Source organism: Bacteroides sp. 1_1_14 (assembly GCF_000162515.1).
GTDB lineage: Bacteria > Bacteroidota > Bacteroidia > Bacteroidales > Bacteroidaceae > Bacteroides > Bacteroides thetaiotaomicron.
Window position 1 is genome coordinate 654,017 of the sequence record NZ_GG774702.1, and the last position, 57,671, is coordinate 711,687.

Here is a 57,671-nt window from a genome sequence, read left to right on the forward strand (position 1 = left end):
TTTGAAAGGCGGAGGGCTGTTGCTAAGAGTTTTTCATAAATGTTAATTTAAGGTTGTAATCATATTGATTAATTGGGGCTAAGTCGTAATAGGACTTGGTATGTGTGTATATAAGTGTCTTATATATAATTGATTAATTGGTTGATGAATGCTTGGGATGACAATTTATGAACTATATAGTAGAATTGAGATTCTAAAAAATGGTGTTTGTTGATAATTAAAATAAAAAGATATTGTATTTTTCGATTTTATTAATAACTTTACACCGTCTTAGAATAGTACATGCACTTAATAACCTTTGAATAGCCTATGGAAACAGTAGAAAATATACTTTGGGGTATAAAAATACCAAGTCCTATTACGACTTCTTCAAAATTATTCAATTTGGCATAAGGTCTCTATTGCTCTCCAGGATGAAAAGTAATGCAATTAATTTAAATAATTAGGTCGATTTTTCCTTTGAAAATAATTAGAAGACTGTTCTTTTGACTTTTTTCTACCTTATATATATTAGATTGTTCTACCCAAACTGTCAATCTCTTAAAGTAGTTTTTGAGCATCCGGAATCAGAATCTCTTTTCTGTGCAACTCGATTAAACCATTATCCTGTAGTTCATTCAGTGTTTTAGAAATATTTAATCGAGTATCATCCAAACAACGCGCCAAATCGTCCATCTTTACTTTGAAAGTCTTTTCCCCTTGCGGTTTTTCGCAATGTGACAGAAAGAAACGGATAATTTTGCTTTTTAAATCCAGCGTGGGTTCATCCCATAAACGGGAATAGAGATTTTGCGCCCGGTTGCTGACGATATTCATATAGTTGAGGCGGAAAATATCATATCTGAACAGATCACTGAGTACGAATGCTTTGCTGATACAAACAGTATGCACTTCCGTATGTGCCACATAAGAAGAAGCATAGTTGGTATTCATACCGAATAAAGACTGAGGTTCTATCAGATAGGGAGCTTCGATTTGTTCGATGACCGTATAAATGTTTTCTTTTGCATTGGTGACAATAGAAATCTCACCTTTCAACAGAAAACAAAGCTGGGTACAGGGATTACCACTCTTTATGATGGTTTCCCCAGCTTTATGTTTGATAAAGTGCAGCTTGACTTTATCCAGAATACTAGTGAAATCTTCATGACAAAGCCCCTGAAATAAAGGTAATTGGAGCAAAGTATCGAACATTGTTTCCATACGTTGTAATCTCTTATTAATCGTACAAATTTACTCATAATACAACACTGCTATCCACATATCCCCTTTCTTTTTGTTTTTTTTATTGTTTGAATGCATAAAAATAGAGTATATTTGCAAAAAAAAGGAGGAATTATGTTCACGGGTTTTAATTGGCAGCAAATGATCAGTGCGTTTATCGTACTTTTTGCAGTAATAGATATTATCGGTTCTATACCTATTATTATTAACCTGAAGGAAAAGGGGAAAGATGTGAATGCAACAAAGGCTACTGTCATCTCCTTTGCCTTACTGATAGGCTTCTTCTACGCGGGTGATATGATGCTGAAACTTTTTCATGTAGATATCGAATCATTCGCCGTGGCGGGCGCATTCGTTATTTTCCTCATGTCTCTGGAAATGATTCTGGATATAGAAATCTTCAAAAATCAGGGGCCGATAAAGGAAGCGACACTCGTTCCGCTTGTCTTCCCGCTGCTGGCAGGGGCCGGAGCTTTTACTACGCTTCTTTCGCTTCGTGCCGAATATGCCAGTGTTAACATTATTATTGCCTTGATACTGAATATGCTATGGGTCTACTTTGTAGTAAGCATGACCGGACGTGTGGAACGTTTCCTCGGGAAAGGGGGGATCTATATCATCCGTAAGTTTTTCGGTATCATCCTGCTCGCTATCTCAGTAAGGTTGTTTACTGCTAATATCACCTTGCTGATTGAGGCATTGCATAAGTCGTAACCGGGATTTATGAGGTAATATCCGTAGAGTCGGTTGTATTGTTGATATCTTCTTCCGGAGATTCCTCTTCTTCTTCATCCGTTTCGTCCGCAAAAGGTTCTGGTCGTTGAGGCCCGTGATTCAAGAAACCGAATGCACAGAGTGTTCCCATGATTCCTCCGCTGAGATGTCCTTCCCATGACATGTTGGCGGGAGAGAAGTAGGGGAACATATGCCAGATGATTCCTCCATACAAAAAGGTGACAAGCAGTGAGATGGCAATCAGAGGAACATATTTCCGCAGGATACCACTGAAAAAAAGAAAGAAGGCAAGTCCGTAAATCAGTCCGCTGGCACCGATGTGCCATCCCGGTTTGCCGATAATGAAGGTCAGCAGTCCGGCTCCGATCCAGATGATCATAAAAATACGTCCGGCTATCCCCCTGTAGAAATAGAACAAGCACCATGATAAAAAAAATAGCGGCAACGTATTGGCCAGCAAATGGCTGAACCCGCTGTGTATCAGCGGATGAGTCAGAATACCCGTTATTCCTCGCTTTTCCAGAGGGTATATTCCCATGTGAGAGAAGTCCCAGTCCATGCCGACTTCAACGATCTTTAGCAGAAATAGGATAAAAATTAGGAACAACGGCACCGCTGTAGCCAGCATGATACGCTGAATATCTCGCTTCATTACTTTCTATTCTTTAGATATTTTACGCAATACTACGAATATTTGCACAAAAACTGAAAATAAAAAGCCTTTTTATTTTTGTTTTTATCTAGAATTTGTACATTTGGGCATTATACCTATATATACAATGCTCAGGCTGGTATATATACAGAACAGCAATAGATATATATAAGGAATATAGTGACCAATAATTAACCTTTAAATAATGCACAACTATGAGTTATTTACGATTTGACAAGACCCTCATGACGAATCTGGAAGAAAGTCTCCAAAGGGAGATTCTCCGGACGAACAAAGCAGGAGCTTATCATTGTACAACGATTGTTGATTGTAACACACGCAAATATCACGGACTGTTGGTAATTCCTGTTCCCAATATCGACGATGAAAATCATGTGCTGCTATCTTCTCTTGATGAAACGGTAATTCAACATGGTGCTGAGTTTAACTTGGGGTTGCATAAATATCAGGGAAACAACTTTAGTCCGAATGGACATAAGTATATCCGTGAATTCGATTGTGAGCATATCCCGGCGACAACTTACCGTGTTGGAGGAGTAGTGTTACGCAAAGAAAAAATCTTTGTACATCATGAAAACAGAATCCTGATTCGTTATACTTTGTTGGACGCACATTCGGCGACGACTTTGCGCTTCCGACCGTTCCTCGCTTTCCGGAGCGTGCGAGAGTACACTCACGAGAATGCGCAGGCAAGCCGCGATTATCAGCTTGTGGAAAATGGTATCAAGACTTGTATGTATCCCGGTTATCCGGAACTGTTCATGCAGTTGAACAAGGCTTGTGAGTTCCATTTCCAGCCCGACTGGTATCGTGGATTCGAATATCCGAAAGAACAAGAGCGAGGCTACGACTTCAATGAAGACCTCTATGTTCCGGGATATTTTGAAGTGGATATAAAGAAAGGAGAAAGCATCGTTTTCTCTGCGGGTACTTCCGAAGTTACTCCGCGCAGACTGAAGCAGACGTTCGAAGCCGAAGTGGCTGACCGTACGCCTCGCGATAGCTTCTATCACTGTCTGAAAAACTCAGCCCATCAGTTCCACAACCAGCAGGAAGGAGAACATTATATCCTTGCCGGTTACCCGTGGTTCAAGTGCCGTGCCCGCGATATGTTTATATCCTTGCCGGGACTGACACTTGCGCTGGACGAGGTGGATCAGTTTGAAGATGTGATGAAGACAGCGGAAAAAGCGATTCGAAGCTTCATCAATGATGAGCCGGCAGGATACAAGATTTACGAGATGGAGCATCCGGATGTACTGCTTTGGGCCGTATGGGCTTTGCAACAGTATGCCAAGGAGACCTCTCGCGAACAATGCCGTCAGAAATATGGCGAACTGCTGAAAGATATCATCGAATTTATCCGTCAGCGGAAACATGAGAACCTCTTCCTGCATGAAAACGGTCTGCTTTATGCCAATGGCACCGATAAGGCGATTACGTGGATGAACTCCACCGTAAACGGACATCCGGTGATTCCCCGTACGGGATATATCGTAGAATTTAATGCTTTGTGGTATAATGCGCTTCGTTTCGTTGCCGATCTGGTTCGTGAAGATGGAAACGTTCTTTTGGCCGATGCGCTTGACGCACAGGCGGAAGTGACGGGAAAATCATTTATCGAAGTGTTCCGCAACGAATATGGATATTTACTTGACTATGTAGACGGAAATATGATGGACTGGAGCGTACGCCCCAACATGATATTCGCCGTAGCATTCGATTATTCTCCGTTGGACCGGGCACAAAAGAAGCAAGTGCTCGACATCGCAACCAAAGAGTTGCTCACCCCCAAGGGACTCCGTACCTTGAGTCCGAAGAGCGGGGGCTATAACCCTAACTATGTTGGTCCTCAGATACAGCGTGACTACGCTTACCACCAAGGCACAGCCTGGCCTTGGCTGATGGGATTCTATATGGAAGCCTATCTGCGAATTTATAAGATGAGTGGCCTGTCGTTCATTGAACGCCAGCTTATTGGTCTCGAAGATGAACTGACAATTCATTGTATCAGTTCGCTGCCTGAACTTTTCGATGGTAATCCGCCTTTTAAAGGACGCGGAGCTGTATCGTTTGCCATGAATGTCGCCGAAGTACTGCGTATTCTGAAGCTACTGTCTAAGTATTATTAAAAAGAGGAGGAACGAAAATGAAAGTTTTAATGTTTGGATGGGAGTTCCCCCCGCATATCTTAGGAGGGTTAGGGACTGCCAGTTATGGTCTGACAAAAGGAATGTCTCAGCAGGATGATCTGGAGATTACATTCTGTATTCCCAAACCATGGGGAGACGAAGATCAGAGCTTTTTAAGAATTATCGGCATGAACAGCACGCCGGTAGTGTGGAAAAATGTCGGTTGGGACTATGTGAAAGGACGCGTAGGCAGTTATATGGATCCGCAATTGTTCTATGACTTGCGCGATCATATCTATGCCGACTTCAACTATCTCAATACGAATGATCTGGGATGCATCGAGTTCTCCGGACGTTATCCGGACAACCTGCACGAAGAGATCAATAACTATTCGATCGTTGCCGGGGTGGTAGCACGTCAGCAGGAGTTTGATATCATTCATTCTCATGACTGGCTGACTTATCCGGCAGGGATACATGCCAAGCAAGTATCTGGTAAGCCATTGGTGATCCATGTGCATGCTACTGATTTCGACCGTAGTCGCGGCAATGTCAATCCGACAGTGTATGCCATTGAGAAGAATGGTATGGACAATGCCGACCACATCATGTGTGTGAGCGAACTGACCCGTCAGACTGTGATCCATAAGTATTTTCAGGACCCGAAGAAGGTGTCTACTGTGCATAATGCCGTTTCTCCTTTGTCACAAGAGATACAGGATATTGTTCCTCAAAAGAATCCGAGCGAAAAGGTCGTTACTTTCCTGGGACGTATTACCATGCAGAAAGGACCGGAATACTTTGTAGAGGCTGCAGCAATGGTATTGCACCGTACGCGCAATGTCCGTTTCGTAATGGCCGGTAGTGGTGATATGATGGATCAGATGATTCGTCTGGTAGCCGAACGCGGTATTGCGGACCGTTTCCATTTCCCCGGTTTTATGAAGGGAAAGCAGGTGTACGAAGTGCTGAAAGCCAGTGATGTATACATTATGCCTTCTGTATCTGAGCCATTCGGTATCTCTCCGTTGGAGGCTATGCAATGTAGTGTACCTTCCATTATATCCAAGCAATCCGGCTGTGCCGAAATTTTGGATAAATGTATTAAAACGGACTACTGGGATATTCACGCTATGGCGGATGCCATTTATTCTATCTGTACTTACCCGGCTATGTACGAGTACCTGAAAGAAGAGGGTAAGAAAGAAGTGGATGAGATTAAATGGGAGAACGTGGGATATAAAGTTCGCGGTATCTATGATGAGGTTATTAAAAATTATGGTAAACAATAAAATGATATAGACTATGAGAACGATCTGTCTTTATTTCGAAATACATCAGATTATACACTTGAAACGCTACCGTTTTTTCGATATCGGCACCGATCATTATTACTATGATGACTATGCAAATGAAACCGGTATGAATGAGGTTGCCGAACGATCTTATATACCTGCTCTCAGCACGTTGATCGAGATGGTGAAAAACTCGGGAGGAGCTTTCAAAGTGGCGCTTTCTATTTCCGGTGTGGCATTGGAGCAACTTGAAATTCATGCTCCGGCGGTGATTGACTTGCTGCATCAGTTGAATGATACCGGTTGTTGTGAGTTCCTTTGCGAACCTTATTCACACGGCTTGTCATCTTTGGCTAACGAAGACTGCTTCCGTGAAGAAGTGCTTCGCCAGCGTGATAAAATGAAACAGATGTTTGGCAAAGAACCGAAGGTGTTCCGCAATTCCAGCTTGATTTATTCGGATGAAATAGGTGGACTGGTAGCTTCTATGGGCTTTAAGGGAATGCTGACGGAAGGTGCAAAACATGTATTGGGATGGAAGAGCCCGCACTATGTATATCACTGCAATCAGGCTCCAAGTCTCAAATTGCTGTTGAGAGACTTTAAACTTTCTGATGATATAGGATTGCGTTTCTCCAATTCGGAATGGCCGGAATATCCATTATTTGCTGATAAGTATATTAACTGGATTGATGCGTTGCCACAAGAAGAGCAAGTGATTAATATCTTTATGGAATTAAGTGCATTGGGTATGGCTCAGCCGCTTTCTTCCAATATCCTGGAATTCCTGAAAGCATTGCCCGAATGTGCTAAATCAAAGGGTATCACGTTCTCTACTCCGACAGAGATTGTATCTAAATTGAAATCTGTATCTCAACTGGATGTTCCTTATCCAATGTCATGGGTGGACGAAGAAAGAGATACAAGCAGTTGGCTGGGTAATATCCTGCAGCGTGAGGCTTTCAACAAGTTGTATAGCGTAGCAGAACGTGTTCACCTGTGTGACGACCGTCGTATTAAGCAGGACTGGGATTATCTGCAAGCCAGCAACAACTTCCGTTTCATGACTACCAAGAATACAGGTATCTGGCTGAATCGTGGCATCTATGACTCTCCTTACGATGCCTTCACTAACTACATGAATATCTTGGGCGACTTTATCAAACGAGTAGATTCACTGTATCCTGTTGATGTAGATAATGAAGAGCTTAACTCTCTGCTGACTACTATTAAGAATCAGGGTGAGGAGATAGCTGAACTGCAAAAGGAAGTAACCAAATGGCAGGCAAAAGCTGAAAAAGGAGCTGCAAAAGCTACCAAGAAAGTAGCTGCGAAAAAAGAACCGGTAGCTAAAGCTACTCGCAAGAAAGCTACTGCAAAGAAAGAAGAATAAGATAATAATAAATTAACTGGTTGTAACCGTGGGGAGATGGGAATCACCTCACGGTTGTTTTTTATATTGCGATGTTATATAGGAATGGGATTGTCCGAAAAGGGCTTGTTTGCTATTACTTCCAATGGCAGGTACATATAAAAAACAGCGCGAATTACCGAAGTAATCCGCGCTGTTATTTTATATATCTTTTTAGTTTGACTTAGTTGTTAATCCGAAGTCTGTAGAAATAACTTCAAGTTTCAACTTATAATCAGGATTTGTTTTGCCTAGACTTCCACCTTTCAGACGTACATAACCTGGTTTTAAGTCATGTTGTATTCTAATAATATTAGCTTGACCAGTTGTAGTATTTGAAGAGTCATAAGTCACAAGTACAGGTATAAGGACTACTTTGTTCCAATCAGGGTTTTCTTGTAACCATTTAGTTTCATCCCATGAACTACCAGCATTCTTTTTAGCCTCTTCCTTTTCTGCAATACAAGCATTTACCAATTTGGTGATGTTGCTGAATACATATTGGTTCGTGCTACTTGTGTGTGAAGTTAGATAAGAAGATACACCATCGCTCAGCTTATTGTCTTTAAAGAAGCTATCCTGGAATTTCTTACGTACAAGCATTACAGTAGATGGTATAGCCATACCAAACTTCTTATCACCTGTTTGATTGTAATTAGTGAATGTCAGTTTTACTGCATTTAAGGTATCGCCTGTCAATTCGTTTTGTATATCTGAAATGGGTAGTGTAGCTTCGGTGAAAATACCTGCCGGACTCTTTAAATAAGTGTTTTTATCTTCCTTAATTAATGCATCTATCCTTTCGGGATCATTCTTTAATTGATTGGCTTGGATTACTTCACGAGTTGTAGCAAACACACGATAAGAGTAATAAGTAGAGTCCTTACCACTTCCGTCTTTCTTCTGTAATTTTTTTCCGGTAATAGAATCTGTTGCATAGCATTTGTATACTACATTCATTTGTGGCTGATCTATATAGAGTACAGTTCCATCACCATAGTCGCTCTTAACGTAGATTCCTTGAAAAGCTTCTCTGAATAATTGGCTATTGAATTCCTTATCAGCATTTTTAGCTTTTCTTGCCGCAGTTAAAATATTTCCACCTACTCTTGTTGCTATATCCTCTTTGAAAGCAATATGCACACTTGGAACATATGTGCTTAGGTTACGAATAGAATCTTTTACTGAAAGATCTACGGCTGTATATGCTTTGGTTCCTAATATATTCTGACTATCGTAAAAATCCTCAGGGTTAATATCGGTATAGTAAGCATTATCAAGATTTAATGTCTCTTTCCCATTGCCTCCCAGTTCATATACACTTAATCTACAAGCTGTCAATGAGTCTCCAAAGTGGCTGTCATACCACAGGTAGAGTTCGACTGCACGTATGTTTCCTATGATTTGATTTCCGTCTTTTATAAAAGTAACATCTTTATTTTCTGGATCTTTATCATCGACAACCATTCTTCCTGTGGCTGAAATAACATTACCACTTGCATCTGTAACTTCTTTGTATGGTTCAGGAAAAGTTAGTCCATCCGGACAATTTAGCTGAGCCAAGAATCCAGCCTGATAAGTGCCAAATGTTTCATCAGTGAATTTGCCAATATAACCGATGTTAGTTTTCGCATAAATGTCACCTGTCTTAACAGATTCAGTAGTTACATCAAACGTGGATAACTTTCCTTTGATATTTTGGTCATTGCCCGGGAACATTCCTAATCCCAGTCCGCCTGTATTATCATCGCATCCGAAAAATGTGATTGCCAGTAAAGCTATCAAGGCATATTTTGCTTTCATGATTGTCGTATCTAGATTTTTATTCTTCTTCTTTATTTGTAGTGGTTTCCCATACCTGATCGTAGAATTCGTTGCAAGCGTTTGCGTAGTTTTCCGGATCCTGATAATCAAGTACCAGTTTGCCTGATTGGCGGGCGTACTCAATGATTGATTCGTCTACCTTTGCGCTGTTTTGTATGATTCCGTCAGAATAATCAACGGCAAGTTTACAAAGTGCCGCATAGTCTACCGGTTCCTTCAAACCAGCCAAATCCTTCTTGGTGATGCCTTTCAACATCAGTTTGGTTGCAAAGTCCTCACTGAGCGTATTCTTGAAATCATCTTCATATACCGAGAATACAACTTTGGCATCACGGAACGATGGTTCGTCCTTGTAGGCCTTCTTAATATAAAGAGGAGCCAATGCCGTCATCCATCCGTGACAGTGGATAACGTCGGGACACCAGCGAAGCTTCTTCACTGTTTCCAGCACACCGCGTGCATAAAAGATAGCACGACTGTCGTTGTCATCGTATTCCACACCATTTTCGTCCGCTGTCTGCAAGCGATTCTGGAAATAATCATCATTATCGATGAAATATACCTGCATACGTGCGGATTGAATAGAAGCAACTTTTATAATAAGGGGGTGATCAGTATCGTCGATGATCAGGTTCATACCGGAGAGGCGAATTACTTCATGCAGTTGATTTCTGCGTTCGTTAATGTTTCCCCATTTAGGCATAAATGTCCTGATTTCACGGCCTTTTTCTTGTATTGCCTGTGGAAGGTTTCTACCTATATTGGCCATTTCGGATTCTGAAACGTAAGGTGTAATCTCTTGAGTAATAAATAAAACTTTATTCGCCTTTGTCATAATAACAATAGTTCACTATAATATTCTGCAAAGATAGCAAAAAAAAGGAACTTTAAATACCATATTCTTTCTTTATGTGGCAAATATTAGTTTATTTTGCAGAGTTTTTGCAAACGACCAAAACATAAACCAATTAACAAAAATGAAAGTAATACACACTATCAAGGACTTACAGGCCGAATTGACGGCACTGAGAGCCCAGGGTAAGAAGGTAGGACTGGTACCCACAATGGGTGCTTTACATGCAGGACACGCATCACTGGTAAAGCGCAGCGTAAGTGAGAATGGTGTAACAGTAGTGAGTGTTTTTGTAAATCCCACTCAGTTTAACGATAAAAACGATTTAGCAAAGTATCCGCGTACATTGGATGCTGACTGCCGCTTGTTGGAAGATTGCGGGGCAGCATTTGCCTTTGCTCCTTCGGTAGAAGAGATGTATCCGCAGCCGGATACGCGTGAATTCAGCTATGCTCCGTTGGATACGGTGATGGAAGGGGCTTTCCGTCCGGGACATTTCAACGGAGTTTGCCAGATTGTCAGCAAGTTGTTTGACGCGGTGCAACCGGATCGTGCTTATTTCGGAGAGAAAGATTTCCAGCAACTGGCGATTATTCGGGAGATGGTTCGTCAGATGGATTATAAACTGGAAATTGTAGGTTGTCCTATCGTTCGTGAAGAAGACGGATTGGCTCTGAGCAGTCGGAATAAACGTTTATCAGCACAAGAACGTGAAAATGCTTTAAATATTTCTCAGACATTATTTAAAAGTCGTACCTTTGCAGCATCTCATACAGTGAGTGAGACGCAGAAGATGGTAGAAGAAGCGATAGAGGATGCTCCGGGATTGCGTTTGGAGTATTTTGAAATCGTTGACGGAAACACGCTGCAAAAGGTAAGCAGTTGGGAGGATTCTCTGTATGTAGTAGGCTGTATCACAGTGTTCTGCGGAGAGGTCAGACTGATTGATAATATCAAGTATAAAGAAATCTAAATTAAAAAAAGACGAAACCTTATGATGATTGAAGTGTTGAAGTCGAAAATTCATTGTGCACGTGTCACAGAGGCAAATTTGAACTACATGGGTAGTATCACGATTGACGAAGACCTGCTGGATGCTGCCAACATGATTCCGGGAGAAAAAGTGTACATCGCTGATAACAACAATGGCGAACGCTTTGAAACCTACATTATCAAAGGTGAACGCGGTTCCGGTAAGATTTGTCTGAACGGTGCTGCCGCCCGCAAGGTGCAACCGGATGATATTGTGATTATCATGTCGTACGCATTGATGGATTTTGAGGAAGCGAAGTCGTTTAAACCGACCGTGATTTTCCCGGACCCTGCGACGAATAGCGTAGTGAAGTAAGAAGTATCTTGTGATAAGAAAGCCCCGTTTGCATTCAGCAGACGGGGCTTTCTGTTATAATAAGCTTGTCCTTTTACTTGCTTTGCAGTTGTTCATTCATGGCAGCGGCGGCTTTACGGCCATCTCCCATGGCAAGGATTACGGTAGCTCCTCCGCGCACAATGTCTCCGCCGGCATAGATCATCGGAATAGATGATTCCATGTTGTCATCTACGGCAATGGTTCCTTTGCGTCCTAATTCCAGTCCTTTAATGGAACTTGGAACAATCGGGTTCGGAGATACACCGACACTGACGATGGCCAGATCGATATCGATTGTTTCCGTAGCTCCCGGAATGGCTACAGGACTGCGACGTCCGGAAGCATCCGGCTCTCCTAATTCCATCTTCTGGAGAATGACCTGTTTCACGCAACCTTGTTCGTCGGCAATATATTCAATCGGATTGTGCAATGTCAGGAATTCGACTCCTTCTTCTTTGGCATGCTTCACTTCCTCGATACGTGCAGGCATTTCTTCTTCCGAACGGCGGTAGATGATCATAGCACGTTCAGCACCCAGGCGTTTGGCTGTACGGACAGAGTCCATAGCAGTATTACCACCACCGATGACAGCCACATTTTTGCCGAAAGCTACCGGAGTGTCAGAGTCTTCGCTCGCAGCATCCATTAGATTGACACGAGTAAGGTATTCGTTGGAAGACATGATATTGATCGAGTTTTCGCCCGGTATATTCATAAAGTTAGGCAAACCGGCACCGGAAGCGACAAATATTCCTTTAAAAACCTTCTTCCTTCAAATCTTCCACACTGATTGTTTCCTACAATGCAGTCTTTGATGAAAGTAACGCCCATTTTAACGAGGTTGTCTATTTCTACATCTACAATCTTGTTTGGCAGACGGAATTCCGGAATACCATATTTTAATACACCGCCGATTTCGTGGAGTGCCTCGAATACTGTTACATCATAGCCGTATTTTGCCATATCACCTGCGAATGATAATCCGGCAGGACCCGAACCGATCACCGCCACTTTGATGCCGTTCTTTTCGGCAATGACAGGTACTGAAATTTGTCCGCTTTCACGTTCGAAGTCAGCAGCGAAGCGTTCCAGATAACCGATAGCTACCGGTTTTTCATTCATCTTCAAGTGTATACATTTGGATTCGCATTGCTTTTCCTGTGGGCAGACACGACCGCATACTGCCGGAAGCGCACTTGTCTCTTTCAGTGTTTTGGCTGCTTCGAGGAATTCGCCACGCTCAATGTTCTTAATGAAGCGCGGAATGTCGATGCCTACCGGACACCCTTCCATACATCCAGGGTTAGCGCAGTCCAGACAACGCTTGGCTTCTGTAACTGCTTGCTCAGCGGTCAGACCCTGGTTTACTTCTTCCTTGCGGCTATGTGAACGGTATTCGGCATCGAGTTCGTTCATCTCGACACGTGGAATAGCTGTACGTTCTTTCGGTTTCATCGATTTGCGCAGTTCCTGTCTCCAGGCTGCGTTGCGGCTTTTCTCATCTATCTCTTTCGTTGCTTCACATTCGGGCTGGAGTTTGTTCATCTCTTCACGCTCAATTTTTTTGAACGCACCCATACGTTTCAGCATTTCATCAAAGTCCACCTGATGACCGTCGAATTCGGGACCGTCAACACAAACGAACTTCGTTTTTCCTCCTACCGTGATACGGCAAGCACCACACATGCCGGTTCCGTCTACCATGATGGTATTTAATGAAACGTCGGTAGGAATCTCATATTTCTTTGTCAGCAGACAAACGAACTTCATCATGATAGCAGGGCCGATGGCGAAGCATTTATCTACCTTTTCACGTTTGATGACTTCTTCCACGCCTTCGGTTACCAGACCTTTACGCCCGTAAGAGCCATCGTCCGTCATAATAATCACCTCATCGGAGCTTTCGCGCATTTCTTTTTCCAGAATGATAAGGTCTTTGTTACGTCCTGCCAATACAGTGATCACTCTGTTTCCGGCAGCTTTCAAAGCCTGTACGATAGGAAGCATCGGAGCAACACCTACACCACCACCAGCACAAACAACTGTTCCGAAATTCTCAATATGAGTAGCTTGTCCGAGCGGACCTACTACATCAGTGATATAATCACCTTCGTTCAATTCACAAAGACGGGTAGAGGAGAGCCCGACTTCCTGTATCACCAGAGTGATGGTGCCTTTCTTCAAATCAGAACCGGCAATCGTCAGAGGCATACGTTCTCCCTTGTCGCCTACACGTACAATGACGAAGTGGCCGGCTTTGCGGGATTTAGCAATTAAAGGAGCTTCAATTTCAAGTTTAAACACTTTCTCAGAAAAGCGTTCTTTGCTAATGATTTTGTTCATTATCTAATTAATTTGTTGGTATTATTACGTAACTGCTATCAGAATGTTATAAATTTCGGCAAAGATACGGCTTATTTACGAAATATAAAAAGAAAAGTCACTCTTTTGATGAGTGACTTTCCATATCCATGTGAATATCTTTATTTATTTCGTTCTGATTTTGTATCCGGCTACCCCATAATATAGAATAAACAGGAAGCAGGGAAGGCAAATCCAATATGCTTTCTGAATATCGGAAATGTCTTTTAGATAGCCAAATAAGGTCGGAATAACAGCACCGCCTGCCATTGCCATGATCAGAAGAGATGAACCGGATTTGGTAAACTTTCCTAAATCTGCCATAGCCAAAGGCCATAGGGCAGGCCACATTAAAGAACATCCCAATGCCATAAATGAGATGAAATAGATGGATATATCGGCAGGTGTAAGTACTACTAGTACGGAACCGATGATAGCCAGCACTGAACAAATCTTCAGTGCTGTAGCCTGGCTCATATATTTAGGGATGAAGATGATGCCGCAGATGTAACCGATCACAATGCCTATCGGAGCAATCCAGGCATACATTGCTGCATTTTCCAAATGAAGGCTGGTGGCATAATCTACTAATGTACCCAGTGATACGGTTTCTACACCTACATATAAGAAGAGAGCAAGACATCCTAATAATAAATGCGGGAATTGCCAGATGGAGGTTTTCTTTGCGGCGTACGGACAGGCTTCGGCTGCCTCTTCGCTGTCGTCTTCACCGACGGCTTTGACTTCCGGTAGGGGAGCCATGTATGCGATAATACCTAGTGCGATGAATGCGGCGATAATAACGTAGAATGGCAGAAACAGGTCAGCTACTGTAATATCGGTCACTTCTTTTCCGATTAGGAAAGCCAGGAATAAAGGAGGAATCGGCCATGCGAGTTTGTTGCATATACCCATAATGCTGATACGTTTGGCAGCACTGTCTATCGGTCCCAGAATCGTGATATACGGGTTTACAGCAGCTTGCAGATAAGCGTTGGCACTTCCGCTGATAAAGGAAGCCAATAAAAACAGAGGAAAACTTTCATAACTTGCCGATGGTATGAAAAGTCCGAAGGCTATGGCAAACATAAGGAATGAAAGGACCATTGTTCGTTTGTATCCGATTTTTTTGATTGTAAGGCCTGCCGGATAACCAAAAATAAGGAACGGGATGAAAGTGGCGGCAATGATCAGATATGATTCGGCCGAACTGATTTCCAGTGATCCCTTCAATACGGGGACTAATACTGAGTTGATACCAAGGGCGAAGCCCAGTGAAAAGAACATAACGCCAATGAATGCCAATGGCAATACGAAACTTTTTGTGTTTTTTGTCATGGGGGTAAATGTGTTAAAGGTTAATAAAGGAAACTCCTGTAAGGGGCAGAGATATCTCATCCTTACAGGAGTAGAAAGTTTCTTAGTCTATCATGTCGAAACCGCAGTATGGAACCAATGCTTTAGGAATTCTAATTCCTTCGGGGGTTTGATTGTTTTCCAATAAAGCGGCGACGATACGTGGTAGTGCCAGTGCTGATCCATTTAACGTATGGCAGAGTTCTGTTTTCTTTTCTGCACTACGGTAGCGGCATTTCAGCCGGTTGGCCTGGTAAGTGTCGAAGTTAGATACGGAACTTACTTCCAGCCAGCGTTTCTGTGCTTCGGAGTATACTTCGAAGTCGAAACAAAGCGCAGCAGTAAAGCTCATATCACCACCACAAAGGCGGAGTATACGGTATGGAAGTTCCAGTTTCTGCAACAGGCCTTCTACGTGGTCAAGCATTTGCTGGTGGGATTCTTTAGAATGTTCCGGCTTGTCGATACGCACTAATTCTACTTTGGAGAATTCGTGCAGACGGTTCAGCCCGCGTACGTCTTTACCGTAAGAACCGGCTTCGCGACGGAAACATTGTGTGTATGCGCAGTTCATAATCGGCAACTGTTTTTCTTCCAGGATAACATCACGGTAGATGTTAGTGACAGGTACTTCGGCTGTCGGGATCAGATAGAGATCATCTACTTCGCAATGATACATCTGTCCTTCTTTGTCGGGAAGCTGGCCTGTACCATAACCTGAAGCGGCATTGACTACTGTCGGCGGCATGATTTCAGTATATCCGGATTTGCGTGCTTCGTCCAGGAAGAAGTTGATCAGGGCACGTTGCAGTTGGGCACCTTTTCCTTTGTATACGGGGAAGCCTGCACCTGTAATCTTTACACCTAGGTCGAAATCGATTAAATCGTATTTTTTAGCCAGTTCCCAGTGAGGCAGTGCATCTTTGGGAAGTTCTGTTTCCATGCCTCCCATCTTTTCTACGACATTGTCTTCGGCACCTACGCCTTCGGGTACGCTGTCATAAGGAATGTTGGGGATCGTATAAAGTACATTCTGCATGTCTGTAGCAGCCTGTGTCATGGTAGCGTCCAGCGCTTTGTTGCTTTCTTTCAGTTCGGCAACACGTGCACGTGCAGCTTCGGCCTCTTCTTTCTTTCCTTCTTTCATCAGCTGACCGATCGTGCGGGAAAGTGAATTAACCTCTGCCAGGTTCTTATCTAATAGGTTTTGCGTAGTACGTCTCTTGTCGTTGAGAGCGATGACTTCATCAATCGTCTCTTTTGCATTCTTGAAATGCTTCTTTTCCAGTCCGCGGAGTACCGCTTCTGTATTTTCTGTAATTTGTTTAATGGTAAGCATATCTATACTTTTTATGAACTTTCTTTATTAAGGCTACAAAGATAAAGAAAAAACGAATAAGCGAGCAATGAAAATCTGCATAAAAAAAGAAAGGAGAAGCAATCCTTTGGATTACATCTCCTTTTCTTGAATATTTTCAGTTGTACAGGTTATGCTTCTGTTGCTTCAGCAGGGATGATAGAAACATATCTTCTGTCTTCTCTACCTACTTTAAATTTAACTGTACCATCTACTAAAGCGAAAAGAGTGTGGTCTTTACCCATTCCGATGTTTTCACCCGGATGGAATTCAGTACCTCTTTGACGAATGATAATATTACCTGCTTTGCAAGCTTCACCACCAAATATCTTAACGCCTAATCTTTTGCTATGTGATTCGCGGCCGTTCTTAGAACTACCGACACCTTTTTTATGTGCCATTTCTTCTTACTTTTTAAATGATTAAGCTACTACTTCTGTGATTGTTAACTCTGTGAACTGCTGACGGTGACCGTTCAGTTTTCTGTAACCTTTTCTTCTTTTCTTGTGGAATACAAGAACTTTGTCACCTTTAACCAAGTTTGAAATAACCTGGCAAACAACTTTAGCACCTTCTACAGTCGGAGCACCTACAGTTACGTTTCCGTCTTTGTCTACTAAAAGAACTTTTTCAAATTCTACAGTTGAACCGTTTTCTGCACCTTCAATGTGGTGAACGAACAGTTTCTGACCAGCTTCTGCTTTAAATTGCTGACCGTTAATTTCTACAATTGCGTACATCTTATATATAATGTATAAGTTAGCTCCGGCGGGTGGTCTTTAATCACTTAAAGAGCTCTTTATCGAACCCGTTGCGGAATAATCGGGCACAAAAGTACTTCTTTTATTTGTTTCAGACAAATATTTCCTTTATTTTTTTGCTGTTGTAACAGAAGATAATCAGATATATAGCAAACCGGATAAATTCTCCATAATAAACCGGTGCGGATATGCTCTGAGTTCGTCAGCGGTAGTCATTCCATTAAGGACACCTGCAAAATCTACTCCCGCATTTTGTGCTGTTTCGGCATCCACAGTACTGTCTCCGATGTATAAGGTTTCTTGCGGAGTCCTGCCCAAGTGTTCGAGAGCGAATTTTATTCCTTCCGGTGAAGGCTTGGCAGCTTGTACATCTTCTCCGCCTACCACTATGTCGAGAAAGTTTTCCGGCAGATACTCATCCAGAAAACTAAGTATACGGAAACGGTATTTAGTAGAGATAATGCCGATGCGGGCACCTCGCTCTTTTAGTTCTTTCAGAGTAGAGAGTGTATCAGGAAAAAGGCGGGTATTCACGTTCATGTGAACATCCGCTTCCAGTCTGTACTCTTGTCGAAAAGCGGTGAGCTGTTCCCAGTCGGTGACTCCGGTCAGTATGCTGAAAGATTCTTCCAATGTTTTACCAATGGTACGTTTGATCGCTTCGTCAGTGACATTCGTATATTGGTGACGATTAAGTACATTTCTGAAACAAGTAACGATACCCCGTGATGAATCGGCTAGTGTATAGTCGAAATCGAATAAATAAGTTTTATAATTCATTATTTTACTGCTTCTACTGTATATCCCTGTTTTTTCAGTAAGCTTAATAAGCCTTTATTACCCGGCAGGTGCAAAGCGCCGACTGCAACGAAGGTAGGAGCGGCTTTCATGATAGCCGGTAGTTTCTGTGCCCATGTTTTATTGCGGTCGTAAATTAGGGCATCTTCTTCTGTGGGAAGTGCATCACATTGATTTCCTTTACGCTCTTCGTTGATTTTCAACATGGTTTCCAAATCTTGTTTCATGTAGGCATCTGTCAGTCTTTTGAGGCTTTCCACCTCTTTGTCGATGTTATTGAGGGTACACATGAGCAGTTGGGCTTGGCGTTGCAGGGAAATTCCATTGTATAGCAGGTTAAACTGGAAATCCGGAGTTTCCAGTCCATCCACTTTTTTTCCTTTTTGTGTTGCCTGAGTCTGGAAATAAGTATCGAGCTGTTCTTGCGGATTATAGTTTCCGATGTGCTTGATGTACGCCACTACTGCTATGTTGTTCAGTAAGAAAGCCGGTTTGATTTTGGGTGCCATGTTGAGGTCCATCATCAGGTTCTCCTTGCAGAATTTATTAGCGGTTTCGTAATCTTCCGGTGAGAGGAGGGTAGTCAGAGTCGTATCGCTTTCTATCATCATCATTTTCTGCATCTTCTGGATGGTGGCCGGAGACTGGATATCCGACATTTTCAGTTCTCCATATACCTGTTGTGTTTCATCCATCGCTTTCTGTAGTCCGGTAATGCCGTCTTTGACACTCAACGGAGCGAGATGGTGAGTCCCCATAATGTATGAAGGGCTGCTAAGTCCGTTACCAGATACTTTCCATAAAAGCTGTGCGTTTGCGCTTAACGCTACGCAGATAAATATGACTGCTCCAATAAACGATTTCATGATTCTATATGTTTTTAAGTTGATAATCAGCGTATTCTTCCTCCGGATATCCAGTGTCTGGTGTAATAGTCTTCGCTCAGTCGACTGACAATCACTCCTTTGCTGGTACTGGCATGAATGAATTTCCCATTTTTGAGATAGATACCTACGTGAGCTACCTTTTTTCGGGAACGGCTACTGCTGAAGAATACCAGATCGCCTTCTCGCAAATTCCGTTTGGCGACTTTGGTACTTTCTTTTCTCAGGTCTTCGGTATTTCGCGGAACCTGAGTACGGTATACTTTCCGGTATATCTGGTAGGTGAGTCCCGAACAGTCGGTACCGCGTTTTGAATCGCCGCCTCCACGATAAGGAACACCAATCCATTCGGCCGATTCCAGATAGAGTTTGTGGTTATCTTCCATATTGATGTCCACGCCCAGCAGGATGGAGGCGCGTGCCAGTGCCTGGTAATCCAGACGGGGAGCAGACGTGCGGCAGGAACTAAGGATAAAGATCAGTCCTGTCAGTATGAAGATTAGTTTGAAGTTCACTCCCATCGGCTATCTTTCTTTTCGTATATCGTAAAATTATAAGTAACTTTATTCTTCTACATTGAAGTAGTCTTCCAGTTCTTTTTCAGCTGAATTATTCTCATTCATAATATCCCGGATGATGACGCCATTCTCCAGCAGGGCAATACGCGGACATACATCTATCGTATGATTCAGATTGTGGCTGGAAATGATTACAGTTGCATTATGCTCTTCGCTGTACTTTTTGAGCATATGTTTGATAATGGATTGCGAACTGGGATCGAGGAAGTTGAACGGTTCGTCGAGTATCAGCAACTGAGGATAATGAAGCATGGCGGAGATGATGCCGATTTTCTGTTTATTACCGGCTGAGTAGTTACGGATCAGTTTCTTTTGTCCGATCACTTCTCCGCTCATCAGACGTTCGAACGGCAGAAGGCGTTCGTCCACCTCTTCTTTTTTCAGTCCGTACATTTTCCCGATAAAATAGAAATACTCTTCCGGGGTAAGGTAGTCTATCAGAAATCCATCGTCAATGAAAGCACCTGTGAAGTTTTTCCAGTCTTCACTTTGACTGACGTCAATTTCGTTAATGACGACATTCCCATTATCCGCTTTCAGTAAGTCGAGCATCAACCGGAAAAGTGTTGTTTTACCGGCACCGTTGTTTCCTACCAATCCGAGCATATCGCCTTGATTGATTTCATAGTGATCTATGTTCACGGCTAACTTTTCGCCGAATTTCTTTTGAAGATTATTGATGCTTATCATTGTCTTGGTATTTTTATCGTAAATGATTAATCGGTTCAATCGTAAATCTCTTATTGGCGACTGTCTCTGAAGCCTTCCATATTCTCGTATCTCCGTTTCATGAAACGCTTATAGACGTTTCTGATCCAAAGCGGAGAAGTCAGTGTGAATCCAAGCCCGATGGCGAACAGGATAGAGTAGGCGGCCGTTTCACCCAGAAACGCATTCAACACAGAATACAGGATCAACGGGATACCGAAAGCTCCGAAGTTGACAACCATTTGTATGGCGCTGTTGGTCTGGCGGCTTGTCACTTTCTCGTTCAGTGCTACGGTCTGCTTATTGTAAACAGCCAGTTGGAAGAAACAAAAATAGATAAAACCGGTGGTATAGAAGAACCAGGCAAAGATACCCAGTAAGGGAACTTTATCCATTACAATGGCGGGAATCATCAGGACAAATGGGACGATCTCGCCGATAGTATAGATATAATATTTTGCTTTCAGCAGACTCATGATGGATTCTTTGCGGGACATTAGTCCATCGATGTAATTGCCTTCGAAGGACATGAGTTGCGAAAGGATGATCATGCCGAATACGGCAAAGTTGTAAACACAGATAAAGGTAGTCATGGTGCTCGTGTCATAAAGGCTTGAAAAGCTCAACAGGCAGGAGAAGGCGATGACTACAAGGAGAACATTGCGCAATGCACCTTTGCAACGCCGGTTGCGCAAAAGCATTTTTAATTCCAACCGCATATATTCACCAACTTCTCCGTATCGCTCGAAGAATTTGTATTCTGAAACATGCTTGATGCGGGTATCATCTACTTTTGCCAATTCGGCGTAGATGAGGCCGGACATGATTTTGCGGTTAATCAGCCATAAGATGGCTATGACAAGAATGGTACCGAGGAAACAGAGAATATTCCCGTTGATATATCCGTCGCCCAGGTCCATAAAGAAGTAGAACAGGGGACTGTCTTCGGGAATAAAGGCAAGGCAGCCCAGTCCACCGTAGAAAGCGATGGGGAGCAGCACCCACCAAATACGTTCATTGATTAGTGTGCGACATAACAAGTACCAGTAATTGTTGGCAACGATCAAAAGCCAGATGCCTATGAGATAGGTGAGTACACCTGAGATACCGAAATATTTGGTAATGGTAATGAAGGAAAAGGGGACGAACATAAACAACCAGAACAGGTTGAACAGACTAAGTCCCGAACGGATAAGCAGGAAATCGATGATCCGATTTCGTTTAACCGGCAACAGGAGGTAAGGTTTTACCTCCTGCGTCGGTGTTTTTTGGAACGGAATACGCAAGAGGAAGTCAAGTGCCAGAATAAATATCAGGGCAACGGCATTCATTACATGATATGGTTCCCGGTTGGGAACCATATCTGCAAAACCGAATGCAAACGTCGTACCGAAGAATATCAGGTATCCTGCCCAAAAAGCAACCCCGATATATCCGAATATTTTGGCAACTTTGTTCTTTTCATACATCGGATGCCGTTTGGAGGCGAGCCGTCCATGTTTGCGTAATTCGTTAAATATCATCATACTGTTGGTATGCTATAAAAGTTTATTTAGCTTCTTCTTCAGGTACGGTCATGATGACTTGGATTTCGTTGTTCTGTTTCATCAGCTTGGCAAGGAATTCCTGTACATCTTTTGCTGTGATGCTGTTGACCAACGTTTCATAGTCTTTTGTATAATCGATACCTGTGTAGAAATACTCATCCAGATTGCCCAGCCAGTAGCCGTTTTCCTTTTGGGCGTCTTTGTATTTTTTCAGCATATACTCTTTGATCTTCTGCATGTGTTCGGCAGACGGACCTTCTTTGGCCATTTTTTCCAACTGTTCGATGACGATGCCCGATAGTTTGTCTTTCTTGGCCGGATCGGTCTGGAATACAATCTGAAGCACGAGTTGTTCTTTCGGATATTTGGTGAGGCTTCCGCTGCAGCTTACGCCATAAGTACCGCCTTCTTTCTCACGGATTTCTGCGGTGTAAACCATATCCAATGCCTGATCGAGGATGCTGAGAGTAAGGTTGTTGCGTAAATCATATTTGCAAGTACCGTTGAACAGGAACATGATGGTTGCCATCGGTGTTTCTTGTTTCTTGGCAAACTCGTTCTTGTATTGACCTTTGCGGATTTCCATCTTCGTATCTTTGAAAGTCTCTTTGCGATTGATAGATGGCAGACCACCCAGATATTTGGCGATCATCGGTTTCATTTTCTCAACATCAATGTTTCCTACAAAGTAGAATGTAAAGTCGCTCGCATCTTTGAAACGGTCTTTGTACATTTCCATTACACGGTCATAGTCGATCTTGTCCACCATGTTTTCTTTCATGCTGAAAGAACGTGGGTGATTGCCGTACAATGCATAAGAGACTGTATCACTGAATGCGGTCATCGGATTAGCGTCAGCATTCTGCAATTCGGCTTTCATGCGGTTCTTGTATGATTCGAATGCTTCGTTGTCCTTGCGGGGAGCAGTGAAAGTCAGATAAGTCAGCTGCATCATTGTTTCAAAGTCCTTCGGAGAACAACTGCCGGAAACCGTTTCTGTTGTTGCGCTCACACCGGCTCCTACAGAAGCACGTTTGCCTGCAAGTGCTTTACTCAAATCTACTTTGCTGAAGTTACCGATACCACCAACCATTGCTACGCTGTTGATTTGAGAGATATTCAGAATCTCTTTGTCGGGGAACTGGCTGCTACCACCAAGACTGGTACCTTTCATCAGAATCTGGTCAGCTTTGTAGTCGGTTGTTTTGATATATACTTTCACACCGTTGGACAGAACAAGTTTTGTTGTTCCGTAAATATCTCCGGCTTTTTCAGAAACGATCTTTCCGCCTTTCGGCTCTTCTTTCAGCAATGGTTCGTTAGAAACTTTGTCTTCGTAAGGCTTCAGATCGAAAGATTTCATTTGTTTCAGCAAAGCAGCGATTTCTTCTTTCGTCGGGTATTTTACACCTTCCTTCTCCGGACCTGCCAACAGTACTACCTGATTGTTGTCAGTGATCAGCTGTTGCATCACTTGATTGATAGCCGCTACCGGAATGTTTGGAGCCAGCTGATTCATCATTGCATATTCGTATTCAATGCCCGGCATCGGTTCATTGTCAAGGAAGTTACTGATGTATTCGTTGACATAAGTGTCGTTTTTCATCTTTTCGCGTTCATTGTAAGCAGATTCTACGCGTTGCAGATAGTTGGCACGGGCACGGTCATATTCAGTTTCGGTGAATCCGAAGCGGCGTGCGCGTTCAGTTTCTTCGAGAATCGTTTTCATGGCCAGTTCGATACCATCGATTTTGCTGCTGGCGTCTACTCCGAAAGCATTTTTGGTCTTGGCTACGAAGAAGTCGCCATAACCTGCACTTGCACCTGTAAAAGGAGGATTCGCTTGCTGACGGATTTCTGCCAAACGGCTGTTCAGCATTGTAACTCCCATGCTAATCATGTATTGAATGCCGTAATAGTTGATTGTATTCTTCAGTGAATCCGGGAAGGCTTCGCTCTTGAAGAAGAAGCTGATGGAAGGAGTTTCGATTTCCTTGTCCGTACCGATAAAGATTTGCGGTTCCTGATTGTCTGCTACCGGATAGTAGATACGTTCAGCCGGATTCACCGGAGCTTTCACGTCTGCAAATACCTTTTTCAACTTTGCTTCCATTTCATCTACATTGATGTCGCCGACAATCATGATACCTTGCAGGTCCGGACGGTACCATTTCGCATAGTAGTCACGGATGTCCTGATAAGGGAAATTGTTGATTACATCGAGGCTTCCGATTGGCATACAGTCTGCATATTTGGAATCCGGATACATGACAGGCAGGGCATTGGTCATGATGCGCTGCATACCACTGTTACGGCTTCTCCATTCTTCACGGATCACACCACGTTCTTTGTCGATTTCCTTGTCGGCAAGGTTGATGGCGCTTGACCAGTCGTGCAGGATCAGCAGACAAGAGTCTACTACACTGACGTTGTCGGTAGGTACATTGCTGATTCGGTATACTGTTTTGTCGATACTGGTGTATGCATTCAGGTTTGTTCCGAACTTGATACCTTTAGTCTCACACCAAGGCACGATGCCCAGTCCGGTTTCATCACCCGGGAAGTTTTTTGTTCCGTTGAAAGCCATGTGTTCAAGGAAGTGAGCCAGACCGCGCTGTTGCGGCTCTTCAAGGATGGAACCCACTTTCTGTGCAATGTGAAATTCGACGCGTTTTTCTGGGAGTGCGTTGTGTCGGATGTAATAAGTAAGCCCGTTGTCAAGTTTACCTATGCGGACATTTTTGTCCACGGGTAGTGTTTGCATAGGTTGTGCAAGCACGAGTTGGAAGTTGCAGCATATAAAGAGAACTGCAATAAAAAATCCACGTAATAAATGTTTCATGTTCTATTTAGTTTATAAAAAAGTTGTTTGAAATATCTGTCGTTGGTACCTTTGTTAAATCACAAGTTATACCTTTATTATAATTAATAAACATATTTATTCGGTTTTATCTTCTTTCTGACTGACCATTGAAACCTCCACTCTGTTTTTTTGCTCTATCAGTGTTTTAATGAAGTTGGATACATCTTTTGTTGTGAAGCTGTTTATGACAGCTTCGTAGTTGTCGAGCGGATTGAGACCGGTACGTAGATATTCATCCATCCATATTATCCAATATTCATTATCTTTTAAATCTTTAGCTCGTTTATTCAACATGTATTTTTTCACTTTGTCCAAGCTTTCCTTCGTTGGACCCACTTCAGCGATATGTTTTATTTCATCATCTATAATTTTTATCATTTCTTCCCGTTTAGCCGGGGCGGTATCGAATACTATTTGCAAACTGATTTCTTCCGGGTATTTGTCGCTGTCTGCCCCGACATAGATTGAATATGTTGCTCCTGCTTGTTCACGCACTTTGTCTGTATAGATTTCATTTAGGACTTGACAGGATATATCGAACAAGGTAATGTTTCTTAAGTTGTATGGACATGATCCGGTGAAGGATATGAAATTAGATGCTTTGTCGACTTTCAGCTTTTGGTAGAATATATTTTTGTAGATTCCTCTGCGCCTTTTTATCTGGTTATCTTTGAACGTTTCTTTTTGTTGAGTCGATGGAAGAGTTCCTAGATAGTTAACTATCAGTGGTTCCAGCTGTTCCATATCAATATTGCCAACAAAGACGAATGTGAAATTTCCGGCGTTTTTAAAACAATCATGATATATTTCTAATAATCTATCATAGTCCACGTGATCTAGCATTTGAGATGTAAGACGTTTCCTACGAGCATGTCCCATGTATACGGCATTGTTTATACTGTCTTTGAATACGATTTCAGGATCTTTTGCTTGATTGCACAATTCTTGATAGCACAAATCCTTTGTGACGTTAAAGCTTAATTTATCTCGTCGAGGTGATGTGAAAAGTAGGTGTGTGAGTTGTAGCATTGTTTCGAAGTCTTTCGGTGTACAATTACCGTCAACTGTATTTGCCAGTTCTGTGAGACTATAACCAACAGATACTTGTTTATCTTCTAACATTCTCTTTAGTTCACTAAAGGTAAAATTCCCTAATCCAGTTGTTATCACCTTTCCCAGAAAATTGATATTGGGAATATCTGAATCTGGGAATAAAGATCCCCCTCCTAAGCTGACTCCTTTCATCAATATCTAATTATTTCTGAAATCAGTTTTTTTAACCATCACTTTTACCCCATTGGAAAGAGTTAGTAATGTGGTTCCGAATAAAGAATCTGTGACCTCTGAAATGATTTTACCACCTTGAGGAATGTCTTCGATTAATGACTGGTTGGTGTAGTCATCTACATAGCGTGTGAGTTCTTTTCCTTTTACTTCTTTCAGTATGTTTCTGATCGCTTCTTCTGTTGGTAATTTTAAGTCTTTCTTTTCCGGTGCGAAAAGTGCGATGAACTTATTATTATCTGTAATAAGCTGATGTATAACATCGTTTAGCATATTTGCAGTGGTTGTTGCTGCGATTTCATAGAGTATTTTATACTTGTATTCTATGCTTGGTATGGGTTCGTTATCAAGGAAATGAAGAATGTATTGATTAGTGAGTTCCTCATTTTTCAGATTATTGCGTTCGTTGTATCTGCTCTCCAAGTATTGAAGATAGCTACGTCTTGTACGGTTGTATTCAGTTTCGGTGAAACCAAAACGGCAGACACGTTCTATTTCTTCGAATAAGGTGGTAATTCCTTTTTCTATAGAGTTTTCAATACAAGTTATGTTGCTTGTGAAAGCTTTTTTGGTTTTGGCGATGAAGAAGTTACCATCATATACAGAACAACTACTGTATGGGGGATGCGCAGTTTGCGAACGTTCGTACAACCGTTGTTCGAGCATGCGACTGATTACCTGCGTTGCGTAGTCCTTTCTCAGATAGTCGGAATAGTTTTTAAGACTGTCAGGAGTGGCGTCATGTTTATTAAATACAACGAATTCAATGTCTGTCTTTTCTTTATCTTGCGCGATGAATATGATAGGGTCCTTATGATCGTAAACAGGGAAATATTCTCGTTTGGCGGCATTGGGCTGGGCGGGAATATCGGCAAACATTTTTTTTATTTGTGCCTCTATACTATCTACGTCGATATCTCCTACAACAATAATAGCTTGCAGGTCTGGACGATACCACTTTTCATAATAATCTCTTAGTGTTTGCGGTTCGAAATTCATTATTATATCCATCTTTCCAATCGGAAAGCTGACTCCGTATTTGCTTCCGGCATACATGATGGGTAACATCTGCTCTTGAAAACGTAGCATGGCAGTCATTCGTGTGCGCCATTCTTCATGGACAACTCCGCGTTCCTTGTCTATTTCTACCGGATCTAAAGTCAGGTCATTACTCCAGTCATGCAGAATCAGCAGGCAGGTATCGATAGCACCGGGAATATCGACCGGCACATCACACATATGATAAACCGTTTCATCCATTGCGGTGGAAGCATTTGGGGAAACACCTATCCGTTTGAGATATTGTTCAAGGGAATTACCTGGGAAATGTGCAGTACCATTGAAACACATGTGTTCCAGAAAATGAGCTAGGCCAAGCTGGTTGCTTTCTTCTTGTATAGACCCCACTTTTTGTGCGAAATAAAAGTCTGCTCGGTTTTCCGGCAGAGCATTTTTACGGATGTAATAGGTAAGACCATTGTCTAGTTTACCTATGCGTACTTTAGGATCGATCGGAAGTATAGACTCTTGTGCCATAGTCTTTTGAAGACTGTAGCTTATCATTGCTAGTAGAACTAATAGTAAATGTTTCATGGTCGTGTTGTTATTAATTGATGCGTGTACTTCCTGTTTTAGTAGGCTATTTGATAGCTTCCCGTATTCTGACTAATTTCGTTAATAGTCCTTCCAGAAGGTCCAGCTTCAACATGTTTGCTCCGTCGCTCTTGGCTACGGCGGGGTTTTCGTGTGTTTCGATAAAGATACCGTCGGCTCCTACGGCGATGCCGGCTTTGGCTACGGTTTCGATCAGTTGGGGCATACCACCGGTCACTCCGCTGGTCTGGTTGGGTTGCTGCAATGAATGGGTGACATCCAGTATGACCGGATAACCGAACGTTTGCATTTCCGGAATCCCCCGGTAGTCTACTACAAGGTCCTGATAACCGAAGGTTGTTCCGCGTTCGGTCAGCATCACGTTCTTGTTGCCTGCTTCCACCACTTTGTCAGCGGCAAACTGCATGGCGAGCGGAGAGAGGAACTGTCCTTTCTTGATGTTAATCGTCTTACCTGTTTTAGCAGCAGCAACCAGTAAATCCGTCTGACGGCAAAGGAAAGCCGGAATCTGGAGAATGTCTACGTATTCGGCAGCCATCTCAGCCTCGTCGGCCGAATGGATATCCGTCACTGTGGGCACTCCGAAAGTATCATGTACCTTTTTCAGCACTTTGAGTGCCTTCTCGTCACCGATACCTGTGAATGAATCAAGACGCGAACGGTTTGCCTTGCGGTAAGAACCTTTGAATACATAAGGAATCTGTAATTTTTCAGTGACTCCGACCACACGCTCAGCGATGCGCATTGCCATCTCTTCACCTTCTATTACACATGGACCGGCCAGCAGAAAGAAGTTACCGGCAGGATTGTTCTTAAGTTCGATCATTTTATTAATTACAAGTTACTAATTACTTATTTATAGTTTCATGAGTGAAGGGCTGTTTTTCGCCAGAAGCCCGGTTCTGTTGGCTAATTCGGAATAATCAGGGTCGTCTTTTCTGATAATACGCCTATTTCCAGTGGGAAATGTCTTGCCAGCAGGCGACCGTCTAGATCGACGGAAGCATTTTGTGCGCGGAGCACTTTTACTTTTCTTGTCCGATAGCTTTTCACCATCTTATGGTTCAGGATTCTTCCCTGAATCAGCATCCACAATCCCGAAATGATTTGCAGGAATTCCGGACGGTAGATGACGGATACATCCAGCCAGCCGTTGTAGGGTACGGCACTCGGAGTCTGTCCCCAGCCCCAGGCGCTTCCTACACATACGGTCATGATGCGCCCGCGGATGTGCTCGTCATTGATACGAAGGTGCATCCGGTATAGTTTGCGTTCGAATATCAGCGAGAAGAGGGCGGCAACGTACGACAGGAATTTCACCCCCCAGAAACGTTTGGTCTGGTCGGTGATTTTCACAATCCTTGCGCCTAGCCCGATGTTGACTGCATTGAGGAAATAACGGCGTTGGTGTTCCTTGCCGTCGTAGAAGTTGCAGAAGCCTACGTCTATTTTCTTGAGACGGTGGTTGATGATACAGTCTACGGCAGGTTTGTATTCGGTACTGAGTCCCCAGTATTTGGCAAAGTCATTTCCTATACCGTTCGGGATCATGCCAAGGGCGATGTTCTCCTTGTCTTCGGCATCAGAGAGCATGATACCGTTGATGGCATCGTTCAGCGCACCGTCGCCACCTACGATGACAATGGTACGATAGCCGTTGTTCGCCAGAATTTTGGCAAGACGTTCTACAGAACCGAAACCTTCGGATTGTACATAGTCATAGTTGACACCTTTGCTGTCCATGTACTCCTTGATTTCTTTCCATCGTTTCTGTACCTTTCGGGTACCTGCTTTGGGGTTGTAGATCACTCCCCATTTTCCAGGTTCTACACTCATAACCGTATTTCTATCCTAACTGTATTAACAATCGCATTTTTTATCTTTCACAGACCATTCGTAAATGACTGGCAAAGATACTAATTCCCTCGCAGTTTTTCTATCACAAAGGCTATCTTTTCTTCCATAGGCAGCTCTGCACTGACCCAGTGGATGGTAAATCCCCGACGTTCCATGCCGCGGAACCAAGTCATCTGACGTTTGGCGAACTGATGGATGGCCGTCTCCAGCTCAGTGAACATCTCTTCGTAAGTCAGTTTGCCTATGACGTATAACGTCAGGAATTTGTATTCCAGTCCGTAATAAATCAAGTCGTCCGGTGAAATGCCTTGTTCTGTCAATCGCCTTACTTCATCCACCATTCCTTCGTCCAGCCGTTGTTTCAACCGTCGGGTGATCTTCTCGCGACGCAGTTCCCGATCGATATCTACCCCGATGATGAGGCTGTTCAACTTCGGAAACTCCCGTTCGGGAACCGGATGCACGGCATAATACTCCTCAATTTCTATCGCGCGGATTGCACGTTTCACAGTATCCACATCCGTAGAGTTGTGCAATGTTTTATATTGCTTCAGGATTTCGGTCAGTTCTTCGAGAGAGTGATTAGCCAGACGGGCACGTAACTCCGGATTTTCCGGTACCGGCATCAGCTTATAGCCTTTCAGTACCGATTCCAGATACATACCTGTCCCTCCACATAAAACGGGCAGACAGCCTTTTTGTTTGATGGATTCGTAAGAAATCAGGAAATCCCGCTGATATTCGAAAACATTGTATTTATATCCGGGATCGGCGATATCAATCAAGTGATAAGGAATTGGATGTCCGTCGACTGTATAATCTGCCAAGTCCTTGCCCGTACCGAGGTCCATTCCCCGATAGATCTGACGAGAGTCGGCACTGATAATTTCTGTATTCAGTTCATGGGCTAATGCTGCAGCAAAAGGAGTTTTCCCTGAGGCTGTTGGCCCTAATATGGTGATTAAATCATAGTCCGGCATAGCTTTATTCTTTAATGACGGCAAAAATACAAAATATCTCTGGAAAAGACGAATAAAAAGGGACAAATGTCTTCGTAATGCCTGTCAATAAGGCGTTTGCGAAGACAAATGAGGACAGGCGAAAAATCGAGGTAACGTAAAGGAAAGCGGATTTATGAAGAAGAACGGTCTCCAAATCATTACCCGCCGAATGGTGATTTTTAACACACCGTGTTGTATTTGGCAGCTTGTGGCACAGGTTGGCATATCAAGGTCTAACTCGTTGAGTAATAACTTTGCAAACAAAAAACGAGTATGGCAAGAAGCACATTCAAGGTTCTGTTCTACGTGAACGGCAGCAAGGAGAAAAACGGTATTGTCCCCATCATGGGACGAGTGACAATCAACGGGACTGTGGCGCAGTTCAGTTGTAAGCAGAACATCCCGAAAACGCTTTGGGACGTGAAAGGAAACAAGGCGAAAGGCAAGAGCCGCGAGGCACGAGACATCAACCTTGCCCTTGACAACATCAAGGCGCAAATCATCAAACATTACCAGCGCATTTCAGACCGCGAGGCATTTGTTACGGCTGAGATGGTGCGCAACGCCTATCAGGGAATCGGCAGCGAGTATGAGACGCTGCTAAAAGCATTCGACCGTGAGAACGAAGTGTTCAAGAAACGGGTAGGCAAAGACAGGGTAATGGCTACCTATCGGGCACGTGTACGGGCAAGAAACCATGTAGCCGCCTTTATCAAGTCGTTTTACAGACGCAGCGATATGTCCATGTTGGAACTTACTCCCGATTTCATCAAGGAGTTCGCCGCATACCTCTCGACTGAAGCCGGATTGCGGAACGGTTCGATATGGGCAAACTGTATGTGGCTGAAAGGCGTGGTCATGAAAGCGCATTATAACGGGTTGATACCGCGCAATCCTTTCATCCAGTTTCATATCAGCCCCAATGTGAAAGAACGGGAATATCTGACGGAGGATGAACTGAAAGCGGTCATGACACATGAGTTTGCAGACAGCAAGCTCGCATACATCCGTGACATTTTCATCTTTGCCAGTTTCACCGCCTTGTCATTCGTGGACATTCAGGAACTGACGAATGACAACATCGTGGAGGTGAACGGCGAGAAGTGGATATTGTCCAAACGCCACAAGACAAAAGTCGCCTTCCAAGTGAAGCTGCTGGATATACCCTTGCAGATAGTCGAACGCTACCGACCGATGCAGAAAGACAATCGTATATTCCCCGGCTTGAACTATTGGTCTATCTGCAAACCGTTGAAACGGATGATAAGGGAATGTGGCATAACCAAGTCAATATCATTTCATTGCAGTCGTCATGGCTTCGCAACATTAGCTTTGAGCAAGGGGATGCCCATTGAAAGCGTAAGCCGTGTGTTGGGACATACGAATATAGTCACGACCCAACTCTACGCAAAGATAACCACGCAGAAGCTCGACAACGACCTGACCATGTTCGGCGACAAACTGAGTAAGACGTTTAACGGAATAACGATGTCATGAGTATGAGAAGAAACAGCATAACAGTGAATGAATCCGGCAATATCATCATGCCGGAGAATGTCTCAAACATTTGGATGAGCGAGCCGGAATTGGTGGAACTGTTCGGAGTAATTGCTCCGACACTTCGTTCTGCCATCAGAAACATCTATAACAGTGGAGCATTAAAAGAATACGAGGTACAGAAGTATGTTCGGCAGGAGAACGGGTATCATGCCGATGTGTTCAGCTTTCCGATGATAGTCGCACTTGCTTTCCGCATTGACAGCTTCGGTGCGGAACAGGTGCGCAATGCCATATTTAAAAGGCTGTACTTGCGAAAAGAGAAAACAAATATCTTCTTTTCGCTGGGTATAAATGGTTGGGATATGTCTAATTATCAGGCATAAGTTCTAATGATATGACGACATGAAGTAGTGAGACCTATGCGTATTCCCATTGCCAACAATGTATTTATACGAGTATGTGAATAGGTGTATTGCCATTCATACGTACGATTACGACAAACCCGAAGAAAAATCCATTAGAATGGCATTTCTTCGGGCTTTTGTTGTATGTCATAAAGCCAAATCCAAGAAAATCTTACGTGAGGTATGCGTGAGTTGTTAATCCGTTCTGCGCTAATTGCCGAGTTTTGCACTGATTAAACAAAAAAATGAAGTGCTAATGAAACAAGGTAACTTTGAAAATGAGGAGTTTATCCGTGTGGGTACTACCCTCTACAAGTTAGTGAACCAGCCCCGTCTGAACGGAGGCTATGTGAAGAAGCGCATCGTGTGGAACAACGAAACACTGCGGCAGGACTACGGCAAGGACTATCTCGCCACCGTGCCGAAGTACGACGGCTTCTGCACCGTCCCCGACCATGTGGACTACCGTCCCGTGGTGGACAAGTTCCTGAACCTCTACGAGCCGATAGGACACCGTCCGCAACAAGGCGAGTTTCCCTGTATCCGGTCATTGGTGCGCCATATCTTCGGTGAACAGTATGAATTGGGCATGGACTATCTTCAATTGCTCTACCTGCAACCCGTGCAGAAACTGCCTATCCTGCTGTTGGTATCAGAAGAACGCAACACGGGCAAGAGTACATTCCTGAACTTCCTGAAAGCTGTGTTTCAAAACAATGTCACTTTCAATACCAACGAGGACTTCCGCAGCCAGTTCAATTCCGACTGGGCAGGAAAACTGCTCATCGTGGTGGACGAGGTATTGCTCAACCGCAGGGAGGACAGCGAGCGGTTGAAGAACCTCAGCACCACACTTTCCTACAAGGTGGAAGCCAAAGGCAAAGACCGTGACGAGATAGCGTTCTTTGCCAAGTTCGTGCTATGCTCCAACAACGAGTATCTGCCTGTTATCATTGATGCAGGTGAAACACGCTATTGGGTGCGCAAGATAGACCGTCTGCAATCCGATGACACAGACTTCCTGCAAAAGCTGAAAGCTGAGATACCTGCCTTTCTGTATTACCTGCAATACAGACAACTTTCCACCGAAAAGGAAAGCCGTATGTGGTTTGCGCCCTCTTTGCTGCATACCGAAGCCTTGCAGAAGATTATCCGCAGCAACCGCAACCGATTGGAGATAGAGATGTGCGAACTTATCCTTGACATTATGGAAAGTGTCGGCACGGACACATTCTCGTTCTGCCACAACGACATTCTTCTTTTGCTGGTACATTCGCAGGTAAAGGTGGAGAAGCACCAAGTCAGAAAGGTATTGCAGGAATGTTGGAAACTTACTCCTGCCTCTAACGGGCTTACATATACCACTTACCAATTCAATTACAATCGGGAGTGCCGATATGAGCCGATAAAAAGAGTCGGTCGTTTCTACACCGTCACAAGGGAACAACTTGAATCCCTGTAATACTATTCTTTTTTTGTTGAATTGATGAATAATGATATAACCATACTGATAATAAACAGCATACACTCTCAACAAATTCTCAACAATCGAAAAGAAAAGTTGAGAGGGAAACAGCATCAGTTTGTTGGATTCTCTATTTGTGAGTGGTTTGTTGAGAAGATGTTGAGAATATAAAGCATTAACGTATAGGACAATACATATCTCATTCATCAAATCAACGTTTTTACAGTCATCATCAAATCCATAGAAATTATATCATGAACATCCAAGAAGCAAAACAAATCAAAATTGCGGACTATCTGCAAAGTTTGGGTTATTCGCCCGTAAAGCAACAGGGAAACTGCCTGTGGTATAAATCCCCGTTCCGTCAGGAAACGGAAGCCTCGTTCAAGGTGAACACCGACCGCAACCTGTGGTTCGATTATGGACTGGGAAGAGGTGGTAACATCATCGCACTTGCAGGGGTACTGTACGCATCCGACCATGTGCCTTATCTGCTTGGCAAGATAGCGGAACAGGCACCACACATCCGTCCCATATCTTTCTCTTTTCGCCAGCAGGCATCCGAACCGAGTTTCCAACATTTGGAGGTGGGCGAACTCACCCATCCGGCATTGCTCCGATACTTGCAGGAACGGGGCATAAACATCGCTTTGGCAAAGGCGCAATGTAAAGAGCTCCACTTCACCCATAACGGCAAGCCCTATTTCGCCATCGGTTTTCCGAATGTGGCGGGAGGATTTGAAGTGCGTAACCGTTTTTTCAAAGGCTGTGTCGCACCCAAAGACATCAGCCATATTCGGCAACAGGGAGAAGCGAGAGAGAAATGCCTTGTATTCGAGGGCATGATGGACTATCTTTCATTCCTCACGTTGCGGAAGAGGAACTGCTCGAACTTGCCCGACCTTGACAGGCAGGATTACGTCATCCTCAATTCGACCGCCAATGTTTCCAAAGCTATAGATGTGCTGCACGGGTATGGACGTATCCACTGCATGCTCGACAATGACGAGGCGGGAAGAAAGGCGTATCGGGAATTGGAAAGGAAGTTCGCCGGACGCATCCGCGACTTCTCCGACAACTACAAAGGGCATAAAGACCTGAACGATTACCTGCGTGGAATCCGGCAGAAATTAGCCGTTAGTCCACCGCCAAGAACTATCGTAAAACCCAAGAAGAAAGGGTTGGGATTATGACATCCCGAATGAGAAAAACGGGAGATGCCCGAAACTCATTCCTTAAGGATTGGGAGGTAGCAAGTTTGTGTTTCGGGTGTACCGAAACCGCTTGCCACCCACCATCCAAATTGCAGGAGGTGGCATCCCGTCGGTCTATACAGTTGAATCAGTAACCGAATTAAAAGGAATAAAATATGGAACAGACAAAGGAACACAAGGAACGCAACAAGGGAGGTCGCCCCAAGAAGGAAGCAACCGAGAAACAGAAATACCGTATCGCAGTGAAAATGACGGCAGCCGACTACTTCCGCCTGCTGACACGATCGCATGAGGCGGGCGTATCACCAAGCGAGTACATGAGGGAATGTTTCCGTAACGGTCATGTGAAAGAACGGCTGTCGGAGGAACATGCCGGATACATCCGCCAACTCTGCGGCATGGCTAACAATCTCAACCAGCTTGCGCGTAAGGCAAACGCCGGAGGCTTCCACGATGAACGGTGGGACTGCAAGGTGGCAGTGGCAAGGATTCATGAACTTATAACCAAGATAGGGATATGATGGCGAAAATCGTAAAAGGAAGCGACTTCAAGGGTGTGGTGGATTACATCATCGACAAGAAGAAGGATACGCAGATAGTAGCAAGCGAAGGCTTGTTTATGGAAAATCTGGAAACTATCGCCATGAGTTTCAATGCCCAGTCACGGATGAACGATAAGGTGACAAAACCTGTCGGACATATCGCGTTGAGTTTTTCCAAAGAGGATGAGTTACGGCTGACGAACCGTATCATGGCAGGCATCGCGCTTGAATATATGGAACGGATGGGAATCAAGAATACGCAGTTCTTCATCGCCCAGCATTTCGACAAGGAGCATCCGCACGTGCATATTGCTTTCAACCGCATAGACAACAACGGCAATACCATATCGGACAGGCACGAGCGTCTGCGCAGTACCCGCATCTGCAAGGAATTGACCTTGAAATACGGCTTGCATATGGCTGGCGGAAAGGACAATGTCAAACGCAACCGCCTGAAAGAGCCAGACAGGACGAAATATGCGCTTTACGACATCATCAAAATGGAAGTCGGCAGATGCGGCAACTGGAACGTGCTTATCGCCAACCTGAAACGGCAGGGAGTGGAAGTATATTTCAAGCATAAGGGGCAGACCAGCGAGGTGCAGGGTGTTGTATTCTCCATGAATGGCTACCATTTCAACGGCTCCAAAGTGGACAGGCGTTTCAGTTATTCCAAGATTGACGCGGCTTTGCAGCACAACAGATGCAGGGAACGTATGGGAATAACAGCCGGAATATATGAAACGGCTACACCAAGCGCACCGTCCGGCACGGCACAAAGCGAGTTGTTCAACGGCTCTTGGGGATTGCTAAAAAGCAGTGGCTCATCTTATAACGCTGCTGATGCGGAAGCCAATCAGGAAATGGTGGATATACTTCGCAGAAGGAAGAAAGTTAAGCGCAAGAGAGGTGTTGGGTTCTAATATTCTGTACTAATCCAATTCTCACGACACTTGCGCTCTATATTCATTCGGAGTGTAACCTACCTCTTTCTTGAACAGTCGGGTAAAATGTTGCGGGTACTGAAAACCGAGATTATAGGCGATTTCATTAACGGTGTCGTCTGTAGATGCAAGTTCCGTCTTGGCTATTTCAATAGACTTGTCATGAATGAAATGCAGGGCGGTTGAACCTGTTTCTTTTTTCAATAAATCACTGAAATAGTTGGGCGAGAGGCAGAGCTTGTCTGCACAATACTGTACAGTGGGCAAGCCTATCCGTTTAGCAGCCCCATCATGGAAGTATTCGTCAAGCAACCGCTCAAATCTTGCGAGGATGTCTCGGTTTTGGTTGTCGCGTGTGATGAACTGGCGGTCATAGAAACGTGTGCAGTAATCAAGGAACGTCTTGATGCTGTCTGTGATGAGGTTCTTGCTGTGACGGTGTATCGGATGGTTCAATTCATATTGAATCTTGTGGAAGCAATCCATGATGATTTGCCGTTCTTCCACACTAAGGTGCAATGCCTCGTTTGTCTCGTAGGAAAAGAACGAATATTCACGCATTATCCGCCCGAGAGGTGTATTCCGCAGCAGGTCGGGATGGAACATAAGCAGGTAGCCATCTGGTTGGAACTGCATGCCGTCATCTTCCGCACCGAACACCTGTCCGGGCGCGATAAATATCAGTGTGCATAATTATTCCTAAGTCTGTGAAACCGGAACGCATGAAGCAGAATCTCGACATATTAGACTTCACCCTGTCGGCCGACGACATGGCACGGATAAAGACGCTGGATACCGACAAGCCTTTCTTACTCGGCTCGCACGAAGATCCAGAAATCGTAAAATGGTTCATGCAGTACAAAAACGCCTGAACATCAACAACCATATTTCGATAGCCGCTATCGACTATATTAAGAAGTTATTCGTATATGCCTTTATTGTAATCCGTCATGTACTGAGTAAATGTTTTGCCTGTTTGCTGTTTGAAGAAGCGCATGAGATGGCTCGGATCAGAGAAATTGAAATCATCCGCCATTTCACTGACAGTGCGGTTGGAGAATAGCAATTCGTTCTTCAGTTCCTCAAGCAGACGTTGTTTTATCAAATGGGTAGCTGATACTCCGAATTGGGCTTTTACTGAGTTATTGAGTGTGATGCGACTGACATGAAGCATGTCTGCATATTCCTGCACCCGCTGGTGGGTGCGGATATTCTGTTCCAACAAGTCCTTGAACCGAAAAGCGAAATTGTTTTTAGCAATTTCAGCGGGCAAGCAATAGGCGGCAGCGTATGTACGATTGATAATCAGCAAAAGATAATATAGTAAGGAAACAATGATATTGTACGTATCGGACACTGGATTCATCAGCTCATACTTAATCTTTCCGAGCAGCCGCATATATTCCTTCATTTCGTCATGTGTGGCATTGATGTAAGGCGGCGTATCTGTCTGGTAACAATACAAAAGGCGAAAAACGAAGAACTTGTCGGCGATAAAAGTACGCATGAAATCTTCGCGGAATATAAGGAACGTGTAATCCAACGCCGTCTCATCTACATGCCACTCTTGTTGCTGATGGGGTGAAAGCAGGAGAACCATGCCGTCGCGCAGTTCAATCTTGCGGAAGTTCAGTAGCAAATATCCGTTTGCCTTACGGAAAAAGTAGAAGCTGAAGAAGTCTGTCTTAAACCGCTTGTTTTCTGTCAGCACAAGTCCGATGTCCTTGTTTATGGCAGTATTGATGTAAAAATCCACGCCGCAGCGTGTCTTGTTGAACGGTACGCTGACCAGTCGATCAGGGTTGATTATCTCGTCCATATCCTTGTCGTTTTTGCAAAGATAATAATTTCATTTATCAAAATGGCATAATTACCGTTTTTTCAGGCATAGATGTTTCGCCGGATTCTTCCGAACTTTGCACCCGTAATCAATAACAAGACATATAGTCATGAAAAAGACATCCACAGTACAATTGGTGCGCAATGCCACCTTGAAAATCAGGTATGCGGGACACACCATGCTAATTGACCCCGTTTTAGCCGACAAAGGCACTTTGATATCGGCCCTCGGTGTGAATAAAACACCGAGGGTACACCTCACCATTCCTATTCAGGATATTATCGGAGGCGTGGACATGGTGCTCCTGACCCACAATCACATCGACCATTACGAGCCGAGTGTCCCCACACATTTGCCCAAAGAAATTCCTTTCTACGTTCAGCCCCAGGACGCGGACGCCATCAGAAACGACGGATTTACAAATGTGATACCCATCGAAGAAATAAAAACAATAGACGGCATATCCATTTACCGCACGACCGGACATCATGGTTTCGGGCAGATCGGGCAGATGATGGGACCTGTATCAGGTTATGTGCTAAAAGCCGAGGGCTTCCCGACCGTTTATATAATGGGTGACTGCCGATGGGAAGCATGTATCCGAGACACCGTGGAACGGTTCAATCCTGACTATATCGTGGTAAACTCCGGAGGTGCAATCTTTCCCGAATTTTCCAAAACGGACGGTCCTATCATCCCCGACGAGAACGAAGTGATGCAGATACTTGACGAATTGCCTTCGCATATCAAGCTGATAGCCGTACACATGGATGCCATCGACCATTGCCAGACCACCCGTGCAATTCTGCGCAATGAGGCAACGCATCACGAAGCCGACATGAGCCGGCTGATTATCCCGGAGGACGGAGAAACAGTTGTGTTATGAGTGTCTGCATTAAATCCCTGATAAAAAACATGAACATAGTGGTAGGGTGCACTATAGGATGCCCTTACTGCTATGCCCGTAACAACTGCCGCCGTTTCCACATTACCGACGACTTTTCCGTGCCTGAATACATGGAACGAAAACTGCGCATCATCGATACGTCCCGTCCTCATGTGTGGCTCATGACAGGAATGAGCGATTTCTCCGATTGGAAGCCTGAATGGAACGCAGAAATTTTCGAGCGGATCAGCAGCAATCCCCAGCACGCCTATATCTTTCTGACGAAGCGCCCTGACAAAATCAGTTTCTCCTCTGACGACGAGAACGTATGGATGGGCGTGACCGTCACGCGCAGTTCCGAGAAAAGGAGGATTGATGATTTGAAAAAGAATATCAAAGCACGACACTACCATGTCACGTTTGAACCTCTCTTCGATGATATCGGCGAGATTGATTTCGAGGGAATTGACTGGATTGTCATAGGCACAGAGACCGGAAACCGAAAAGGAAAGTCATATTCGCGCCCCGAATGGGTGCTTAGCATTGCAGAACAGGCAAAGGCTCATGGCATACCGGTGTTCATGAAAGAGGATTTGCTGCCGATTATGGGCGACGAAAGAATGATTCAGGAATTGCCGGAACAATTTACCAGACGAATACAATGAATATGGATACAATAAAGGAAATAGATGTAAAGAGTGTAATGACCAAATCCTCTCTGCCGGTGGGAGGATATTCGGTCAACCCTTATGTAGGGTGTCCCCACGCCTGCAGGTATTGCTACGCATCGTTCATGAAACGGTTCACCGGGCACACCGAGCCGTGGGGTACGTTTTTAGATGTAAAAAACTGGAAGCCGATAACGAATCCTCATAAATACGACGGTGAACGTGTTGTAATAGGGTCTGTGACGGACGGTTACAATCCGTATGAAGAAGAATTCCACCGTACCCGAAGGCTGCTCGAAGAGCTGCGAGGAAGCGATGCCGAGATTATGATATGCACAAAGTCCGATCTTGTCCTTCGCGATCTCGACCTATTGAAGAGTTTTCCCAAAGTGACTGTGTCATGGTCTGTCAATACGCTCGACGAGCAGTTCTGCGCAGATATGGACAACGCCGTAAGCATTGAACGCCGTCTGAAAGCGATGCGTCAGACATACGAGGCAGGTATCCGCACCGTATGCTTCGTCTCGCCCATATTCCCCAGAATAACAGACGTGAAGGCAATAATAGAGGAGGTAAAAGATTATGCTGATTTAATCTGGCTTGAAAACCTGAATTTACGCGGGCAGTTCAAAGGCGGGATAATGACGTATATCCGTGAGAAGTATCCTGACCTCATACCGCTTTACGAGGAAATTTACAATAAAAAAAGGCTTGAATACTGGCAGGCATTGGAGCAGGACATTTCAAATTACGCCAAGGAGCAGGGCTTCCCGTATCGTATAAACGATCTGCCATACGGACGCTCGGAAAAAGGCAAACCTGTCATCGTAAACTACTTCTACCACGAAAAAATACGATTGACAAAATGAGGCTATGCCGGACTGATGCAGAAAAGTTGTAGCGCGGATAAAAGCACCATGTATGTGGATAATATCCGGCAATCTTCCGAGCGTATGCGGGAGATGCTCAACACGCTGCTGGATTTCTTCCGTCTGGACAACGGCAAGGAGCAACCCAACCTTTCCCCTTGCAGGATTTCCGCAATCACGCATATTCTTGAAACGGAGTTCATGCCCATTGCCATGAACAAGGGGCTGACTTTGATAGTGGAGAGCCACACCGATGCGGTGGTTTTGACCGACAAGGAACGTATCCTGCAAATCGGCAACAACTTGTTGTCAAACGCCATCAAGTTCACGGATAACGGTAGTGTATCATTGGCAGCGGATTATGATAACGGTTTGCTGAAACTTATCGTTGAAGATACCGGTACGGGCATGACCGAAGATGAGCAACAACGAGTATTCGGTGCATTTGAACGTCTTTCAAATGCCGCCGCAAAAGACGGCTTCGGATTAGGATTGTCCATCGTGCAGCGTATTGTGGCGATGCTCGGTGGAACTATACGCTTGGAAAGCGAGAAAGGCAAAGGGAGCCGCTTCACGGTGGAAATTCCCATGCAGACAGCCGAGGAACTGCCGGAACAGACAATTCAAGCGCAAATGCGCCATAATCATATCTGCCATGATGTGATTGCCATCGACAATGACGAGGTACTTCTCCTTATGTTGAAAGAAATGTATGCCCAGGAAGGGATGCACTGCGATACCTGTACCAATGTTTCGGTACTGATGGAGCTGATACGAAAAAAGGAATACAGCCTGCTTCTGACGGATCTGAATATGCCTGAGATAAGCGGTTTTGAACTGCTGGAACTGTTGCGCTCATCCAATGTAGGCAACTCGAAGAGTATTCCCATAGTCGTGACAACCGCTTCGGGCAGTTGCAGCAAGGAGGAACTTATAGGGCGTGGATTTGCCGGATGCCTGTTCAAGCCGTTCTCCATATCCGAACTGATGGAGATTACGGATAAATGCGCATTAAGCAGCATATTGGATGAAAAGCCGGATTTTTCCACTCTGCTATCTTATGGCAATGAATCCGTCATGCAGGACAAACTGATAGCGGAAACCGAAAAGGAAATGCAGGCGGTCAAGGATGCAGAACAGCGTAAAGACCTCCAAGAACTGGACACACTTACACACCATCTGCGAAGTTCATGGCAGATTCTCCGTGCCGACCAGCCATTGAGGGAACTTTACGCCCAACTTCATGGAAGTGCCACTCCAGATGACGAAGCGATATGCAAAGCGGTGACCGGCTGTGCTGGATAAAGGTGCTGAAATTATCCGGCAGGCAAAAGAAGAAAGGAAAAATACGAAAATGGATAAAACAAGAATCATCGTGGTGGAGGACAATATCGTGTATTGCGAGTTTGTCTGCAACCTGCTGGCACGGGAAGGATTCCGTACCGTGCAGGCTTACCACCTCTCGACCGCGAAGAAACTTCTGCAACAAGCCTCAGACGGGGACATCGTGGTTTCTGACCTACGACTACCCGACGGTGACGGCATCGACCTGCTGCGCTGGATGCGCAAGGAAGGCATGACACAACCGTTAATCATCATGACCAACTATGCCGAAGTGCATACGGCAGTCGAAAGTATGAAACTCGGCTCGCTGGACTATATCCCCAAGCAGCTTGTGGAGGATAAACTTATGCCTCTGCTTCATACCATCCTGAAAGAACGGAGTATCGGACGAAATCGTATGCCCGTTTTTGCCCGTGACAGTTCCGCCTTTCAGAAAATCATGCAACAGATAAGATTAGTTGCCCCTACTGATATGAGCGTGCTGATATTCGGAGAGAACGGCACGGGCAAGGAGCATATCGCCCACCATCTGCATGATAAGAGCAAAAGGGCAGGGAAACCGTTTGTGCCTGTGGACTGCGGTTCACTCTCCAAAGACCTTGCGCCCTCGGCATTCTTCGGACATGTCAAAGGCGCGTTTACGGGTGCGGACAGCACAAAGAAAGGATACTTCAATGAGGCAGAGGGTGGCACATTGTTCTTGGATGAGGTAGGCAATCTCGCATTGGAAACCCAGCAGATGTTACTCCGTGCCATACAGGAACGGAGATACCGCCCTATAGGTGACAAGACGGACAAGAGCTTCAATGTCCGCATCATCGCCGCCACCAACGAGGATCTGGAGAAAGCGGTCATTGAAAAACGTTTCCGACAGGATTTGCTGTACCGTTTGCACGACTTCGAGATAACTGTTCCGCCCTTGCGTGACTGTCAGGAGGACATCATGCCGTTGGCGGAGTTCTTCCGTGAGATTGCCAACAATGAATTGGAATGTAGCGTGACTGGGTTCGATGCGGAAGCCCGTAAGACATTGCTGACCCATCCGTGGCCGGGTAATGTCCGTGAGCTTCGGCAGAAGATAATGGGCGCGGTGTTGCAGGCACAGACGGGAGTTGTCATGAAAGAGCATCTGGAACTTGCCGTAACGAAACCGACCTCACCTGTCAGCTTCGCCTTGCGAAACGATGCGGAGGACAAGGAACGCATCTTACGCGCGTTGAAGCAGGCAAACGGAAACCGCAAGGTTGCCGCCGAATTGCTCGGAATCGGACGTACAACGCTGTATAGCAAGTTGGAAGAGTATGGATTAAAGTATAAATTTCAGCAATCATAGCCCGCAACTTGCCGAAAATAGAAGTAACGGTTAAACCGGATTATTCAGCGAAGATAAAAAACGTCCTGTGATAAAAATCATGGGACATTTTGATGTGTATCCGATTTTTATTGCTACTTTTGTACCAAGACGAGAGACATTGACAGCAACTCACAGCAGAACGTAGAAATAGACAGGGTTGCCAAATCATTACCTCATTTTTACCTTATCCTCAGAACTGCTTGCTAATAAAGTGGTTATAAAAATCTTCCAGAATTACATAATAATTTTGACCCAGTGGGTCATTTGGATGCTTTTATCTGATTATTTAATAGGAAGCAGAACTCAAATTTGAACTACATAAAAGTTTGAAGAAGCGTTGAGAAAAGCTACTTATTAATGGTCTGTAGGATACGACATACCTTTCCATTCTTGTCCACGCCCTCAATAATGATATCTTCGGGAGCTGTGCTGTCCGGTGTATAGTATTCTATGGTCGCTTTGCCTTCGGCGTCTAACCGTAATTCCGGATTCCAGTAAACGGTACTCCGGAAGTCCGAACGCTGGGCGTTCTTTTTCTCGGGAGTATCATAGGTGGGGTGATAGAATTCTACGGACTCACTGTATCCCAGCGGCGTATAAGTGATAATTCCCTGCGCTGGTCTGGCCGGAAGATTTCTAGGGTCTTTCAGAGTGATGACAACGGCACCTCCGGAAGCACGGGGACCCAGTATGACGGCATCTGCTCCTCGAAGCAGACTGATACTGGACATGTCACTGACTTGGATATCCTTCAAAATATCGGAAGCATCTTCATACACAATATCATCGATAACAATGATTGCCGGTTCGGAATTGTTACGGATATGTATCTCACTTCCGTTCGTGATTGTAACGCTGGGTAGTCTGCTGGCTGCATCAAAAGCTGTCTGACCGTATCCTTGCAGTCTGTCTTCTTCTACAGTATAGGTGTTGATCCCCCCCGTATAGATACTTTTTGAGCTCGGACGTTCCCGCTTCGCTGTAACTGTTACTTCTTTCAGATTGTACACACGCATTCCCCCTTCCATGTAATACTGGTCACGGGTATTCATCAGATAATCTTCCATAAAGGTAGTTGCTCCGTTAAAATAAGGGGCTTTATGCGTAGCGACCGGGTACTGGGGAGGATCCATTAGAATATCTACACCGGCAAATCCTTTCTTGGTGCGTGCCTGAACAAGGAATGTCGTGCTGTCTCTGAATGAGGTATTGACGATGAACTGGCCTTTCTCGTCTGTCTCGGTGGTGGCTATGATATTGTATTTGGGAGCCAGTACACAGATGGGACCTTTCTTTACGTTTGCTCCGAAGAATCCCATGATTCGTCCGCTGATGGTTTGTCCTTTTTCTATATAATTTGTGAAATTCAGCGAAGGAGTGCGGAGAACATTTTCCATTTTATGCCTGCGCCAGCCATGTGTCATCATCAGATAGTCGATGGAACGGAGCGTCCGGGCGTCCTGATTCAGAAAATAGAATGCGGGGTCTTCCACATATCCTTTCAGATCCGAAGTCAGCAGGAGATTGGACAGGATATTATCGGTGAGAGAGTCGGGCTGAATACTTTTTCGGTCGGTGATGCTGACAGAGAAAGTACCTTCTACCGGGTTGCCCTCGCTGTCTTTGGCAGCGATCTGTAAAGATACCTTCTCTCTTTTTCCATACGTCGGTTGGTCTGTAGTGATTTGCCATTGATTCGGCTTATGGTCCGGAACGAAAATCAACCGTTCACTAAGTGCATTTCCTTGTTCATCAATCAGCATGAAGTGAGTGATCCCTTCCGTAAACAGGCTGTCATTCATCTTTCCGAAAGTTCTTTTCGGATTGATGGGTTGTAAAATGGCCAGTTTGCCACGGGTATGTGCAAGCAGAAATAGTTTCTGAGGCCATTCAGTCGCTTCTGTCTTTTGGATTTCGTAGCGAATCTCCTGTTTATAGTGCGACATGGCGATGGAGATTCCTTTCGGTTCTATGGCAGGAAGGTCAAACCGCTTGGTAATACTGTCATTAGTTCTTACCGTAACATAATAAGTCTCATTGTTGACGGGATTCATTGTGAAGATGCCCATGCCGTTGTGTTCCGAACGGAAATTGGTAAGTGTGTCTCCTTTAGAGTTGAACAAGAAACCTTCGATCTCTTTAGAGAAGCCATCTGCTCCCTGTGCTTTGAAAGCGACATTCTGATGAGGAATGTTGATCAAGGCACCGCCTTCGGGGAAAAACTTCACATCGAAATCATTGGTAAACACAGGAAGATGGAAAGTCCGTTTGTAGATATATTGCGGATCGTCAAATTCTACTTCTATTCTGCGCGCTACCGGAGATTTTAAATCGGGTAGGGAAATGGAAATCCAGCCGTTTTCGTCCGTCTTTTTTTTGCCTTTGTTTTTTATCTTACCATTCTCAAGGTATAGGTATTTGATTGTTGTATTTTCAAAAACAGCCTGTACGTTGCTTGTAAATTTGATCTTGGCAGTGTAATGTGTATCATCTTCTTGCTGATACTCGATGCTCGAAACGATGGTATTGTCAATAGAGTTTCCTATCTTGATGTTGCGCGAAAAGAAAAAGTCGGGGTCTTCATTCAGCATCCAGTTGCTGTATCCCCGCAGGTAATAATCGCCTGCCGGAAGGGTGGCAGGGAGGGTGAAGGCGTTGTGGAATCCGAGAGAATCTCTGCGGATTTTCTTTCGTTCCACAATGGAGTCGGAACGGTTGATCAGTTCCGTAATGATAAAATTACTTTGTGCGTTGTCCTGATGGGTGATGGCGTTCACCAGATAACCTTTGAACCATATCTTTTCTCCGGCTCCGTAAAAAGGCTTGTCCAGATGGAGGTACAACTTTTCTTTAGGAATTCTTTCCATCAGACTGAAGTTGGCGATAATCGTATCTTGCATGGTCTGTGCAGATAGCGATGAGAAATATAGAAGGACTCCCAAGAGTACTGTGATACTTCTTTTACTTTGAAGAGTAGTGGTGTTTTTCATATATTGTGTTTTTAACTTTTATGCATCCAGATTGAAAGAACTTTTCGCTTCACAGCCAGTATATTAGTGACTGATACGATGAGGAATAAAAGAATACCCATACTGGCAGCTACCCATAACGAACCGGTTTCCAGTTGCGGGAAGAGGAGTCTGATACTCTCTATGTAATAGCTGCGCAGCCAGCATACCAATCCGACAGATAAAATCAGTACGATGATGTTCAGTCCTACGGTCAGTATCTGATAAGGCAGCGCTACCCTGTTGGGGCTGTAGCCTATCAGAAGCAGACTTTCGAGTTTGGTTGTATTCTTTTGGAGCAGTAAGAATATGCTGAGCATCAGGATATAGAATGACAGGATACTGATGAATAAACCTACTCCCAGCACAACACCTACGATAAGGCGAAGGAAATAAGTGGTCTTTCCGGCATCCAGTTTTCCGTCTTCCGTCTCGTAGCCTTTTTTCTGAAAGTAGCTGGCAATAGAAGAGTCGGCGGGATTGCTGACCTCGATGATCAGTCGGGCAGGTTGTGCCTCCGCGTCGGGGGCGAAGTTCTTGTTTGCCCAGTTCATGAAAGACTGCGGAACGAGAATCGTATTCAGACGGTTGGAAAAACCGACGATGTTTCCCTTGTATTGTTCTACCCGTCCGTTGCCCCGCATCATGATGTCCATCTGAATAAGTCCCATTAATCCTTCTGACAACTTAGGCAGACTGCGGCTTTGAGCGAAACCGAAGTTATACAGATTCAGATAATTGCGTGGGATAATGATGGGAATGGTATGTGTTTCTTCGTCAAAGTGCCATTTGTCGAGTTTGATATCTACAAATTCATCGGGAACTGACTCGAAGAACATATCCGTAGAGAGATGAATACCCGCTTTCTGCATCCCCAATCCCGCCGAAACTTTGAATTGAGAAGGAGTGAAAGCTCCTATCGTTTTGGTAAACGACTGTTTTTTCAGATCGGCGATATCTTCGGGAGAGAACGTATTGCTTTTTCCGGCAAAAGACCCGAGCGTACTGATTTTCTTGGTTGCTATGATGAAGTCTTTTTTCATAAAGCTGTCTCCTTCGGTGAATACGGGAATGACATCTTTGTAAAACTGTACGCTGAGCAATACAATCATCATGCCGAACAAGTTGGCTAAAAAGAAACCGGCTAACTGACCGATACTGATATGTTGGCGGAGAAGTTTCCAGACAAGGGTATTCATTATTTTGTATTTTTATATTTTTAGGCGCGGATGACGCTGATTCTGTTATAGTTGGAGCACCTTCTTGTATGGCAGTTCGATATGTTTGCCAATGGACGTAGCAATGACTCCGGCACCTTGTTTCCCGGCTTCGTCGATGATGATTTCTCCCATGATGCGGCTGTTTTCATCATCCAGATGGCTGATAGGCTCATCCAGAAACAGGAAGTCGAACGGCTGGCAGAATGCACGGATAAAAGCGACCCGTTGTTGTTGGCCGAAAGAAAGTTTTCCGGCTTTCACGTTCAGTTTATCTGAGATACCCAGCTTCTCGAATAATGAAAGAATCTCTTTTTTCTTCTTGTGTCCGGTAAGGTTATTCTTCAGTTGTACGTTTTCTAGCGCTGTAAGTTCGGTGAAGATACGCAAGTCTTGAAAAAGCATACTCAGTGAATGCTTTCTCAGGTCTACCCATTGCTTCACGGAATATGCTTTGATATTGGTTTCATCGAAATTGATAATTCCTTGATAATCGTTGCGATAGCCGTAAAGATAGCTGCATAACGATGATTTTCCGGTGCCTGAGGCGGCTTCTATCAGATACATTTCTCCTTTCCGGAAGATAAGGTCCTGATGCCATACATCAGAGGTCACCGAATTACGGTCAGCAAACACTTGGGGAAGTGTTTGCTGTAAGTGAATACTATTCATGCCGTTCATTGACGAATTACATGCCGGCGAATTGCTTGGCAAAATCTACGATTTGTTTGAGGGCATTGACATCTTTGTCTTTCAGGCAAAGGTCTGTTTCGCTTGTTTCTCCTTCCGAACTTACGGATAAATAAGAAACTTTGGAAGCGAGATCAGAATAAGTCTTGAACTCCTTGCCTCCGAAACCTACCAGCATCTTTACGACCGGTAAATCCAGTATGGCTTCTGCATTGATGGCCATAAATACGGTCTTGCCTTTCATGTCTGCTGCGTAAGGAGCGTCTTTGATCGATTTGTCAACCGTTTTGCCAATGCTCTTGTAGAGCAGTTCGTCATTGGTAGCGTACATCTGTTTGTCCTTGATGCCGAAAAATATATTCATGCCTCTTGTTTTGTAGACATACTCGTCTTTGCCCAGTTCCATGATGTCTTCTCCTTTTCTCATGCCCAGTGACTGCTTGTTCTTGTAAAGAGCTTCAAGAGCATTTCCATTCTTTACATCAGCATAAGCAAGAAAAGTAGGGGCACTGTTCATGGTTACATTGATCAGCCCGGCAGAGATATCGCCGTTGAATGAACTGAACAGTTCTTTTACTTCATCCGCTTTGGCGATAGACACAGTGCTGCGGAATTCTTTATTCTCACTCAACAGATTGTAAAGTCCGTCTCCTTTTACGCCCATATTGATGAACATCAGCGTAGATGCCGGAAAGTATTTCACGAATGTGCCGTTTGTCTTTCCAAATGATTCCATTTGTTTTTTCAGAAGCGCTTTGACGGCGTCGTTCTCCGTGTAGTTTTCTGTTTTAAGGGCGATCTTGCCTTTTTCGAAGTTCAGTCCGCCTAGGATGGTAATGTCTTCCGGTTTGATCTCAGAAGGAAGTCCCATGCTGATCTGGCTTCTGTAAGTAGAAGGGATTGCTGACATGGAGGCGAAGAAGTTGATATCACTCTTTTGCTTGGCTATTTTCTGGAAGGCTCCGGATTTCGCAATGCTGTTGTCGGCAGTCTGTTTCATTAGTTTGGTGATGGCTTCTTTGGCTGCTTCTGTCTGAGAAGTTCTGCTGGCAGAGATAATGATTGCAGTGGTTTCATTGAAAGCAAGCAAGTTTCCGTTCAGGGTAGTGAAGCTATATCCGTCCGCTTCGCTGACCGGCTGGCAGATTTGTTCTTTTGCCATCACATCGAGGGAAGCGTGCAAATCGTCTTCATTGCTGACTTTGGCAACGAATGCACCACCGGAAATTTGGGGAGAGCTAAAGATATAGATCGGTGCTTCCGGATCCAGACCGGATGCTCCCGGATTGTTGATCACCTTCTCCAACTGTTGGAAAGTGGCAGCATTCATCCCGCTTTTCATTGCTTCCAGCAGTTTCTGTTTAGCAGCTTCATTTTCTTTGTCGTTCATTCCGGCTTTGTTGGCCAGTGATTTCAAATCAATAGAGGCAACAGCCGTAGCGTCTGCCGGTATTACGTTCGTATATTCCGTTTGTTTGGAACATGCTGCCAGAAACACAATCAGTACTGCCAGTACCGAGAGCCGTGAGATCATTTTCTTTGCCATACTCATACTATTTAAAAGTTATTATTGGTTCAATAAGTTCATTGTGTGGCAAGCCACGAGTGCCGCTGTCTCTGTCCGAAGCCGTGATTTACCCAAGCTGATGGGAGTGAATCCGCATTCGATGGCTTTCTTCACTTCCTCTTCGCTGAAGTCTCCTTCGGGACCGATCAGAACGAGAGCATCTTCTCCTGCTTTCAGTACATTTTTCAGCTGAGGCTTTTCGCCTTCGTAACAGTGAGCAATAAATTTCTGACCTTGAAACTCTTGTGCAATGAACTTGTCGAAGTCCGTCATTTCGTTGAGTTTCGGCAGGCGAGCCTTAAGAGATTGCTTGATGGCTGATATCAGAATCTTTTCGATCCGTTCGGTTTTAATCACCTTGCGTTCGGAAAAACGGCAGTTGAGAAAAGTCAGTTCGTCAAATCCGATTTCCGTAGCTTTCTCGGCAAGCCATTCATTGCGGTCCATATTTTTGGTCGGCGCCATGGCAATGTGCAGATGACACGGCCAGAGCGGTTCCTGAAAGATTGTTTCTTTGATGGCTACAAGGCAACGCTTGTTGGTTGCAACCGTGATTTCTGCTTTATAGAAATGTCCCTTACCGTCTGTAAGAGTGATTTCGTCTCCGATACCCAACCGCAGGACGCGGGTACAATGTTGTGCTTCCTCTTCCGGAAGTTCGTAGTTTTTCTGTATATCGGGAGTATAAAATACGTGCATAATTGGTTAGTGGTTTTGATTTCTTGAATTGATCCGGTCGCGTATCTTGGCAGCCAGTTCGTAATTCTCGTCTTTGATTGCTTGCTCCAATGCTTCTTCGAGTGACATTGAAGTAACGTTGCGAGGCAGATCCCGCTTCTTTTCGTCTTCCGCTTCTTCATCAGACTCTTCAGGATGTCTTCTTTCCTCGTTCGATATCCGAAGGCATTCCTGTTCCAGAATGGATTCATAAATGAGGATCGGACATTCAGCACGGATTGCCATACCGACAGCATCCGAGGTACGTGTATCGATACGTATAATTTCTTCGTCTTTTTTAAGGTAAATGTAGGAATAGAAAATACCGTCCTTCGCCTTGTAGATCAATACGCGGAGCAAACTAGCTCCTAATACGCCGATAATGGTCATGAACAGGTCGTGTGTCAGAGGGCGGGGAGTTTTGACCCCCTTCATATACAGGGCGGTTGCCTGAGCTTCAGCGGGACCTATGATGATAGGCAGTTGCCGTTCACCGTTCACTTCACCCAACAGTAGGGCAAAAGCGCCTACTTGCGCTTGGCTATTTGTGATATTTAAAACTTGTAATTCTACTTTTTTGTCCATTGTTCTTTTTTACTTAATTTACTTTATTCTCTCGTTGGTGTTTGTACTTGAATACCAGAGCAAACAGGATGCCGATCACCAGTGCATACGCCGCAAAGATAAACCAGATGTCCGGCCATTCACGGCTCACTAGTTTGCCATCAGCATATACTGAGAATGCGTCTACGACAGCACCGCTGGCATATCCTCCGATGATGGCACCCAACCCGTTGGTCATCATAAAGAACAACCCCTGGGCACTGGCACGGATGGAGGAACTGGTTTCTTGTTCAACAAACAACGAACCTGAAATGTTGAAGAAGTCGAACGCCATACCATACACGATCATGGAAAGAATCAGCATCCACAGACCGGAACCCGGATCTCCGAAGCCAAACAGCCCGAACCGGAATACCCAGGCGAACATACTGATCAGCATCACTTGCTTGATGCCGAAATGTCTCAGGAAGAATGGTATAGCGAGAATAAATAATGTTTCAGACATTTGAGAAATAGACAGCAGGATCACCGAATGTTTTACTCCGAAAGAATCTGCAAACTCCGGAATACTGGCGAAGCTCCCGAGGAAAAGGTCACCATACGTGTTGGTGATCTGCAATGCTGCTCCTAAAAGCATGGAGAACAGGAAGAAAATAGCCATTTTCTTTCTTTTGAATAATACGAATGCATCCAGTCCGAAGGAAGAAAGTAATGTTTTCTTTTCTGTCTTGGCCGGTTTGCATGCCGGCAGGGTGAAAGAGTATAAACCCAGCAAGAGTGCGGATGCACCGCCTACATAAAGTTGTGCGCTGGAGTTCTTGAATCCGGTAAGGTCTACCGCCCACATGGCGCAGATAAAACCAATCGTTCCCCATACACGGATAGGAGGGAAGTCCTTGATCAGGTCGCATTTATATTGTTCCAGTGCATTGTATGAAACGGTATTGGCCAGTGACAGGGTAGGCATATATACCAATAAATTGAGTAGCATAGCCCAATACATCTGGTCATAATTCGTAACGGTAGAGGCATAGAAAAGACAAGCTGCCCCTGCGATGTGGCAAAGTCCGTATAAACGTTCGGCATTGAACCATTTATCGGCGATAATACCAATGATGCCGGGCATGACTAAAGAGGCAATACCCATGGTGGCGAAGATGGCACCGATCTGTCCTCCTTCGAAGTGGAGTTCTCTGCCCATGTAACCCCCTAGTGAAATTAACCATGACCCCCATACAAAGAATTGCAGGAAGTTCATAATGATCAAACGAACTTTTATACTCATGACTTTTCTAATTTGTGTTTCTCTTTTTACGTTAATAATAGATGCAAATATAATATTTTCGTTGATTGGGTGGACAAGTTAATCGATAAAAAGGGGATAAAAAAGCCATAAATGCGAAGAATAGTGAAGAATTGCTGTTAAAAAGAGGGTGGATAGGCATATAAAAAAAGAAGGCTATCTATCCCAGACAGCCAATCTTTATTAACCTTAAATCTAATACCATGAAAAACACAGTGCAAATATAAAGGGTTTTATGTTATAGAACATAATGATTTGCCAAAAAACTTCTATTTGTTAACTCTAATTAACTTTGAAACTATTATTTTTCTTTTATTCACCCCTTGTTTATGCAAGTTCATGGTGTTTATGACATATATTACTCTACATAGAGTACCAGCCCTTTCAGGTATTCTCCTTCGGGATGGTATATATTTACCGGGTGGTCGGCAGGCTGGGTTAGTTGGTGCAGGATACGTACACTACGTCCTGACATAGCAGCAGCGGTAAACACAGCTGTGCGGAAATTATCCTTGGTTACCACCTGCGAGCAGGAGAAAGTAAACAGGATGCCGCCCGGTTTGATCTTTTCGAATGCTTTGGCATTCAGTTTCCGGTAACCTTGCAAGGCATTCCGCAAAGCATCCTTATGCTTGGCAAATGCAGGCGGGTCGAGAATTATCAAATCGTATTGGTCGCCCATGCGGTCAAGGTATTTGAAAGCATCTTCGGCGAAAGCTTCGTGACGCGCATCGCCGGGGAAATTCAGTTCTACGTTTTTGTTAGTCAGATCGATTGCTTTGGCAGAACTGTCAACGGAATGTACCAGCTTTGCACCTCCACGCATAGCGTAGAAGGAGAAACCGCCGGTGTAGCAGAACATATTCAGTACCGAACGGTCTTTAGAATAATGCTCCAGCAGTGAACGGTTTTCGCGTTGGTCTACAAAGAATCCTGTCTTTTGGCCTTTCAGCCAGTCTACATGGAACTTCAGGCCGTATTCTCGTGCGATATTATCGCTGCTTCCTCCTTTAAGGAAACCGTTTTCGGGGAAAAGATCTGCCTTAAAAGGCAGTGTAGTCTCCGATTTATAATAGATATTTTCGATCTTGTCACCCATTACTTCCGACAGGGCTTCGGCGATAGTCATGCGGTCTACATGCATTCCTGCGGAGTGCGCTTGCATGACGGCAGTCCGGGCATAAATGTCAATGACCAGCCCAGGCAGATTGTCTCCCTCACCGTGTACAAGACGGTAGGTGTCATTGGTGGGATTGACTGCGATACCGATTCCACAACGCATATCATAGGCAATTTGCAGTTTACGTTTCCAGAAATCGTGGTCGATGGGTTCCTGACGGAAAGAGAGCACACGTACGGCGATACTTCCGATCTGGAAATGTCCTTCGGCTATAAATTCCTTCTTCGAAGTGTATACTTCTACAACTTCACCTTCTTCGGGTTCTCCATCGAAACGAGCGATTGCTCCGGAGAAAATCCAGGGATGAAATCTTTTTAAAGACTCTTCTTTGCCGGGTTTGAGGTATACTTTATGCATGTTGTTTAAAATGCTATTTTATCAGTTATTAATTAGTCTTTTATCGGTCATTTGTCAGCGATTGGCGGGAGCATTTGCGTCAACCTCTTCTTCTACAGGGAGGCTTTCGACCTCGTAGTTGCCGGTTCGTTTCAGTTCCTGCAACAGGTTGTAGATGTTGAGGCAAGCCCAGGCATCGGTAGCGGCATATTGTTTCTGTCCGTCGCTCAGTACGTCCGCTTCCCAGTTGGACAGCCGTTGTGATTTGGAAATCTTTTCTTTGAACAGGATTGCATAAATCTTTTGCAGACTTTTGTCCTGTATGCCGAACTGGCGTACATAGTCTTGCAGTTCGATGCAGCTCTGTTGGGTAAAAGGTGCACGTTTGTGCAGCATCATAAAGTCGTCTTTGAGCGACAGTCCTACTTTGATAACAGCCGGATTCTCCAGCAGGTCGACCAAAGGTTGGGTGAGTCCGGTCATATTGAGGCGGAACAGGAAACAGCATTCGTCTGAAGAAATCTGCAGAAGTGCTACTTTATGACTTTGTCCTTTGGTGAAGGATGGGCGCGTTTCGCTATCGATACCCAGTATCGGCTGAGATTGCAGGTAAGCTACTGCTTTTTCTGTTTCCGCTTCCGACTGGATCACATGGATTCGTCCCGGAAATACAGTTTTCGGGAGTTCCTTTAGTTCGTCTTTATTTATACTTCTTCTTACTATCATTTTTGTTTATTCGTCATTACGACAATGGCAACCGTCCTCATGACAATGACATTCGTCGTCGTGGCAGTGACAACCGTCTTCTTCACAACAATAGTCGTCATCGCTTAGTTCGTTATTCTCTTCCTCGTTGTCTTCTTCGTCATTCTCATTCTGCTGGTTATACTTCACATCGTGAAGGGCACGCAGAGTGTTTACCAACTTCTGTCCCCACAGCAGACCGAAGTTTTCCTGACAGATGGCCAGCGAGTCGTTCATGGTTTCGTTCAGTCCCAGCTGGAAAACGAAAATAAAATCTTTGATATCCTGATAGATATCTGCCAAATCTTCCGAGATGGACTTCTTGATAGGCTGGTCACTGTACACCATATCCTGTACGAAAACGTCCAGATAATCATCCTTTTCACCCATCAGCCCTACCAGATTGATGCGCAGAATCTCGTAGATTTCCTCTGTTACATACGTTTCGGGTGCCTCATCTCCAATCGTTTCACACTTCGGAAGCAAGGATGCTTTGAGATAGAGCAGGGGAAGTATTTTTAAGGACGTGTCGACAAAAGCTTTGCGCTTCATGTGTTCAGCACGTTCGAGGAATGCGCAAAATTCGGCGGCTACCGTTACGAACTCGATCACATTCTTTTCAAATATCGTTTGGCTTTCTTTTTCCATAATCAGATTGATTTGAATCGCAAAGGTAAGAAAAAGGATTGAATGAGAGTACTGCTCGTTATTTTTTTATTATTTTTGCGGCTTATAATACGGATTCCAATTTATTTAAAGAATAAAGACTCATGGCAAAAAAGAAAATAGATAAGGAGGCTGAACGCACTCCGTCTTCTCCTGGAAGGATTGTATCAATTTTTAAGAATGAAACCGTTCATTTTGTGATCGGATTGATGCTGGTAATCTTTTCTGTTTATCTTTTGTTGGCTTTTTCTTCCTTCTTCTTTACGGGGGCAGCCGACCAAAGTATTATCGACAGCGGCAACTCGGCAGACCTTGCGGCGGTTAATAACAATGTAAAAAACTATGCCGGATCTCGCGGAGCACAGTTAGCTAGTTATCTGATAAATGACTGTTTTGGAATATCTTCTTTCTTTATCCTTGTCTTTTTGGCGGTGGCAGGATTGAAGCTGATGCGGGTGCGCATTGTCCGTCTGTGGAAATGGTTTATCGGTTGTACATTATTATTGATTTGGTTCTCCGTATTCTTCGGTTTCGCTTTGATGGATCATTATCAGGATTCTTTCATTTATCTGGGAGGTATGCACGGTTACAATGTAAGCCGTTGGCTGGTTTCGCAGGTGGGAGTTCCCGGAGTATGGATGATCCTGCTGATAACGGCAGTCTGTTTCTTTATCTATATAAGTGCACGGACGATAATCTGGTTGCGCAAACTTTTTGCTCTGAGTTTCCTCAAACGTCAGAAGAAAGAAGAGGAAAAAGAGACAGCAGAAGAAGGAACACAGGAGTTCACGACCTCGCAACCGCAGGAAGTGGAGTTCAATCTGAAACGTACTTATAAGCAAACACCTCCTCCTGCTCCCGTGATGGATATACAGGCAGAAGAACCGAAAGAAGAATCTCCGGTCAACGCACCGGAACCGGACGACGAACTTCCTTCTGCTGATGAGGCGGAAGGGGTGACTATGGTCTTTGAACCGACCGTAAGCGATGTGGTTCCTCCTGCTGCTCAGGATGAATTGCCGGGTGAGGATGAACCCGGGTTCCAGGTAGAGACAGCTACGTCCGAAGAAGAATATCAGGGTCCGGAGCAAGAACCTTATAATCCGATGAAGGATCTGGAAAATTACCGTTTCCCGACAATCGACTTGATGAAGCATTTTGAGAATGACGATCCGACGATTGACATGGACGAGCAGAATGCGAATAAAGACCGTATCATTAATACATTGCGCAGCTTTGGCATTGAAATCAGTACGATCAAAGCTACGGTAGGTCCTACGGTGACTCTTTATGAAATTACCCCTGAACAGGGTGTGCGTATCTCGAAGATCCGGGGCCTGGAGGATGATATCGCCCTGAGTTTGTCAGCGGATGGTATCCGTATTATTGCTCCGATACCGGGTAAGGGAACCATCGGTATTGAAGTTCCGAATAAGAATCCGAAGATTGTATCCGGTCAGAGCGTGATTGGAAGCAAGAAGTTCCAGGAGTCTAAGTTTGACTTACCGATTGTACTGGGTAAGACGATCACGAACGAAGTGTTCATGTTCGACCTTTGCAAGATGCCGCACGTGTTGGTGGCAGGTGCTACCGGGCAGGGTAAGTCTGTCGGCTTGAATGCAATCATTACTTCCTTATTATATAAGAAGCATCCGGCTGAATTGAAATTTGTACTGGTTGACCCGAAGAAGGTGGAGTTCAGCATTTACTCCGTCATTGAAAACCATTTTCTGGCCAAACTTCCCGACGGAGGCGAACCGATTATTACGGACGTGACCAAGGTAGTGCAAACGCTGAATTCTGTTTGTGTGGAAATGGATACACGCTATGACCTCTTGAAGATGGCTCATGTACGTAATGTCAAGGAGTATAATGAGAAGTTTATCAACCGCCGCCTCAATCCGGAGAAAGGACATAAGTTTATGCCGTATATTGTGGTGGTAATCGACGAGTTCGGAGATTTGATCATGACTGCCGGTAAGGAAGTGGAACTTCCTATTGCCCGTATTGCGCAGTTGGCACGTGCGGTCGGTATTCACATGATTATCGCTACGCAGCGTCCGACAACGAATATCATTACAGGTACGATCAAGGCGAACTTCCCGGCACGTATTGCGTTCCGTGTATCTGCTATGATGGACTCCCGTACGATTCTTGACCGTCC

The 57,671-nt window shown here is 44.4% G+C and carries 48 protein-coding genes and 2 pseudogenes (1 of these 50 cut by a window edge); 19 read left to right on the plus strand and 31 right to left on the minus strand.

From position 1 onward, the window contains the following. Positions 1 to 540 precede the first annotated feature (540 nt). Positions 541 to 1,203: a Crp/Fnr family transcriptional regulator gene (locus tag HMPREF9007_RS21890; RefSeq protein WP_008759971.1), complete on the minus strand. Its 663-nt coding sequence runs from the start codon at positions 1,201 to 1,203 to the stop codon at positions 541 to 543. Between the two features lie 135 nt (positions 1,204 to 1,338). Here HMPREF9007_RS21890 and HMPREF9007_RS21885 point away from each other — a divergent pair, with 135 nt between their 5' ends. Beyond that, complete coding sequence (locus tag HMPREF9007_RS21885) at positions 1,339 to 1,938, plus strand: MarC family protein (RefSeq protein ID WP_008759972.1); 600 nt, start codon at positions 1,339 to 1,341, stop codon at positions 1,936 to 1,938. Positions 1,939 to 1,945: 7 nt separating this feature from the next. Here the strand turns inward: HMPREF9007_RS21885 and HMPREF9007_RS21880 are convergent, their stop codons facing one another. Beyond that, the gene (locus HMPREF9007_RS21880) at positions 1,946 to 2,611 is read right to left on the minus strand and encodes a rhomboid family intramembrane serine protease (protein ID WP_008759973.1); all 666 of its coding nucleotides are present in this window, start codon (positions 2,609 to 2,611) and stop codon (positions 1,946 to 1,948) included. 215 nt (positions 2,612 to 2,826) lie between these two features. Between HMPREF9007_RS21880 and HMPREF9007_RS21875 the strand changes: the two genes are divergently transcribed. From HMPREF9007_RS21875 to HMPREF9007_RS21865, 3 genes are read left to right on the plus strand one after another with little or no spacing between them, the layout of a single operon-like run. Further along, entirely contained in the window at positions 2,827 to 4,764 is a 1,938-nt protein-coding gene (locus tag HMPREF9007_RS21875; protein WP_008759974.1) for a glycogen debranching enzyme N-terminal domain-containing protein, read from the plus strand. Positions 4,765 to 4,781: 17 nt separating this feature from the next. Then, entirely contained in the window at positions 4,782 to 6,056 is a 1,275-nt protein-coding gene (locus HMPREF9007_RS21870) for a glycosyltransferase family 4 protein (protein WP_008759975.1), read from the plus strand. 13 nt (positions 6,057 to 6,069) lie between these two features. After that, positions 6,070 to 7,452, plus strand: a complete 1,383-nt coding sequence (locus tag HMPREF9007_RS21865) for a glycoside hydrolase family 57 protein (RefSeq protein ID WP_008759976.1) — start codon at positions 6,070 to 6,072, stop codon at positions 7,450 to 7,452. A gap of 192 nt (positions 7,453 to 7,644) precedes the next feature. Here the strand turns inward: HMPREF9007_RS21865 and HMPREF9007_RS21860 are convergent, their stop codons facing one another. Further along, positions 7,645 to 9,273 (minus strand): DUF4270 domain-containing protein, encoded by a 1,629-nt coding sequence (locus HMPREF9007_RS21860; protein ID WP_032850063.1) that lies wholly within the window; start codon positions 9,271 to 9,273, stop codon positions 7,645 to 7,647. A 19-nt stretch (positions 9,274 to 9,292) separates the two neighbouring features. Beyond that, entirely contained in the window at positions 9,293 to 10,129 is an 837-nt protein-coding gene (locus HMPREF9007_RS21855; RefSeq protein ID WP_008759978.1) for a glycogen/starch synthase, read from the minus strand. Positions 10,130 to 10,271: 142 nt separating this feature from the next. Between HMPREF9007_RS21855 and panC the strand changes: the two genes are divergently transcribed. Together panC and panD are read left to right on the plus strand one after the other, a co-directional pair. After that, entirely contained in the window at positions 10,272 to 11,120 is an 849-nt protein-coding gene (panC, locus tag HMPREF9007_RS21850; protein WP_008759979.1) for a pantoate--beta-alanine ligase, read from the plus strand. A 21-nt stretch (positions 11,121 to 11,141) separates the two neighbouring features. Beyond that, complete coding sequence (gene panD / locus HMPREF9007_RS21845) at positions 11,142 to 11,495, plus strand: aspartate 1-decarboxylase (RefSeq protein ID WP_008759980.1); 354 nt, start codon at positions 11,142 to 11,144, stop codon at positions 11,493 to 11,495. Positions 11,496 to 11,568: 73 nt separating this feature from the next. Here panD and HMPREF9007_RS21840 read toward each other — a convergent pair. The 15 genes and pseudogenes from HMPREF9007_RS21840 to miaA all read right to left on the minus strand — a co-directional run bounded on the left by HMPREF9007_RS21840 (position 11,569) and on the right by miaA (position 30,464). Further along, positions 11,569 to 13,859: pseudogene (locus tag HMPREF9007_RS21840) on the minus strand (bifunctional dihydroorotate dehydrogenase B NAD binding subunit/NADPH-dependent glutamate synthase). Between the two features lie 144 nt (positions 13,860 to 14,003). Next, positions 14,004 to 15,215: a glucose/galactose MFS transporter gene (gene gluP / locus HMPREF9007_RS21835; protein ID WP_008764497.1), complete on the minus strand. Its 1,212-nt coding sequence runs from the start codon at positions 15,213 to 15,215 to the stop codon at positions 14,004 to 14,006. 82 nt (positions 15,216 to 15,297) lie between these two features. Beyond that, entirely contained in the window at positions 15,298 to 16,572 is a 1,275-nt protein-coding gene (serS, locus tag HMPREF9007_RS21830; RefSeq protein WP_008759982.1) for a serine--tRNA ligase, read from the minus strand. Between the two features lie 149 nt (positions 16,573 to 16,721). Further along, on the minus strand, positions 16,722 to 16,991 hold the full coding sequence (gene rpmA, locus HMPREF9007_RS21825) for a 50S ribosomal protein L27 (protein WP_008759983.1): 270 nt from the start codon (positions 16,989 to 16,991) through the stop codon (positions 16,722 to 16,724). 21 nt (positions 16,992 to 17,012) lie between these two features. Further along, on the minus strand, positions 17,013 to 17,330 hold the full coding sequence (gene rplU / locus HMPREF9007_RS21820) for a 50S ribosomal protein L21 (RefSeq protein WP_008759984.1): 318 nt from the start codon (positions 17,328 to 17,330) through the stop codon (positions 17,013 to 17,015). Between the two features lie 159 nt (positions 17,331 to 17,489). Further along, a complete protein-coding gene (locus HMPREF9007_RS21815) occupies positions 17,490 to 18,131 on the minus strand; it encodes an HAD-IA family hydrolase (RefSeq protein ID WP_008759985.1) in 642 nt (213 codons plus the stop codon). Continuing rightward, a complete protein-coding gene (locus HMPREF9007_RS21810) occupies positions 18,131 to 19,015 on the minus strand; it encodes a TraB/GumN family protein (RefSeq protein WP_008759986.1) in 885 nt (294 codons plus the stop codon). The genes HMPREF9007_RS21815 and HMPREF9007_RS21810 overlap by 1 nt, the downstream gene beginning before the upstream one ends. 26 nt (positions 19,016 to 19,041) lie before the next feature. Beyond that, positions 19,042 to 19,554: an NlpC/P60 family protein gene (locus tag HMPREF9007_RS21805; RefSeq protein ID WP_008759987.1), complete on the minus strand. Its 513-nt coding sequence runs from the start codon at positions 19,552 to 19,554 to the stop codon at positions 19,042 to 19,044. Positions 19,555 to 19,596: 42 nt separating this feature from the next. Next, a complete protein-coding gene (locus HMPREF9007_RS21800; RefSeq protein ID WP_008759988.1) occupies positions 19,597 to 20,301 on the minus strand; it encodes an ABC transporter ATP-binding protein in 705 nt (234 codons plus the stop codon). A gap of 50 nt (positions 20,302 to 20,351) precedes the next feature. Further along, positions 20,352 to 21,845, minus strand: coding sequence for a DUF5687 family protein (locus tag HMPREF9007_RS21795; RefSeq protein WP_008759989.1), 1,494 nt, complete (start codon positions 21,843 to 21,845; stop codon positions 20,352 to 20,354). Between the two features lie 22 nt (positions 21,846 to 21,867). Then, on the minus strand, positions 21,868 to 24,708 hold the full coding sequence (locus HMPREF9007_RS21790) for a M16 family metallopeptidase (protein ID WP_008759990.1): 2,841 nt from the start codon (positions 24,706 to 24,708) through the stop codon (positions 21,868 to 21,870). Positions 24,709 to 24,804: 96 nt separating this feature from the next. Then, a pseudogene (locus tag HMPREF9007_RS21785) lies at positions 24,805 to 27,606 on the minus strand (insulinase family protein). A gap of 46 nt (positions 27,607 to 27,652) precedes the next feature. Further along, on the minus strand, positions 27,653 to 28,453 hold the full coding sequence (kdsA, locus tag HMPREF9007_RS21780) for a 3-deoxy-8-phosphooctulonate synthase (RefSeq protein WP_008759991.1): 801 nt from the start codon (positions 28,451 to 28,453) through the stop codon (positions 27,653 to 27,655). 83 nt (positions 28,454 to 28,536) lie between these two features. Next, positions 28,537 to 29,463 carry a diacylglycerol kinase family protein gene (locus tag HMPREF9007_RS21775; protein WP_008759992.1) on the minus strand — a complete coding sequence of 309 codons (927 nt, stop codon included), beginning with the start codon at positions 29,461 to 29,463 and terminating at the stop codon, positions 28,537 to 28,539. An 80-nt stretch (positions 29,464 to 29,543) separates the two neighbouring features. Next, entirely contained in the window at positions 29,544 to 30,464 is a 921-nt protein-coding gene (miaA, locus tag HMPREF9007_RS21770) for a tRNA (adenosine(37)-N6)-dimethylallyltransferase MiaA (protein WP_008759993.1), read from the minus strand. Between the two features lie 294 nt (positions 30,465 to 30,758). On the opposite strand from miaA, the gene HMPREF9007_RS21765 reads away from it, so the two are divergent. From HMPREF9007_RS21765 to HMPREF9007_RS21740, 6 genes are all read left to right on the plus strand, one after another. Then, on the plus strand, positions 30,759 to 31,982 hold the full coding sequence (locus HMPREF9007_RS21765) for a site-specific integrase (RefSeq protein ID WP_005775881.1): 1,224 nt from the start codon (positions 30,759 to 30,761) through the stop codon (positions 31,980 to 31,982). Next, positions 31,979 to 32,368 carry a hypothetical protein gene (locus HMPREF9007_RS21760; protein WP_004328110.1) on the plus strand — a complete coding sequence of 130 codons (390 nt, stop codon included), beginning with the start codon at positions 31,979 to 31,981 and terminating at the stop codon, positions 32,366 to 32,368. The genes HMPREF9007_RS21765 and HMPREF9007_RS21760 overlap by 4 nt, the downstream gene beginning before the upstream one ends. A gap of 277 nt (positions 32,369 to 32,645) precedes the next feature. Next, on the plus strand, positions 32,646 to 33,851 hold the full coding sequence (locus HMPREF9007_RS21755) for a primase-helicase family protein (RefSeq protein ID WP_004328112.1): 1,206 nt from the start codon (positions 32,646 to 32,648) through the stop codon (positions 33,849 to 33,851). Positions 33,852 to 34,108: 257 nt separating this feature from the next. Then, entirely contained in the window at positions 34,109 to 35,047 is a 939-nt protein-coding gene (locus tag HMPREF9007_RS21750) for a toprim domain-containing protein (RefSeq protein ID WP_005775883.1), read from the plus strand. 176 nt (positions 35,048 to 35,223) lie between these two features. After that, on the plus strand, positions 35,224 to 35,589 hold the full coding sequence (locus HMPREF9007_RS21745; RefSeq protein WP_008759994.1) for a MobC family plasmid mobilization relaxosome protein: 366 nt from the start codon (positions 35,224 to 35,226) through the stop codon (positions 35,587 to 35,589). After that, positions 35,586 to 36,533: a relaxase/mobilization nuclease domain-containing protein gene (locus HMPREF9007_RS21740; RefSeq protein WP_008759995.1), complete on the plus strand. Its 948-nt coding sequence runs from the start codon at positions 35,586 to 35,588 to the stop codon at positions 36,531 to 36,533. Before HMPREF9007_RS21745 ends, HMPREF9007_RS21740 begins: the two co-directional genes overlap by 4 nt. A 21-nt stretch (positions 36,534 to 36,554) precedes the next feature. On the opposite strand, the gene HMPREF9007_RS21735 is transcribed toward HMPREF9007_RS21740, so the two are convergent. Next, positions 36,555 to 37,214, minus strand: coding sequence for an AraC family transcriptional regulator (locus HMPREF9007_RS21735; protein ID WP_004329304.1), 660 nt, complete (start codon positions 37,212 to 37,214; stop codon positions 36,555 to 36,557). A 23-nt stretch (positions 37,215 to 37,237) separates the two neighbouring features. On the opposite strand from HMPREF9007_RS21735, the gene HMPREF9007_RS26765 reads away from it, so the two are divergent. Continuing rightward, positions 37,238 to 37,426 (plus strand): hypothetical protein, encoded by a 189-nt coding sequence (locus HMPREF9007_RS26765; protein ID WP_005775886.1) that lies wholly within the window; start codon positions 37,238 to 37,240, stop codon positions 37,424 to 37,426. Positions 37,427 to 37,473: 47 nt separating this feature from the next. Here the strand turns inward: HMPREF9007_RS26765 and HMPREF9007_RS21730 are convergent, their stop codons facing one another. After that, positions 37,474 to 38,373 carry an AraC family transcriptional regulator gene (locus HMPREF9007_RS21730; RefSeq protein WP_004329302.1) on the minus strand — a complete coding sequence of 300 codons (900 nt, stop codon included), beginning with the start codon at positions 38,371 to 38,373 and terminating at the stop codon, positions 37,474 to 37,476. 130 nt (positions 38,374 to 38,503) lie between these two features. Here HMPREF9007_RS21730 and HMPREF9007_RS21725 point away from each other — a divergent pair, with 130 nt between their 5' ends. From HMPREF9007_RS21725 to HMPREF9007_RS21705, 5 genes are read left to right on the plus strand one after another with little or no spacing between them, the layout of a single operon-like run. Next, a complete protein-coding gene (locus HMPREF9007_RS21725; RefSeq protein WP_004329300.1) occupies positions 38,504 to 39,280 on the plus strand; it encodes an MBL fold metallo-hydrolase in 777 nt (258 codons plus the stop codon). Next, a complete protein-coding gene (locus HMPREF9007_RS21720; RefSeq protein WP_004329299.1) occupies positions 39,277 to 39,945 on the plus strand; it encodes a radical SAM mobile pair protein A in 669 nt (222 codons plus the stop codon). The genes HMPREF9007_RS21725 and HMPREF9007_RS21720 overlap by 4 nt, the downstream gene beginning before the upstream one ends. Then, positions 39,942 to 40,817 (plus strand): radical SAM mobile pair protein B, encoded by an 876-nt coding sequence (locus tag HMPREF9007_RS21715; protein ID WP_004329298.1) that lies wholly within the window; start codon positions 39,942 to 39,944, stop codon positions 40,815 to 40,817. The genes HMPREF9007_RS21720 and HMPREF9007_RS21715 overlap by 4 nt, the downstream gene beginning before the upstream one ends. 48 nt (positions 40,818 to 40,865) lie before the next feature. Continuing rightward, positions 40,866 to 42,122 (plus strand): hybrid sensor histidine kinase/response regulator, encoded by a 1,257-nt coding sequence (locus HMPREF9007_RS21710; RefSeq protein WP_233564105.1) that lies wholly within the window; start codon positions 40,866 to 40,868, stop codon positions 42,120 to 42,122. A 49-nt stretch (positions 42,123 to 42,171) separates the two neighbouring features. After that, entirely contained in the window at positions 42,172 to 43,494 is a 1,323-nt protein-coding gene (locus HMPREF9007_RS21705) for a sigma-54 dependent transcriptional regulator (protein WP_005775887.1), read from the plus strand. 368 nt (positions 43,495 to 43,862) lie between these two features. Here HMPREF9007_RS21705 and HMPREF9007_RS21700 read toward each other — a convergent pair whose 3' ends face one another. The 10 genes from HMPREF9007_RS21700 to HMPREF9007_RS21655 form a co-directional block, all read right to left on the minus strand. Then, a complete protein-coding gene (locus HMPREF9007_RS21700) occupies positions 43,863 to 46,505 on the minus strand; it encodes a TonB-dependent receptor plug domain-containing protein (RefSeq protein ID WP_008759997.1) in 2,643 nt (880 codons plus the stop codon). Positions 46,506 to 46,516: 11 nt separating this feature from the next. Beyond that, positions 46,517 to 47,722 (minus strand): hypothetical protein, encoded by a 1,206-nt coding sequence (locus HMPREF9007_RS21695; protein ID WP_008759998.1) that lies wholly within the window; start codon positions 47,720 to 47,722, stop codon positions 46,517 to 46,519. A gap of 45 nt (positions 47,723 to 47,767) precedes the next feature. Beyond that, positions 47,768 to 48,412 (minus strand): ATP-binding cassette domain-containing protein, encoded by a 645-nt coding sequence (locus tag HMPREF9007_RS21690; RefSeq protein WP_032813911.1) that lies wholly within the window; start codon positions 48,410 to 48,412, stop codon positions 47,768 to 47,770. Positions 48,413 to 48,428: 16 nt separating this feature from the next. After that, the gene (locus tag HMPREF9007_RS21685) at positions 48,429 to 49,976 is read right to left on the minus strand and encodes a DUF4836 family protein (RefSeq protein ID WP_011109199.1); all 1,548 of its coding nucleotides are present in this window, start codon (positions 49,974 to 49,976) and stop codon (positions 48,429 to 48,431) included. A gap of 21 nt (positions 49,977 to 49,997) precedes the next feature. Then, the gene (locus HMPREF9007_RS21680) at positions 49,998 to 50,696 is read right to left on the minus strand and encodes a 16S rRNA (uracil(1498)-N(3))-methyltransferase (RefSeq protein ID WP_008760001.1); all 699 of its coding nucleotides are present in this window, start codon (positions 50,694 to 50,696) and stop codon (positions 49,998 to 50,000) included. Between the two features lie 6 nt (positions 50,697 to 50,702). Continuing rightward, a complete protein-coding gene (locus HMPREF9007_RS21675; RefSeq protein ID WP_008760002.1) occupies positions 50,703 to 51,299 on the minus strand; it encodes a bifunctional nuclease family protein in 597 nt (198 codons plus the stop codon). A gap of 13 nt (positions 51,300 to 51,312) precedes the next feature. Then, positions 51,313 to 52,563 carry a nucleoside permease gene (locus HMPREF9007_RS21670; RefSeq protein WP_008760003.1) on the minus strand — a complete coding sequence of 417 codons (1,251 nt, stop codon included), beginning with the start codon at positions 52,561 to 52,563 and terminating at the stop codon, positions 51,313 to 51,315. A 376-nt stretch (positions 52,564 to 52,939) separates the two neighbouring features. Beyond that, on the minus strand, positions 52,940 to 54,118 hold the full coding sequence (locus tag HMPREF9007_RS21665) for a class I SAM-dependent rRNA methyltransferase (RefSeq protein WP_008760004.1): 1,179 nt from the start codon (positions 54,116 to 54,118) through the stop codon (positions 52,940 to 52,942). 54 nt (positions 54,119 to 54,172) lie between these two features. Beyond that, positions 54,173 to 54,823, minus strand: coding sequence for a 3'-5' exonuclease (locus HMPREF9007_RS21660; protein ID WP_008760005.1), 651 nt, complete (start codon positions 54,821 to 54,823; stop codon positions 54,173 to 54,175). 6 nt (positions 54,824 to 54,829) lie between these two features. Beyond that, a complete protein-coding gene (locus tag HMPREF9007_RS21655; RefSeq protein ID WP_008760006.1) occupies positions 54,830 to 55,489 on the minus strand; it encodes a DUF5063 domain-containing protein in 660 nt (219 codons plus the stop codon). A gap of 122 nt (positions 55,490 to 55,611) precedes the next feature. Between HMPREF9007_RS21655 and HMPREF9007_RS21650 the strand changes: the two genes are divergently transcribed. Beyond that, a protein-coding gene (locus HMPREF9007_RS21650) for a DNA translocase FtsK (RefSeq protein ID WP_008760007.1) crosses the window boundary here: on the plus strand, positions 55,612 to 57,671 show its 5' portion. The gene runs 436 nt beyond the window's last position; 2,060 of the gene's 2,496 nt are visible here — the first part of the coding sequence; the start codon lies at positions 55,612 to 55,614; its stop codon lies off the right edge, out of view.

What these genes read in the sequence shown, in the direction of transcription:
- HMPREF9007_RS21890 (WP_008759971.1), bottom strand. Translation starts at nt 1,203, where the DNA reads ATGGAAACAATGTTCGATACTTTGCTCCAATTACCTTTATTTCAGGGG.
- HMPREF9007_RS21885 (WP_008759972.1), top strand. Translation starts at nt 1,339, where the DNA reads ATGTTCACGGGTTTTAATTGGCAGCAAATGATCAGTGCGTTTATCGTA.
- HMPREF9007_RS21880 (WP_008759973.1), bottom strand. Translation starts at nt 2,611, where the DNA reads ATGAAGCGAGATATTCAGCGTATCATGCTGGCTACAGCGGTGCCGTTG.
- HMPREF9007_RS21875 (WP_008759974.1), top strand. Translation starts at nt 2,827, where the DNA reads ATGAGTTATTTACGATTTGACAAGACCCTCATGACGAATCTGGAAGAA.
- HMPREF9007_RS21870 (WP_008759975.1), top strand. Translation starts at nt 4,782, where the DNA reads ATGAAAGTTTTAATGTTTGGATGGGAGTTCCCCCCGCATATCTTAGGA.
- HMPREF9007_RS21865 (WP_008759976.1), top strand. Translation starts at nt 6,070, where the DNA reads ATGAGAACGATCTGTCTTTATTTCGAAATACATCAGATTATACACTTG.
- HMPREF9007_RS21860 (WP_032850063.1), bottom strand. Translation starts at nt 9,273, where the DNA reads ATGAAAGCAAAATATGCCTTGATAGCTTTACTGGCAATCACATTTTTC.
- HMPREF9007_RS21855 (WP_008759978.1), bottom strand. Translation starts at nt 10,129, where the DNA reads ATGACAAAGGCGAATAAAGTTTTATTTATTACTCAAGAGATTACACCT.
- panC (WP_008759979.1), top strand. Translation starts at nt 10,272, where the DNA reads ATGAAAGTAATACACACTATCAAGGACTTACAGGCCGAATTGACGGCA.
- panD (WP_008759980.1), top strand. Translation starts at nt 11,142, where the DNA reads ATGATGATTGAAGTGTTGAAGTCGAAAATTCATTGTGCACGTGTCACA.
- gluP (WP_008764497.1), bottom strand. Translation starts at nt 15,215, where the DNA reads ATGACAAAAAACACAAAAAGTTTCGTATTGCCATTGGCATTCATTGGC.
- serS (WP_008759982.1), bottom strand. Translation starts at nt 16,572, where the DNA reads ATGCTTACCATTAAACAAATTACAGAAAATACAGAAGCGGTACTCCGC.
- rpmA (WP_008759983.1), bottom strand. Translation starts at nt 16,991, where the DNA reads ATGGCACATAAAAAAGGTGTCGGTAGTTCTAAGAACGGCCGCGAATCA.
- rplU (WP_008759984.1), bottom strand. Translation starts at nt 17,330, where the DNA reads ATGTACGCAATTGTAGAAATTAACGGTCAGCAATTTAAAGCAGAAGCT.
- HMPREF9007_RS21815 (WP_008759985.1), bottom strand. Translation starts at nt 18,131, where the DNA reads ATGAATTATAAAACTTATTTATTCGATTTCGACTATACACTAGCCGAT.
- HMPREF9007_RS21810 (WP_008759986.1), bottom strand. Translation starts at nt 19,015, where the DNA reads ATGAAATCGTTTATTGGAGCAGTCATATTTATCTGCGTAGCGTTAAGC.
- HMPREF9007_RS21805 (WP_008759987.1), bottom strand. Translation starts at nt 19,554, where the DNA reads ATGGGAGTGAACTTCAAACTAATCTTCATACTGACAGGACTGATCTTT.
- HMPREF9007_RS21800 (WP_008759988.1), bottom strand. Translation starts at nt 20,301, where the DNA reads ATGATAAGCATCAATAATCTTCAAAAGAAATTCGGCGAAAAGTTAGCC.
- HMPREF9007_RS21795 (WP_008759989.1), bottom strand. Translation starts at nt 21,845, where the DNA reads ATGATGATATTTAACGAATTACGCAAACATGGACGGCTCGCCTCCAAA.
- HMPREF9007_RS21790 (WP_008759990.1), bottom strand. Translation starts at nt 24,708, where the DNA reads ATGAAACATTTATTACGTGGATTTTTTATTGCAGTTCTCTTTATATGC.
- kdsA (WP_008759991.1), bottom strand. Translation starts at nt 28,453, where the DNA reads ATGATCGAACTTAAGAACAATCCTGCCGGTAACTTCTTTCTGCTGGCC.
- HMPREF9007_RS21775 (WP_008759992.1), bottom strand. Translation starts at nt 29,463, where the DNA reads ATGAGTGTAGAACCTGGAAAATGGGGAGTGATCTACAACCCCAAAGCA.
- miaA (WP_008759993.1), bottom strand. Translation starts at nt 30,464, where the DNA reads ATGCCGGACTATGATTTAATCACCATATTAGGGCCAACAGCCTCAGGG.
- HMPREF9007_RS21765 (WP_005775881.1), top strand. Translation starts at nt 30,759, where the DNA reads ATGGCAAGAAGCACATTCAAGGTTCTGTTCTACGTGAACGGCAGCAAG.
- HMPREF9007_RS21760 (WP_004328110.1), top strand. Translation starts at nt 31,979, where the DNA reads ATGAGTATGAGAAGAAACAGCATAACAGTGAATGAATCCGGCAATATC.
- HMPREF9007_RS21755 (WP_004328112.1), top strand. Translation starts at nt 32,646, where the DNA reads ATGAAACAAGGTAACTTTGAAAATGAGGAGTTTATCCGTGTGGGTACT.
- HMPREF9007_RS21750 (WP_005775883.1), top strand. Translation starts at nt 34,109, where the DNA reads ATGAACATCCAAGAAGCAAAACAAATCAAAATTGCGGACTATCTGCAA.
- HMPREF9007_RS21745 (WP_008759994.1), top strand. Translation starts at nt 35,224, where the DNA reads ATGGAACAGACAAAGGAACACAAGGAACGCAACAAGGGAGGTCGCCCC.
- HMPREF9007_RS21740 (WP_008759995.1), top strand. Translation starts at nt 35,586, where the DNA reads ATGATGGCGAAAATCGTAAAAGGAAGCGACTTCAAGGGTGTGGTGGAT.
- HMPREF9007_RS21730 (WP_004329302.1), bottom strand. Translation starts at nt 38,373, where the DNA reads ATGGACGAGATAATCAACCCTGATCGACTGGTCAGCGTACCGTTCAAC.
- HMPREF9007_RS21725 (WP_004329300.1), top strand. Translation starts at nt 38,504, where the DNA reads ATGAAAAAGACATCCACAGTACAATTGGTGCGCAATGCCACCTTGAAA.
- HMPREF9007_RS21720 (WP_004329299.1), top strand. Translation starts at nt 39,277, where the DNA reads ATGAGTGTCTGCATTAAATCCCTGATAAAAAACATGAACATAGTGGTA.
- HMPREF9007_RS21715 (WP_004329298.1), top strand. Translation starts at nt 39,942, where the DNA reads ATGAATATGGATACAATAAAGGAAATAGATGTAAAGAGTGTAATGACC.
- HMPREF9007_RS21710 (WP_233564105.1), top strand. Translation starts at nt 40,866, where the DNA reads ATGTATGTGGATAATATCCGGCAATCTTCCGAGCGTATGCGGGAGATG.
- HMPREF9007_RS21705 (WP_005775887.1), top strand. Translation starts at nt 42,172, where the DNA reads ATGGATAAAACAAGAATCATCGTGGTGGAGGACAATATCGTGTATTGC.
- HMPREF9007_RS21700 (WP_008759997.1), bottom strand. Translation starts at nt 46,505, where the DNA reads ATGAAAAACACCACTACTCTTCAAAGTAAAAGAAGTATCACAGTACTC.
- HMPREF9007_RS21695 (WP_008759998.1), bottom strand. Translation starts at nt 47,722, where the DNA reads ATGAATACCCTTGTCTGGAAACTTCTCCGCCAACATATCAGTATCGGT.
- HMPREF9007_RS21690 (WP_032813911.1), bottom strand. Translation starts at nt 48,412, where the DNA reads ATGAATAGTATTCACTTACAGCAAACACTTCCCCAAGTGTTTGCTGAC.
- HMPREF9007_RS21685 (WP_011109199.1), bottom strand. Translation starts at nt 49,976, where the DNA reads ATGGCAAAGAAAATGATCTCACGGCTCTCGGTACTGGCAGTACTGATT.
- HMPREF9007_RS21680 (WP_008760001.1), bottom strand. Translation starts at nt 50,696, where the DNA reads ATGCACGTATTTTATACTCCCGATATACAGAAAAACTACGAACTTCCG.
- HMPREF9007_RS21675 (WP_008760002.1), bottom strand. Translation starts at nt 51,299, where the DNA reads ATGGACAAAAAAGTAGAATTACAAGTTTTAAATATCACAAATAGCCAA.
- HMPREF9007_RS21670 (WP_008760003.1), bottom strand. Translation starts at nt 52,563, where the DNA reads ATGAGTATAAAAGTTCGTTTGATCATTATGAACTTCCTGCAATTCTTT.
- HMPREF9007_RS21665 (WP_008760004.1), bottom strand. Translation starts at nt 54,118, where the DNA reads ATGCATAAAGTATACCTCAAACCCGGCAAAGAAGAGTCTTTAAAAAGA.
- HMPREF9007_RS21660 (WP_008760005.1), bottom strand. Translation starts at nt 54,823, where the DNA reads ATGATAGTAAGAAGAAGTATAAATAAAGACGAACTAAAGGAACTCCCG.
- HMPREF9007_RS21655 (WP_008760006.1), bottom strand. Translation starts at nt 55,489, where the DNA reads ATGGAAAAAGAAAGCCAAACGATATTTGAAAAGAATGTGATCGAGTTC.